Source organism: Streptococcus sp. 544 (assembly GCF_013277385.1).
GTDB classification, from domain to species: Bacteria; Bacillota; Bacilli; order Lactobacillales; family Streptococcaceae; genus Streptococcus; species Streptococcus mitis_BA.
Genome location: NZ_VMMU01000005.1, coordinates 1 through 57,671 on the forward strand (window position 1 = coordinate 1; position 57,671 = coordinate 57,671).

50 protein-coding genes, 1 tRNA gene and 2 pseudogenes (1 of these 53 running past the window's edge) are annotated in these 57,671 nt (G+C 41.6%); 8 read left to right on the plus strand and 45 right to left on the minus strand.

Annotated elements, in window-relative coordinates; all coding sequences use genetic code 11:
• Positions 1-107: 107 nt before the first annotated feature.
• From HT728_RS02345 to HT728_RS02420, 14 genes and pseudogenes are all read right to left on the minus strand, one after another.
• Complete coding sequence (locus tag HT728_RS02345; RefSeq protein ID WP_000595757.1) at positions 108-518, minus strand: hypothetical protein; 411 nt, start codon at positions 516-518, stop codon at positions 108-110.
• A complete protein-coding gene (locus HT728_RS02350) occupies positions 511-1,119 on the minus strand; it encodes a hypothetical protein (RefSeq protein WP_173233559.1) in 609 nt (202 codons plus the stop codon). The genes HT728_RS02345 and HT728_RS02350 overlap by 8 nt, the downstream gene beginning before the upstream one ends.
• A gap of 12 nt (positions 1,120-1,131) precedes the next feature.
• Positions 1,132-1,590: a DUF4231 domain-containing protein gene (locus tag HT728_RS02355; protein WP_057488305.1), complete on the minus strand. Its 459-nt coding sequence runs from the start codon at positions 1,588-1,590 to the stop codon at positions 1,132-1,134.
• Positions 1,591-2,870: 1,280 nt separating this feature from the next.
• Entirely contained in the window at positions 2,871-5,297 is a 2,427-nt protein-coding gene (locus tag HT728_RS02365) for a DUF1542 domain-containing protein (RefSeq protein ID WP_240156593.1), read from the minus strand.
• 781 nt (positions 5,298-6,078) lie between these two features.
• A complete protein-coding gene (locus tag HT728_RS02375) occupies positions 6,079-6,633 on the minus strand; it encodes a PBECR4 domain-containing protein (RefSeq protein ID WP_314514302.1) in 555 nt (184 codons plus the stop codon).
• Positions 6,634-7,551: 918 nt separating this feature from the next.
• Positions 7,552-8,502, minus strand: coding sequence for an N-acetylmuramoyl-L-alanine amidase family protein (locus HT728_RS02380; RefSeq protein ID WP_173233563.1), 951 nt, complete (start codon positions 8,500-8,502; stop codon positions 7,552-7,554).
• A 375-nt stretch (positions 8,503-8,877) separates the two neighbouring features.
• Complete coding sequence (locus HT728_RS02385) at positions 8,878-10,248, minus strand: MATE family efflux transporter (protein ID WP_173233565.1); 1,371 nt, start codon at positions 10,246-10,248, stop codon at positions 8,878-8,880.
• 220 nt (positions 10,249-10,468) lie between these two features.
• On the minus strand, positions 10,469-11,635 hold the full coding sequence (gene recA, locus HT728_RS02390) for a recombinase RecA (RefSeq protein WP_173233566.1): 1,167 nt from the start codon (positions 11,633-11,635) through the stop codon (positions 10,469-10,471).
• A gap of 54 nt (positions 11,636-11,689) precedes the next feature.
• The gene (locus HT728_RS02395; protein ID WP_173233568.1) at positions 11,690-12,946 is read right to left on the minus strand and encodes a competence/damage-inducible protein A; all 1,257 of its coding nucleotides are present in this window, start codon (positions 12,944-12,946) and stop codon (positions 11,690-11,692) included.
• 83 nt (positions 12,947-13,029) lie between these two features.
• Complete coding sequence (locus HT728_RS02400; protein ID WP_173233570.1) at positions 13,030-14,046, minus strand: LCP family protein; 1,017 nt, start codon at positions 14,044-14,046, stop codon at positions 13,030-13,032.
• A gap of 7 nt (positions 14,047-14,053) precedes the next feature.
• Entirely contained in the window at positions 14,054-14,572 is a 519-nt protein-coding gene (locus HT728_RS02405; protein ID WP_101781719.1) for a GNAT family N-acetyltransferase, read from the minus strand.
• Positions 14,562-15,005, minus strand: a complete 444-nt coding sequence (gene tsaE, locus HT728_RS02410) for a tRNA (adenosine(37)-N6)-threonylcarbamoyltransferase complex ATPase subunit type 1 TsaE (protein WP_173233572.1) — start codon at positions 15,003-15,005, stop codon at positions 14,562-14,564. Before tsaE ends, HT728_RS02405 begins: the two co-directional genes overlap by 11 nt.
• Positions 15,006-15,194: 189 nt before the next feature.
• A complete protein-coding gene (locus tag HT728_RS02415) occupies positions 15,195-15,815 on the minus strand; it encodes a hypothetical protein (RefSeq protein ID WP_049511713.1) in 621 nt (206 codons plus the stop codon).
• A 305-nt stretch (positions 15,816-16,120) separates the two neighbouring features.
• Positions 16,121-16,489: pseudogene (locus tag HT728_RS02420) on the minus strand (transcriptional regulator); the annotation flags it as partial.
• Positions 16,490-16,756: 267 nt separating this feature from the next.
• On the opposite strand from HT728_RS02420, the gene HT728_RS10720 reads away from it, so the two are divergent.
• The 5 genes from HT728_RS10720 to HT728_RS10760 all read left to right on the plus strand — a co-directional run bounded on the left by HT728_RS10720 (position 16,757) and on the right by HT728_RS10760 (position 20,708).
• Positions 16,757-16,927 (plus strand): PhrA family quorum-sensing system peptide, encoded by a 171-nt coding sequence (locus tag HT728_RS10720; RefSeq protein WP_267241016.1) that lies wholly within the window; start codon positions 16,757-16,759, stop codon positions 16,925-16,927.
• Between the two features lie 314 nt (positions 16,928-17,241).
• Positions 17,242-17,544: a lactococcin 972 family bacteriocin gene (locus HT728_RS02425; RefSeq protein ID WP_045611574.1), complete on the plus strand. Its 303-nt coding sequence runs from the start codon at positions 17,242-17,244 to the stop codon at positions 17,542-17,544.
• Positions 17,545-17,639: 95 nt separating this feature from the next.
• Positions 17,640-19,655 carry a DUF1430 domain-containing protein gene (locus tag HT728_RS02430; protein ID WP_173233574.1) on the plus strand — a complete coding sequence of 672 codons (2,016 nt, stop codon included), beginning with the start codon at positions 17,640-17,642 and terminating at the stop codon, positions 19,653-19,655.
• Position 19,656: 1 nt separating this feature from the next.
• Positions 19,657-20,289 carry an ABC transporter ATP-binding protein gene (locus HT728_RS02435; RefSeq protein WP_000571433.1) on the plus strand — a complete coding sequence of 211 codons (633 nt, stop codon included), beginning with the start codon at positions 19,657-19,659 and terminating at the stop codon, positions 20,287-20,289.
• Between the two features lie 140 nt (positions 20,290-20,429).
• Positions 20,430-20,708, plus strand: a complete 279-nt coding sequence (locus HT728_RS10760) for a competence protein ComA (protein ID WP_173233576.1) — start codon at positions 20,430-20,432, stop codon at positions 20,706-20,708.
• A 508-nt stretch (positions 20,709-21,216) separates the two neighbouring features.
• On the opposite strand, the gene ndk is transcribed toward HT728_RS10760, so the two are convergent.
• The 3 genes from ndk to rpoB form a co-directional block, all read right to left on the minus strand.
• Positions 21,217-21,630: a nucleoside-diphosphate kinase gene (ndk, locus tag HT728_RS02445; RefSeq protein WP_173233578.1), complete on the minus strand. Its 414-nt coding sequence runs from the start codon at positions 21,628-21,630 to the stop codon at positions 21,217-21,219.
• A 222-nt stretch (positions 21,631-21,852) separates the two neighbouring features.
• A complete protein-coding gene (gene rpoC / locus HT728_RS02450; protein ID WP_049487426.1) occupies positions 21,853-25,530 on the minus strand; it encodes a DNA-directed RNA polymerase subunit beta' in 3,678 nt (1,225 codons plus the stop codon).
• 32 nt (positions 25,531-25,562) lie between these two features.
• The gene (gene rpoB / locus HT728_RS02455; RefSeq protein ID WP_173233579.1) at positions 25,563-29,174 is read right to left on the minus strand and encodes a DNA-directed RNA polymerase subunit beta; all 3,612 of its coding nucleotides are present in this window, start codon (positions 29,172-29,174) and stop codon (positions 25,563-25,565) included.
• A gap of 413 nt (positions 29,175-29,587) precedes the next feature.
• Here rpoB and HT728_RS02460 point away from each other — a divergent pair.
• Positions 29,588-29,658, plus strand: a tRNA-Cys gene (locus HT728_RS02460).
• A gap of 246 nt (positions 29,659-29,904) precedes the next feature.
• Here the strand turns inward: HT728_RS02460 and HT728_RS02465 are convergent.
• The 11 genes from HT728_RS02465 to HT728_RS02515 form a co-directional block, all read right to left on the minus strand.
• A complete protein-coding gene (locus HT728_RS02465; protein ID WP_173233581.1) occupies positions 29,905-31,236 on the minus strand; it encodes a hemolysin family protein in 1,332 nt (443 codons plus the stop codon).
• A gap of 154 nt (positions 31,237-31,390) precedes the next feature.
• Positions 31,391-32,215 (minus strand): DNA/RNA non-specific endonuclease, encoded by an 825-nt coding sequence (locus tag HT728_RS02470; protein ID WP_173212200.1) that lies wholly within the window; start codon positions 32,213-32,215, stop codon positions 31,391-31,393.
• A 38-nt stretch (positions 32,216-32,253) separates the two neighbouring features.
• A complete protein-coding gene (locus HT728_RS02475; protein WP_050236587.1) occupies positions 32,254-32,448 on the minus strand; it encodes a DNA-directed RNA polymerase subunit beta in 195 nt (64 codons plus the stop codon).
• The gene (gene murA, locus HT728_RS02480) at positions 32,435-33,718 is read right to left on the minus strand and encodes a UDP-N-acetylglucosamine 1-carboxyvinyltransferase (protein ID WP_057488227.1); all 1,284 of its coding nucleotides are present in this window, start codon (positions 33,716-33,718) and stop codon (positions 32,435-32,437) included. The genes HT728_RS02475 and murA overlap by 14 nt, the downstream gene beginning before the upstream one ends.
• Before the next feature lie 23 nt (positions 33,719-33,741).
• Complete coding sequence (locus HT728_RS02485) at positions 33,742-33,972, minus strand: DUF1146 family protein (RefSeq protein WP_078156193.1); 231 nt, start codon at positions 33,970-33,972, stop codon at positions 33,742-33,744.
• A 57-nt stretch (positions 33,973-34,029) separates the two neighbouring features.
• Positions 34,030-35,067, minus strand: a complete 1,038-nt coding sequence (locus HT728_RS02490) for a SepM family pheromone-processing serine protease (protein ID WP_173233583.1) — start codon at positions 35,065-35,067, stop codon at positions 34,030-34,032.
• Positions 35,051-35,539, minus strand: a complete 489-nt coding sequence (coaD, locus tag HT728_RS02495) for a pantetheine-phosphate adenylyltransferase (RefSeq protein WP_057488225.1) — start codon at positions 35,537-35,539, stop codon at positions 35,051-35,053. The genes HT728_RS02490 and coaD overlap by 17 nt, the downstream gene beginning before the upstream one ends.
• Entirely contained in the window at positions 35,529-36,068 is a 540-nt protein-coding gene (gene rsmD / locus HT728_RS02500; RefSeq protein WP_000706954.1) for a 16S rRNA (guanine(966)-N(2))-methyltransferase RsmD, read from the minus strand. Before rsmD ends, coaD begins: the two co-directional genes overlap by 11 nt.
• A gap of 167 nt (positions 36,069-36,235) precedes the next feature.
• Positions 36,236-37,228, minus strand: a complete 993-nt coding sequence (asnA, locus tag HT728_RS02505) for an aspartate--ammonia ligase (protein ID WP_000748003.1) — start codon at positions 37,226-37,228, stop codon at positions 36,236-36,238.
• 109 nt (positions 37,229-37,337) lie between these two features.
• Complete coding sequence (locus tag HT728_RS02510; RefSeq protein ID WP_173233585.1) at positions 37,338-38,021, minus strand: Bax inhibitor-1/YccA family protein; 684 nt, start codon at positions 38,019-38,021, stop codon at positions 37,338-37,340.
• A 55-nt stretch (positions 38,022-38,076) separates the two neighbouring features.
• Positions 38,077-38,817, minus strand: a complete 741-nt coding sequence (locus tag HT728_RS02515; RefSeq protein ID WP_173233587.1) for an RNA methyltransferase — start codon at positions 38,815-38,817, stop codon at positions 38,077-38,079.
• Between the two features lie 33 nt (positions 38,818-38,850).
• On the opposite strand from HT728_RS02515, the gene HT728_RS02520 reads away from it, so the two are divergent.
• Positions 38,851-39,129 carry an acylphosphatase gene (locus HT728_RS02520; protein ID WP_001174612.1) on the plus strand — a complete coding sequence of 93 codons (279 nt, stop codon included), beginning with the start codon at positions 38,851-38,853 and terminating at the stop codon, positions 39,127-39,129.
• 77 nt (positions 39,130-39,206) lie between these two features.
• A complete protein-coding gene (gene yidC / locus HT728_RS02525; protein ID WP_173233589.1) occupies positions 39,207-40,133 on the plus strand; it encodes a membrane protein insertase YidC in 927 nt (308 codons plus the stop codon).
• A gap of 271 nt (positions 40,134-40,404) precedes the next feature.
• On the opposite strand, the gene pflA is transcribed toward yidC, so the two are convergent.
• The 17 genes and pseudogenes from pflA to HT728_RS02605 all read right to left on the minus strand — a co-directional run.
• Positions 40,405-41,199, minus strand: coding sequence for a pyruvate formate-lyase-activating protein (gene pflA, locus HT728_RS02530; protein ID WP_057488220.1), 795 nt, complete (start codon positions 41,197-41,199; stop codon positions 40,405-40,407).
• 125 nt (positions 41,200-41,324) lie between these two features.
• The gene (locus tag HT728_RS02535) at positions 41,325-42,575 is read right to left on the minus strand and encodes a diaminopimelate decarboxylase (RefSeq protein ID WP_173233591.1); all 1,251 of its coding nucleotides are present in this window, start codon (positions 42,573-42,575) and stop codon (positions 41,325-41,327) included.
• 66 nt (positions 42,576-42,641) lie between these two features.
• The gene (gene purR, locus HT728_RS02540) at positions 42,642-43,469 is read right to left on the minus strand and encodes a pur operon repressor (RefSeq protein WP_025169708.1); all 828 of its coding nucleotides are present in this window, start codon (positions 43,467-43,469) and stop codon (positions 42,642-42,644) included.
• 266 nt (positions 43,470-43,735) lie between these two features.
• On the minus strand, positions 43,736-44,677 hold the full coding sequence (locus HT728_RS02545; protein ID WP_173233593.1) for a 3'-5' exoribonuclease YhaM family protein: 942 nt from the start codon (positions 44,675-44,677) through the stop codon (positions 43,736-43,738).
• Positions 44,667-45,923 carry a DNA recombination protein RmuC gene (locus HT728_RS02550; RefSeq protein WP_173233596.1) on the minus strand — a complete coding sequence of 419 codons (1,257 nt, stop codon included), beginning with the start codon at positions 45,921-45,923 and terminating at the stop codon, positions 44,667-44,669. Before HT728_RS02550 ends, HT728_RS02545 begins: the two co-directional genes overlap by 11 nt.
• A 1-nt stretch (position 45,924) precedes the next feature.
• A complete protein-coding gene (locus tag HT728_RS02555) occupies positions 45,925-46,587 on the minus strand; it encodes a thiamine diphosphokinase (RefSeq protein ID WP_173233598.1) in 663 nt (220 codons plus the stop codon).
• Entirely contained in the window at positions 46,550-47,206 is a 657-nt protein-coding gene (rpe, locus tag HT728_RS02560) for a ribulose-phosphate 3-epimerase (RefSeq protein ID WP_173233600.1), read from the minus strand. The genes HT728_RS02555 and rpe overlap by 38 nt, the downstream gene beginning before the upstream one ends.
• A gap of 10 nt (positions 47,207-47,216) precedes the next feature.
• Complete coding sequence (rsgA, locus tag HT728_RS02565) at positions 47,217-48,095, minus strand: ribosome small subunit-dependent GTPase A (protein WP_173233602.1); 879 nt, start codon at positions 48,093-48,095, stop codon at positions 47,217-47,219.
• 1 nt (position 48,096) lies between these two features.
• Positions 48,097-48,969 carry a 16S rRNA (adenine(1518)-N(6)/adenine(1519)-N(6))-dimethyltransferase RsmA gene (gene rsmA, locus HT728_RS02570; RefSeq protein WP_173233604.1) on the minus strand — a complete coding sequence of 291 codons (873 nt, stop codon included), beginning with the start codon at positions 48,967-48,969 and terminating at the stop codon, positions 48,097-48,099.
• Positions 48,970-49,099: 130 nt separating this feature from the next.
• On the minus strand, positions 49,100-49,408 hold the full coding sequence (locus tag HT728_RS02575; RefSeq protein ID WP_000333263.1) for a hypothetical protein: 309 nt from the start codon (positions 49,406-49,408) through the stop codon (positions 49,100-49,102).
• A complete protein-coding gene (locus tag HT728_RS02580; protein WP_173233606.1) occupies positions 49,401-50,042 on the minus strand; it encodes an ABC transporter ATP-binding protein in 642 nt (213 codons plus the stop codon). Before HT728_RS02580 ends, HT728_RS02575 begins: the two co-directional genes overlap by 8 nt.
• 1 nt (position 50,043) lies before the next feature.
• Entirely contained in the window at positions 50,044-52,074 is a 2,031-nt protein-coding gene (locus HT728_RS02585) for a bacteriocin-associated integral membrane family protein (RefSeq protein ID WP_173233608.1), read from the minus strand.
• 267 nt (positions 52,075-52,341) lie between these two features.
• Positions 52,342-53,241 (minus strand): XRE family transcriptional regulator, encoded by a 900-nt coding sequence (locus HT728_RS02590; protein ID WP_173233610.1) that lies wholly within the window; start codon positions 53,239-53,241, stop codon positions 52,342-52,344.
• Between the two features lie 71 nt (positions 53,242-53,312).
• Positions 53,313-53,873: a ribonuclease M5 gene (rnmV, locus tag HT728_RS02595; RefSeq protein ID WP_173233612.1), complete on the minus strand. Its 561-nt coding sequence runs from the start codon at positions 53,871-53,873 to the stop codon at positions 53,313-53,315.
• Positions 53,873-54,646, minus strand: coding sequence for a TatD family hydrolase (locus HT728_RS02600; protein ID WP_173233614.1), 774 nt, complete (start codon positions 54,644-54,646; stop codon positions 53,873-53,875). The genes rnmV and HT728_RS02600 overlap by 1 nt, the downstream gene beginning before the upstream one ends.
• 301 nt (positions 54,647-54,947) lie before the next feature.
• A complete protein-coding gene (locus HT728_RS10765; RefSeq protein ID WP_345890023.1) occupies positions 54,948-56,117 on the minus strand; it encodes a DUF1542 domain-containing protein in 1,170 nt (389 codons plus the stop codon).
• A pseudogene (locus tag HT728_RS02605) lies at positions 56,100-57,671 on the minus strand (DUF1542 domain-containing protein); its annotated part runs 6,138 nt beyond the window's last position; the annotation flags it as partial. The pseudogene HT728_RS02605 and the gene HT728_RS10765, both read right to left, overlap by 18 nt.

Sequence of the window (57,671 nt, forward strand, 5' to 3'; positions counted from 1 at the left end):
TGAAACGATTTTCAATACTTTCTCCCTGATGGGTCAAGAGTTTCTTTTTATCGTAATCCATAGCTAGTATAAAGTCATTTACTGCTTTATTTGTCATCTTCTACCTCCTAATAAGTTCCTGGATTGAGTTGCATAAACTCAGACTTGTTCAGCGAAATCAGCCGTGGTTGGACTAAGTGATCCAAAATTTCCTCGTATAATTCTTCTGAGACATTGCGTCGCCGTCTGGCTAGATAAGAAGTCGGAATGACCGTATTATCCAACATAAATACCTTATCTAAGTCAATCAAGGTTGGTCTTGTAAAAGGATTACGAGCTAAATCCGGCTCTTCTATCATAAAGTTCTTGACCAAACGTCTGGTCAAGAGAGCTGGTTTGAAGGTCTGATTTTTAACTAACTCTTTGTTTTTAGTCATGCTGTTGTCAATACAAATATACATATGATTCTTCACAGCCAAATCGCTACTAATAGTCGGAAAAGGCAAATAAAGAGCCACAACATCTCCTCTCTTAATCAAGTAAGAGCACCCCCTTTTCTCCTAATGTAACATAGACAGGATTGACCAAGTCTTCTGATTGGCTCAGAATTTCCAAAGTTTGAGTTTGGCGCCCTGTCAATTTAGTAGCATCTTGTCTCTTCAATACAAAATGCTTGTCGCCAATTACCTTGACACTATAATCCTTCTCCAAAGCTGACTGGTAAATCCACATCAGATATTGTCTGTCCTGAGAACTCAAGAGAGAAGAATTTTCAAGTCTCCCGACAGCCTTATAAAAATCAAAAACAGGAGCTAACTCCTGCCAATCTGACTGGCTAGTTGTCAAGGCTAGAAAAAGGGCTTTGCGAGCTGATACTTCTTGGTTATCCTTGAGAGTCCCTTTTCCCTCCAAGTTTTTTAGAAAGTGGGAAACTCCAGAAAGCAAATCTTTCTCTAACTGCGAGAAATAAAAACCTTGCCCTCCCAGACACAAGTCTTTCAAGTCGCTTTCTCTAGCAAATAAGAACTCAAACATTTGATAATAAAAGAAAAATACCTGGCACTGGGTCGCACTCATCTTTTCCTTATCGGCTTCTTTTTTTAACCAGAGCAAGGGCGACAGGTAACTAGATTGAGACATTTCCTCCACCTCCTATTCTTTTTGCCCTGGAGCTTCTGCACTAGCTGCCACTTCTTTTGACTGGATACTTTCCCACTGGTTAATCTCCTCTGAGATAAGACCTTCGCATGTCTTGACAAATAGGGCAAAAGCCTTGGTTTTTCCTGCATATTTCTCTGTTTGACATTGATAGAGGAATTTTTCTCTCTCCAGGAGTTGTGCAGTCTTTTGGTAAGAAATCCAGTGTTCCTTGGCATTATACAAATTGAGAATCCCTTCACACAGCAAGCCTAAACTGGACAAGGCAACCGAAATCAAACGGTAGCGATCACCTGGCATAGGAATAGCACAAAAAACAGCTATGAGAAAACCTGCCACGATTTCTGTTATTTTTAATACCTTATAGCGTCTACGATGTTGAACGCTTTTCTTTAAAAAATGAGCTATCTGTACATCCAATCGATCTGTCAGGTACATTTCTTCTGGCGTCATGTTCGTAACCCCTTTCATTTACTTTGATAGTCATAGTATAACATATTTGAATATCAAAGTATAGTAAAAAGCTATATCTTATTATAAAATCCAAATATGAAATGTTTGTGAAATGAGAGAAACATAGCACAAAGAGGATAGACAAAAAGTCTCAAAATGATAAAAGCGCATAATATCATGCCTAAGAAAGCTTGATATTATGCGTTTTATCAAAGAAAGATTTTCTGAATGTTCTCCTCAAATAGAGTTTTTTCTAAAATTCTTTCAATCAGTATTCTAGCTAGTTTCCGACTAGTCTAAGCTTGACTTATCTTAACTGAGCAAGAATAGCTTTGAGTTTCTCAATCAACTCATCTTCTGTGTGGTCAGACTCTTTCTCATTGGCTAGGAAAGCAACCGCTTGAGCGAGAGCTTCTCGTGCTTGGTCGAGAACTTTCGCATCTACACTTGTAAGGTCGCTTTCTTGCAGAACCTTAGTTAATTCCTTGGTCAGCTTCTTGAGTTCTGACTCTTTCTTACGACGCGCGATGAGGAAGAGAAGGAGACCAAGAAGGGCGAGCAGGCTACCAATCATCGTACCATATGGAAGATGACCTTGCTCTTTCCTTGTTTCTTTCGTTTCCTCTTCATCCTTAGTCGCTTGCTTGCCTCTCAAGGATTCGAGTGCTTCTTTGACCTTAGCAGTCATCTCTCTCAAACCTGCTTCTGTCAAGTCAGTATTTCTAAGGGCTTCTTGACCCTCTCCGAGAATGACCTTAGCAGCGTCGATGACAGATTGATCAATACCATCCAAGTCTTTCAAACGAGTTTCCAAGTCTTGAATCAAATCTCTTAAGACTGATTTATCAACCTGTTTCTCTTGACTCGATTGAGCGCCCCCAGCGAAAGCTACACTTCTACGGCTACGGACTACTGGTTTCGCAGAACTTTCAGATAGACCTTGTGGAGACTCTGGTGCTGTCGCATTTCCTGTTCCCCTCTGTTGAGCAGATGGATCAGTAGCTTGACCCGTCGAATCTCCCGAATGAGCTGGAGCGCTTGGAGTAGTAGGCTGATTTTGGTTATTTGTATCGCCTTGACTACCATGATCAGATGGAGCTGGTCTGTCTCCTTGGCTAGCCGCATCCCCTCTACTATCTGAACCAGCTTGGTTGGTAGCGTTACCTGGAGTGGATGAGTTTCCTTGGTTGATACGATCAGCAAGATCTTTAAGGATTTTATCTAGGGCGCTTAAGCCATCTTGCTTAGCGGTATCAACACCACCTTGGTCTTGTGCTTGGTCAANNAGCCAACTCGCGTCCGACTTGACCATCTTTCAAGCCGTTAATCGCAGTAACACCGTTATTCTTAGCGGTATCAACACCACCTTGGTCTTGTGCTTGGTCAATTTGACGGGTCGCTTCGTCCGCTTTAGACTTGATGGCTGCTTTCGCTGCCTTCTTCTCTGTCTCTGACAAGTTGTTGTTGCGGTCTACAGCTTGGTCTGCGTCGTTCTTCGCTTGCGTAACCGCATTCTTAGCCAACTCGCGTCCGACTGGATTCACGCCGTTGATATTTTCCAACCCCTGTCTCAAGGCATCCTCCACCTTAATAAGGCTGTCGGCATTGTCAATCTCTCTTGTAGCATTCCGTGCATAAATATCAACTTTACTAGTGGCACTATTTTGCTCCACTTGGGATAATTTTTTATTCTTGCTAATAGCGTCGTTTTTTGCTCGTCTCGCTTGCTCTATGTCATCCTTGGCATCATCTTTTGTCTCATTATATGTTCTACTATGCCACTGATTGACAAGGAAAGTCCAGTTCCCAGAGTTTCCTCTCAAACCTACAGCATAGTCAAGTTTTTTGATATCGTTATTCCCTCTAGTCTCGAAAGTTATTTTGTAACTATTGTCACTATTTCCCAGCGAGAAATAATATAAATCCGAACCACTATTATTTATTTTGTGAAATTTTTCGTTTGATTGGTTTTGCATTTCTTGAGGTTCACCTTGTCTCTGATATGGTTGGATGTTTCCCACACCATGACGAGCTAAATCATCAAAGTTTGCTACTGGTAGGTTTTTCGGACTACGTCGTCTATCGATACCGGTATTAAGAACTGTTCCTTTAGTCTGATTACTAAATCCTGTTGCAGAGTGTTTTAGAAGGGAAAGTAAATCCCCAGCATTAGAAGATACAGCAGTAGTGCCACCACCTTTGCGAGTAATACTAATACTATCTGAACCTTGCTTATATTCTTGCCCCGAAGGGATCGTAAGCCAAACACCTGTTCCAGGTATTTGTCTATGTCCATTATTTATCTGTAGCTCCCAACGGAAACCATCCTGTGTAGGAGTTACTTTTGCCAGAATATAAGTTTTTGCTTCAGAGACCTTCTTGGTCGAATTGTCGTACCATATTTTATTAGAGTAAAAAACATAGGTGTATCTATCGTAGGTCTTATCTCCCGACTTACCATTTTCAATGTAACTTTCCTGCCGATCTAATGGACTTGTCGCTCTTGCAGACCTTCCACTATAGTTAGCACTACGAAAGTCAGAGTAGCCACCATCACGTGGTTGAGGAGTTACTCCTTCAGCTGTAGTTTCTTCTCCATATTTTTCTTCCAGCACTCCTTCGATGAGGTCTCGGGATTTTTTCAGGTCGACTAGGGCAGCGGCAAAATCTTCTTGGCTGATGGTATCACCCTTAGAAAATGCTTCGTTAAACTTATCAGCTGCTGCTTTTGCTGCTTGGATTTTATCTTCCGACGCTTGATTTTCTTTAAGTCGTTTGACAATAGACTCTAATTCATCTTTTAGTCCATAGACGCCGTTTTCACCTTCTGTCGTATTGGTGTAGGTTGGAAGTTCTTGTCGACTAGGCTTTTCACTAGATTCAGTTTTTTCTGAGTTACCTACAGTTTCTGGGCTCACCTGATCCACAGCTGGTGTGGCTTGGCTCAAACCACCTCTTTTACTACGCTTTCCACCAGTTGCTTGCTCAGTTACAGTTCCGTTTGGTTCGACAAGCTTATTATTTGTCGAACCTGCTTCACCCAAGTCTGTCAATTTTGGTAGCGATGGCTCCAAGGCTTGATTGACACGGCGCGTAAGTTCTTCCATAGCTCTTACTTGCTCATCAACCTGTGCTTGCGTCGCTTTTGGATCGTCCAAAACTGCCTTAGCTGCTGCTAGACCTGCTTCCACTTCATCGTGGAGCGCTTTCATGGAGTCTAGCGTTAGATTTGCCAACAAAGTTTGCAGGGTGCCTTGGAGTGATTTAGCTTCTGTCGTTTTAGTGGCAGATGTAGGCTGATCTTGCTCTTTTACTGCTCCTCCTTGAGAAGTTTCTTGAGCAGCTGGTTTCGTCTCTGGTTTGGTAGGAGCAAGGCCAGCTGTTTCCTGCCCCTTACTAGCGTCCTCGATTTTAGTCTCTGGAGAGTTTGACTCCCCTGTAGACTTGAGCTCAACTGGCTGTTCAACTACTTCCGTTTTCTCAGGACTTTCCCCATCTGACTCCTGTGGTTCCCCATCTGAATTTCCAGCAGATCCAGCAACTACATCACTGGCTGTTGCCGAAGATACTGCAGGTGCCTGCGCTTGCACCCCATTTGCGAAAAACATCAGAGCCGCAACCGCAACACTAGCAGCTCCAAAATGGTATTTACGAATGGAATAACGGAAAATTTTCTCTCCATTACCATCATTCTTTTTCTTGAACATAAGTGAATCCTTTCCTCGCCTGAGGCTTTCTCCGAGCTTAGAAAGCGCACAAAAAGCCGATAGACGATAATATATCAACTATATAGTAACATTTCTGACATACAAATCAACCCTCTCGCTGATAAGATGGAATCAGGAAATACAAGAAAAAAGCGACATTATATATATATATATATATATGCACAGACATATAAAACCTTTTGATACAGCCTATTTTTTAACAAATAGACGAGAGTTATACTATATTTATATATGTACAACATCCTCTGCGCCAATATTACAATATTGTTACATTTTGATTACAAAAACATTTCAAAATATATGATAGAAGCCTGAGTATTTTATAGTAATTTCCTTCCTATCAATTAGATCAACCAGTTGAGTGTCACACCCTATCCTCAGTCAAGGACTATTGCCAGCATTTCCTAGCCAATAGGGCGCTCCAAATCACCTATTCTAAGTCCATCACTAGCTTGGTCAGTAAGATACAGACTGCAAGGTGACGCTGACGTGGTTTGAAGAGATTTTCATTGAGTATAATTTTAACTTCTTACTTTTCATTCCTATTCCTTAAATAAAAAGCTCACTAAAAAAGTGAGCAACATTTCCAATGAGATACTTCTGTTGACGAGCGCGTCTCTCCGCCCCCTCATTGCCTTGCGAAGAGGCTTAGCGAATCGAAAGGAGGTGTTTTTTCCTGTTTTCAATTCTACTTATTTTTGCACATTTTTTTAATTTTATCAAGCAAAAAAACGCAAGCCGAAGCCTGCGAAAAGTTTTTTTATAACCATTTAATTTCTTTCACATCTGTTTTACGAACTTTAGCATATTTCTTAGCGCTTGTAAAATGTAGAGTAACCGGTTTAAACATTCCACTTTTATCTCTTCGTAAACCTAAAATTGCGGATCTTTTGTTTCTATCTTCAAAAAATATGACATCCAACTTCATAGTGTTTTTAGATAAATCTTTGGCTAGGATACAACAACTTGTTATCCTAGAATAGAAGATATCACCGATAAAACTATACAAAGATATCCTTTCTATAACATCGTTGTACATGGGATTATTTTTATATTCTTCCAAAATAAAAACACCAGCTTGAATAGCAGGTATTGTTTGACTAGCATAATCTCGTGTGATTTTGTGCAAGCCAAATAAGTGATGTAAATCAGTCAAGCAAAAATCTACTTCGAAAGTCTCTAAATGCTTATAATTCGTTGATACTTGACATGTTTTTCCATCGAATTTCTCTTGATAATCTAAAATACAATCAAGTAATTTCAACGACAAACTCCATATTTTCTCAAAATAAAAAAAGCACGGGGCAGTTCTCACTACTGCCCAAAGTGGATGATTAGAGTCGGCTTCTCTAACTCCCTATGTTGTGCTTATTAGGCTTATCGCAAGGGAACAGTTTTTAGCTCTGCCAAGCCACATAGCGTGCTTACTACTATGTGTCCATGTCTCCATGGATTGCCGAGCGGTTTAACGACGTTTTGGGAGTCGGGATAACGAGAAAAGTGATACTTTTACGTTTTTTCCAACTTAATTATGACATCTTTCTTTAAAAAAGTCAATATTTATCGCTTTCTTTAACGAAAAAAATCCCACAAGAACGAATCCTGTGGGGAGATACACATTTTAGAAAAGCTTTCCTTTATTCTACTATTTTTCTTGTATTTTATCATTCAGTATGATAAAATACAAGCTTTTTGATAAAATAACCAAAAACTACTCGCTATCCCCTCTCACATCACCCTACATATCGTTTGATATGCGACTGATAGTTCAGGGAAACTTCAAGGACAACTTTTCTCTCATCCACTATGCAGGACTTACGATTACATTTCTACTCCTATAGGCTCAATTTGACACTTTTCTTCTTCGAATTGCTCATATGCCTCCTGAATAGTGAGTTCGATTTATCCAAATTTATTTTTGTCTATTTTGATGAACACTTCCACGAAGATAGTCTGAAAATGAATTTGCACCAATTTTCCTTCTCTTTTTAAGCATATTATTCCAGATATGATTGCCCTCTTGTTCAGTAATAAATTGCGCTTTAAACGCTTCAATCGGTTTACATTGTCAAATTTAGATTTTATTTGAGCATAGCTTTCTAGTTTGCTTTTTGATTTTTATTTAATATAGTAGCAAAAATTGAAGGAAATATCTCCACAAGAAAACGCATACTATTAAGCTTTTTCAAGACCTAATAATATGCGCTGTTCTGATTTGAAAGACATTCCATTATTATTTTACTGTTATCAAGCCTTCAGGCTCGACTGTAAATTCTGGTTTTTCTGCTATCGTACCATCTTCTTTAAGGTAATACCAGCCATCATTTGATTTGACAAAGGCATTAGAAACCATGTCCCCATTTTGACTATCAAGATAGTACCAAGTCTCCTTGTATTTGATCCAGCCTGTTTTCATAGCACCTTCTCCATCGAAATAGTACCACTTCTCAGCGATTTTCTTCCAGCCTGTAGCCATTTCGCCTGACTGGTCAAACCAGTACCAGTTGCCGTCTGTGTGCTTCTTCCAGCGGTCTGCAAGCATATATCCTGAACCGTCAAAGTAATACCAGGTACCATTAACTTTCTCAAACTTATCTTTTGGATAAGAACCATCTGAGTGTACATACCAGGTGCCAGCATCGTTCTGTTGCCATCCTGCTTCAATCGTCAAGCCGTTTTCAATATCCTGCTTGAATTGCTCACGGTTAATACCCCATTTGGCAAGATAAGGATAGGGGTCAATGTGATCTGAGTTGTTGTCAGGTTGGTTATTGGTGCAATATTCGTGTGTCTTGATACCTGCTAAATCAGCAGTATCAAGCGTTTTAGGTATCCCAGCCTCGTCTGCTAGATTGCGCAAAAGTTCGATATAGAGACGATAGTCAATCAGAAACTCTTCTTTCGATTCATGGCTTTCAATCAGTTCAACTTGTGCATAACCTTCTGCATTCCAACCGCCCCCAACGTCCCAGGCACCATTATCAACAGGGCCTACCTGCATAACACGACCATTACCGACTACGTGAGAAAAGAAGCCCAATTCAGGATCTTTTCTGTAATGGTAGTCAGCCTCATTTTGCACCGTTGAGTTGCGGTTGCCTGTGGAATGGGCATGGACTTGCCTATATGGTTGCACGCCGACTTGAGGCAAATCTGTTCTTAATTTACTCACATCAATTTCCATATTCTACTCCTTATCAATTAAAACAACTTATTTTTTACAATCCAGAGCTAGAAACTCCTTTATTTATACCTTACAAAGAAGACAATCCTAGTCACGATTAGGCTTGTAGATAGAACTTTAAAACGCACTATTTTGATACTGTAAATAGGACTGACAGGGTCTGTATTCTATCTACAATAACACCCTAGACTAAAAAGCTTTTCAAAAGTATATTTTTACAGTCTCTATATGTCCTTTTCATAAATACTATACTTTATTATATCATATAAAAGAAGTCAAAAGTCTGTTAAACTGTTTTCAAGACCAAACTAAAGAGGAGAACACAAGTTTTTTCGATTTTCACTAGAGGAAAGAGATTTTATTCAGCAAATCGAGCTATGATGACACTTTTGTTGCCAATATGGTCTTGCCTTCTTTTATCAAGGGGTGACGAAACAGTGAGAAGTACAGTTGAATGGTCATGGCAACCCAGATGAGGGGTTCGCAAAGGATAACTCCCTTATAGCCTGCCCAAGGGATAATCAAGATCACAAAAGCAATTTTCCCGATTAGTTCGATAAAGCTAGAAACCAGAGGAAGGATCTTTTGCCCCAAGCCCTGCAAGCAATTGCGATAAATCAACAAGAGGCTCAAAATGGGATAAAAAGCTGAGCTGATTTGCAGATAGAGACTTCCATTTTCTATCAAGTAACCATCTGTCGAACTAGCCAAGAAGGAAACCAAGGCTGGACTGGCAAAAAAGAGGAAAACACAAACAAAAACTGCCCAGGACATACTCAAACGACTGCCGATTCGAAGGCCTTGAACAATACGGTCAGGTCGCTTAGCTCCTAGATTCTGAGAAGCAAAGGTCGTCATCGAGGCAGAAATAGCGGTCATGGGAAGAAGAGCAAAGGCCATAATGCGTCGCGCCGCTGTTTGAGCACTAATAATCACGGCTCCAAAAGTATTAACAGAAGACTGTAAAATCACACTGCCGATGGACACAATTGAACTCATCAAGCCCATAGCCAAACCTTGCTCCAAAAGATCTGCGTACAAGGACTTATCCCATTTGAAATGCTTGCGCTGAGGCAAAAGTTCTGGCACACTCTTACGGATATAGTAAAAGCAGAGAACCGCTGATAAGCCTTGCGAAATGATGGTAGCAAGGCCCGCAGATTGTACTCCCAGATGCAGTCGCGTAATAAAATAGAGATCCAAAACCACATTAACCAGAGCAGAGAAAATCAGAAAACCAAGCGCAGCTAGACTGTCCCCAATGGACCGCAACAAGCCTGCAAAGAGATTATAAGCAAAGCTGACACCGACACAGGTCACAATCATAGAAATATATTGATAGGACTGGGGAAGAATTTCTGCAGGGGTATCTAGGTATTGCAAGAGAGGATACAAACCAAGAAAGCCCAGTAGCATAACTACAACACTCAAAAGAGCGCCTAAAATCCAGGTGGCTGCTACTGCTTCCTTGATTTTTGTAAAATTCCGAGCTCCATAATAACGGGCAATGACAATTCCCATGCCATTGCCAACACCAAGAGTAAAACCCACAATTAGGTCAAAAATCGCTGTCGTCGCCCCTACCGCTGCCAAGGAGTCTTGGCCAAGGAAACGCCCAACAATCAAGACATCAGCAGTGTTATAGAGCTGTTGAAAAATATTAGACAGCAAGATTGGGAAGGCAAAACTCACAAGCGAGGGAAGAATCGGACCATGAATCAGGTCCACTGTTCGTTTTTTATTCATAAGGCTATTATATCAGCTTTCTAGTGGAGCGACAAGAAACAGCAAACTATGCGTGAGCTGAAAACCAGAAAAAGATAACGAAAAAGCAGCGGATGTTCTCCACTACTTTAACAGCTTATACTCAATGAAAATCAAAAAGCAAACTAGGAAGCTAGCCGTAAGCTGTACTTGAGTACGGTAAGGCGATGCTGACGTGGTTTGAAGAGATTTTCAAAGAGTATTATTCTTCAATTTCGATTTCAAGTTCATCACCTAGGTCAAGTGTGACTTCTTCATTCACAGAATCTGCTTGAACTGCGTCATCTTTTTTAGTTTCAACACCTTCGACAGAAGCCTCTTCTCCATCAATCAAGCCAAATTTAGAACGGACTTGCTTATCAATTTCATCAAAGATTTCTGGGTGCTCTGCTAAGTATTTCTTAGCATTCTCAGAACCTTGCCCAATTTTCTCATCCTTGTAAGAGTACCAAGCTCCTGCTTTTTTGATGATATCCAAATCGCTTGCGATCTTCAAGAGTTCACCAGTCTTAGAAATTCCTTCTCCGTACATAATTTCAACTACGGCTTCCTTAAACGGTGGAGCTACCTTATTTTTTACAACCTTAATCTTAGTTTCTTTACCGACATTGGTTTCTTTTTGGTCACCAGTTCCCTTAATTTGTGTATTACCACGAACATCCAAACGCACTGAAGCATAGAATTTCAAAGCACGTCCACCAGGTGTTGTTTCTGGATTTCCAAACATGACCCCAACTTTTTCACGCAATTGGTTGATAAAAATGGCAATTGTTTTGGTTTTATTGATAGAAGCACCGAGCTTACGCATAGCCTGGCTCATCATACGAGCCTGCAAACCAACGTGGCTATCTCCGATATCTCCATCAATTTCCGCACGAGGTACAAGGGCTGCAACTGAGTCGACCACAACAAGATCTACAGCACCTGAATCAATCAATTTTCCTGCAATCTCAAGACCTTGCTCTCCTGAGTCTGGTTGTGACAAGAGTAATTCATCAATGTTAACACCAAGAGACGCAGCATAAGCTGGATCGAGGGCATGTTCCGCATCGATAAAGGCTGCAATCCCACCTTCTTTTTGCGCTTGTGCAACTGCATGAAGGGCAACCGTTGTCTTACCAGATGACTCTGGCCCATAGATTTCGATGATACGTCCCTTAGGATAACCACCTGAGCCAAGGGCAATGTCAAGTGCCAAGGAACCTGAGCTCATCACTTGCACCTTTTGCTCCGCACGTTCACCCAAACGCATGATTGATCCTTTACCAAAGTCTTTCTCAATCAATTTGAGAGCGTCATTCAAGGCTTTTTCACGTTCTGCCCCAAACTTTTTTGAAATTTCATCTAATTTTTTTGGTTTTTTCGCCATTCTATTCTCCTACATTCTAATGGTCCTTAGACCTATCTACTATTATATCAAAAGTTAGTCACTTAATAAAGCCTTGCGAACTAGGTTAAAGGCATGCATAACCGCAATGTGACGTACATCTGCTCGACTTCTGCCTCCAATATTCACCTTGATGACTTCAGTTCCATGCTCCTGTGCCAAACCTATAAAGACTGTCCCAGCTGGGTGTCCTTCTAGGCTATCTGGTCCTGCCACTCCAGTCAAACTAATTCCAAAATCTGACTGGGTCTTGCTTCGCGCCTGCTCAGCCATCTTCTGAGCTGTAAATTCAGACACCACACCATGTTCTTCCAAATCCTTGGCAGGAATATCCAACATCTTTGATTTTTCCTCCAAGCTATAGGTTACAAAACCACCCTTAAATATACTTGAAGCTCCTGAAAAATCCGCTACAGTAGCTTGGAAAAGCCCTGCCGTCAAACTCTCTGCAGCCGTGATAGTTTTCCCTTGTTTTTTCAGTTCTTCTACCACAATGCTGGCTAAACTAGTTTCTTCCCCATAACCATAGCAAAGTTCTCGTAAAGAAAAGCCTTCGAAAGTCTGGCGATCCAAGATTTGATGTTCCAAAATATCCAGCGCTTGATTCGCCTCTTCTTGACTGCTAGCCTTTGTTGACAGACGCAGAGTGACTTCTCCTGTCTTGGCATAAGGTGCCAAGGTAGGATCTGTTTGATTAGCAATTAAATCAGCCAAAATCGTCACCAGCTGGCTCTCGCCAACCCCAAAGAAACGAAGAACTCGGGAATACAACTTGCTCCCTGTCATCAACTTGGGTAGAAGGTGGTTTAAAACCATAGGTTTTAATTCACTTGGTGGACCTGGAAGGACAACGTAGGTCACTCCATCAACTTCCAATATTCCTCCCACAGCCAGTCCTGTTTCGTTTGGCAGTGGAGTCGCTCCTTCTACAATTTGAGCTTGTCTTTCGTTATTCGGTGTTCGGGCATAGTCTGGTCTCTGGGCAAAAAAGACATCCAACTTCTCCTGAGCCTGAGGATCGAAGACTAATTCTTTCCCTAAAAATTTAGCCAGAGTTTGTTTGGTCAAATCGTCCTCAGTTGGCCCCAAACCGCCTGTCAAAATCACCAGACTGCTACGTTGACTGGCAATTTCGAGCAAAGACAAGAGACGAGCTTCATTGTCTCCTACAGCCGTCTGAAAATATACGTCTACTCCAATCTCAGCTAGTTTTTCCGACAAAAACTGAGCATTGGTGTTGACAATCTGTCCTGTCAAGATCTCTGTTCCAACAGCAATGATTTCTGCTTTCATGTTTCCTCCTACCTATCTATTCGTATTTTTTTGAAAAAATCGCAGGAAATTTCCTACGATTGATTTTTTATTTGTATCAAAAGTTAATTATCTTCATCACCAACAGGTGCTCTGCCAAATAAATCTTCAAATAAGACCGCATTGGTTTCAAGCTGAGTGACTTCTTCTTGTCCCAAAGAACGTCGGAGTAGATTTTGCATTTCCAACATATGGGCTCTCGAAACAATCTGGTAAGAAACACCTTGAAGCATCTCTCCTTCACCCTGCAACTGCTGAGTTTCAATGGTTTTAAATGAATCTTTATAGCCTAGCAAGTTAGGGATACTTTTTGCAGACAAATCAATATTGGTCTGCATATTGTCACTCAAAGCTTTTAGAATCTCTTGATAATGACCAACGCTATTTAAACTGAGAGCTTTTTCCATGACTTTTTGAATAACTTCACGTTGACGTTTTTGACGACCATAATCCCCCTCAGGATCTTGGTAACGCATTCGTGCATAGACTAGGGCTTCTTCTCCCCCAATATGTTGCTCCCCAACACCGATAGAAATGGTATTAAATTCTTCTTGGTCACTGATAGAAATTGGGAAACCTAGGGTATTATTGACTGTAATACCACCTACTGCATCCACTAGTTTTTGTAACCCTTTCATATTGACCATCACATAGCGATCAATATGGATATTCATCATTTTTTGAATTGTTTCTATAGCAAGTTCTGCTCCACCATCTGCATATGCTGAATTCAGTTTCGCTTCATGAGCCTGACCACTCCCTGATTCAATGCGGGTCAGAATATCTCGCTCTAAACTCATCATCGTTGTTTTTTTCGTTTTAGGATTCACTGTCATCAAGATCATGCTATCACTTCTACCGACCCAAGTTTCAGTTCGTTCAGCATTTCCGGTGTCCACTCCCATTAACAGAATAGTTAGAGGTTCAGTCGCTTCAATAACCTTGGTTTCTTCGCCGATTTTTTTATAGGTTTTAGCTAAGGTTTCTGTCCCTTGTTGATAAATAGTATAAGCAAAAATACCTGCTCCTACTACAGTTACAGAAAGTAAAGCTAGCACCATTCCAATAATTTTTTTAACCATATTTCTACTAATCGATCAGTTTACCCATCAAGTAAACATCGATAAATTTCCCTTCTTCTATATATGCCCCACGCTCTTGGCGACCTTCAATGACAAAGCCATGCTTTTGATACAGATGAACTGCAGCTTGATTACGAGTTTGGACAGTCAGTTGGAGACGACGCAGAATGCCACTTGCTTGTGCCCACTCTATCGCTTCTTCTAGCAACAAACTTCCCAAGCCATTATTCCAATATCTTTTCCCAATCACAATGAAGAGATCTCCAATATGACGGACTCTCTTACGCTGGTCAGCTGTAATATTTACAATACCAGCAATTTTATCATTTAAGAATGCAAGTAAGGTTATCTGATTGTCCGAACTAGCTTGCTTGTTGAGGAATATTTCCATCTCCTCACTGGTCAAGAGAATACCATCTCTGTCTAGGCTGGTAAAATCTGTCTCCAAACTTACACGATTTAAAAAAGCCACTAATTCAGCTGCATCTTTGGGCTCTGCTTCCCTAATGAGCAATTCATACTCCATGTCGAAGCTCCTCTAAGAGTTTCTCAGCACGCAAACCCTTTGCCTGAAAATTTAAACGACGTCCATCTGCTTCTTTTAGAATTTCCAATTCTAAATAAGTATCTGGCAAGGCATCTCCTAAGAGATTTCCCCACTCAATAACAGTCACGCCTCCACCAAAGAGAAATTCATCCAAATCAATAGAATCCGCATCTCCTCCAATACGATAAACATCTAAATGGTAAAGCGGAAGACGCCCCTCATACTCTCTTACGATAGTATAGGTGGGACTTTTAATCATTTGAGAAATCTGTAATCCTTTTGCAAGTCCTTTAGTAAAGGTCGTTTTACCTGCACCCAGTTCTCCAGTTAAGATTAAAACATCATTCTTTTCTAATAAATGACCCAAACGCTCCCCTAAGGCTTGCAGTTCTTCTTCATTTTTTGTGTACATATTCTTATTATACCAAAAACTTTTCTTTTGTGTCTATTTTCCTGCTAAACTTATACTCAATGAAAATCAAAGAGCAAACTAGGAAGCTAGCCGCAGGCTGTACTTGAGTACGGCAAGGCGACGCTGACGTAGTTTGAAGAGATTTTCGAAGAGTATTACCATCATAACATCCATAAAAACAAGCCTTCTCTAAAAGAAAATGAGCGTAGCAATGACCAATACAAGATCTCGGAAAATATGACCATAAAAGGAAACTTCCTTCTTAACAGAATTTGGGACAAGATAGGCTGCAAAAAACAAACCCAGTCCAATATAAATCAGAAGAGAGACAATGGTCATTGGATTTCTTAAGAAGAGAAGTGTTGCTAAAATAGTCACCAACACTGTCTTTTTTCTGTCTAGCATAGCAAGCAAATCGCGCATGTATTTTTTCAAGGGTAAAAAAATCAGCAAATCTAGTCCAAATAGGAAAAAGAAGGATGGCAATAAAAAGTCAACTAATTCTTGCTGCAGAGTATTTTTGATGAACAAGTTATCTGACAGGACAAGAACAGCTCCTAACAAATTAATTAAGAGCAGGATACTGTAAAAAAGCTTCACTGACCGCTTACTGGCTAGGACACTGTGGACTTCTTGCTTACGGGTATAAAGATAATTTACTCCAGCACAGATTCCTGAAACGAAAACCATACTTCCGATGAAAAAAGCTGTACTTTGTTTAAAGGACAAGATGCATTCCTTCCATAGGAAACAGCTACTCAAACTGATTTGAATTAAAGCTAACAAAAATAAGATTCTCATTGATTTCATCTTTTCTCTCCCTTCCTACCAATCATTATACTAGGAGAAAAGAGAGAACTGCTTCTAATCTTCTCAAATGTCTTTTTAAGACGCTAAACAAACATGAGAGACTAATACTCAATGAAAATCAAAGAGCAATCTAGGAAGCTAGCCGCAGGTTGCTCAAAACACTGTTTTGTGATTGCAGATAGAGCTGACGTGGTTTGAAGAGATTTTGGAAGAATATAAACTTGAAATAAGGCTGATAGTATTCATTTCACTATCAGCCTTACAGGTTATTTAACGTTTCAGAAAAACTATAATGTCAAGATTAACTAAACAGTATCTAATTCCTTCAAATAATTTTCTATCTTCATCAACATTAAAGGATTGTTATAAATCTTACATAACTCTCTTGCTTCTATATAATAATTTTTGACTTGTTCTTTGTCTAGAAATTTAGCTCCAGCATTTCCTACAAGAATAAGTAGAGGAGCCAGTTGGTAGCTTGTCTGTCTTTGTTTACAGAGTTCAATCGTCTCAAGAGCTTCTTGGATGGCTTCGTTATATTTTTCCTTTGATACTAGGTAGTGAGCGTAGTTGTAACGAACTCTGATGTAGCCAAATAAAAACTCTTGATGCTCAAAATTTTTTGTCTGATATAACTCCATTAAATGAAAGTAGTTTACCTCATATTCTTGTTCACAAATTCCTTCTGCAAGAGTTTGTTGGGAGAGTCTCAACTCTTTTCTTTTCAATCTGAATTTTTCAGCTAATGTAGTCATAAAAACAAAAAACCTTCCTAATTTATATTTGTCAATTATATATCATTTAGTTAAAGACGGCAAATATTTGCTCGATAAAATTACAAATAGAAATAATAAAAAAAGTTCAAAATATAATAAAAATACTTGACTGAATAATATACATATGTTAAAATAAAAACAAGGAAACAGAAAGGGGTTTCACGAATAAAGAAAAATCGTGGAATTCAAAAATTAGCTATATTAGTATTACTAGGTGTTTTTACGTTTAGTAACACAATTCCTTACCAACAGTTTGTTCAGAAGAATAAACGATTGGAGATTCGAGTGCAATTACAAAAGAATTCCAATGGTCTTGATGTTGGGAAGGCAGATTGATTTCGTATTACTTTAAAATTCAACTATTTAGAGAAAGGTATTCTTATGAGAGCTTGTAACAATACCAGATAGATATAAGAATGGAGATGTTTGATAAAATGCTTTCATAGCTAACCAACTGTTGAAAATTATGAGTTACAAAATCTAAAGTATTTAAGATTGGTTTATAAAATTAGGTCTCTGCCTGTAGAAAGGAACGTGCAGTTAGAAAGGAGGAAAAAATAGGATACTATAATTCAGACTGAGATTTCTAATTAAAATATGTAGTTGCATTTCGCTCATTTTCATAATATTTCATTCAGAGGAGTAATAATATGTTAAAATTTAGAAAAGTAGTTGCATCATCCCTTGCCGTTTTGGCATGTAGTTTGGCTCTTCCTGTTTTGGCAGTTTCTCTCCATGGTGGCGAGTGGACCTATGGAGGCTATCATGATCCAAATAATTGGGGAGCATTTTCGAATTATTATCATGGTTCAGAGGATCACTGGGCCTATGTTGGAAGTAATGGACGTGACAATCAAAAAACAGCTTATGCAGGAGCACATAGTGCGGCCTATGCGTTTGTTAATACAAATTTTGGGGAGCAAGTTACATTTGATGCGGGATTGCAAGAATAATTGAAGAAGATTCTTTTATCAATAGTTTAGTAAGCTTGTTAGTTTATAGAGGGCAGGGGTATTTCTGCCCTCTATTTTAGAATAAGGAATGCACTATGAAAAAATTATTTATACTCATATCCAACCTGCTTGCTAGTTTGTTCTTTGTTTGGGTATTTACCATTTGGACTGATACATATGTTTCCCATTATTACCCCAACGTTGTTGTACGTGATTCTTCCCCTGAAACAACTTTTCAGCATGTTGCTACACGCTTGGAAAAACTAGCAGAAGAAACGGATAGCTTTATTGCGATTCAACACCAGGATCCTAACTCAGAAGGTACTCCAGTGTTTTCTTATACGACCTTTGGGAACGGAAAGTTGCCTGATGGGCTACAGGAAAAAAATCTAGAAGATGCTCAAAGTAGTAGTGTTGAAACAAACTATTTTGTATTCGATGGAAACCTAGATATTCACTTGCTAAGGGAGGAGCTAAGTCAACTTGGCTTGACTAACATGCACCTGATAATTCCATCTAAACTATCTACGTTAATGGCTATCTTTAGTAACGGATTTCAGTTAATCGGTTTATTGATTTTCATCTTAACCTTTGGAGCACTGACTTTAATTAGTCAAATTAGCCAATTACGGTCGTCGGGCATTCGCCTCATTTCAGGAGAGAAACGGTGGTCCATTTTCCTTAGACCAGTTGGTGAGGATTTGAAAGGGATAGCTGTTGGTTTCAGTTTAGCTGGCGTGCTCGCCATTCTTATGCAAAAAATTCTGTCGCTTCCAACGCAATCCCTAATGACCATAGGAGAAGGCTTGCTCAGTTATAATCTCATCTTGTTGTTGATCTCCCTGTTTTTCGCTCAACTCTTCGCAGTTGGGATAAAAAAGATACACCTGATGCAGATTATAAAAGGGCAAGTGCCTGTCAGAGGAATCATTAGTTTGATTTTAATCGGTCAACTATTAGCGATTATTATTGTAACGCTGGGAATAGGGAGTAGCTTAAAGTATTCCCAAGCCTGGCAACAGCATCGGATTGGACAAGAGGCTTGGAGCCAGGAAAGGCAACTGATTACCCTATCATTCAGCCGTGAAGGAACGAGTCCTGGTTTTGATGAACAAGCTCAAAGGAAACTCAGAACTTGGTATCAATTGATGGATCTGGCTGTTTCAGAAAAAAAGGCTTTCTTATCTAGACACCAGTTAATTGACCGTACTTTGCAAAATGGCATGGCTTCCTCCAAAAACTTTATAACCTCTACAGAATGGCACGATTACAACCCGAATGGCAATGTCCTTATCGTCACACCGCAATACTTGGAGCGTCAAAACATTCCTGTAGATACAACTATTGAGCAAAAGATGAATCACCTTGATGTAGGGGAGTTTGTCTTATTGCTGCCTGAACACCTCCGTTCAGAGGAAGAACATTATAAATCTGTTTTTGAAGACGACTTAACCAGTCGCATGTCTAGTAAAGATGAACGACAGCAAATGACTGCTACGGTAGGTTATTTGGAATCAGGTCAGGATCGTTTTGTGTATAATACGACCCCTATTTCTTACCAGCAGTTTTTGAAAGATCCAATCATCATTGTTATAACACCCCAATCAACTGGTCCACAGTCCATTTTCTTTTGGGTAGACGCAGTACAGAATTACGTTCTCTTTAATCAATTGTCTGATGCCCAGGAGCTTATCCAGAGACAAGGCATTGAAAATTGGGTCTCAGAAATGCAAACAGGTTACCACAACTACATCACATTATCGGATAATATCCAGAGGGAACGTTGGGTAATGCTAGCAGGAGCTGTGCTTGGGATTACAACTTCAATCTTGTTGTTTAACACTATGAATAGGCTCTACTTTGAAGAATTTAGACGTGCCATTTTTATCAAACGCATTGCAGGTCTCAGGTTCTTAGAAATCCATCGCACTTATCTCTTTGCTCAACTGGGTGTGTTTTTACTGGGATTTGTTGCGAGTGTATTTCTTATGGTAGAGATAGTAGTTGCTTTCTTAGTCTCGTTACTCTTTACTGGTCTATCTCTTTTACAGTTACATGTCCAAATGCAGAAAGAAAACAAGATGTCCATGCTTGTTTTGAAGGGAGGTTAATATGATTGAACTTAAACAGGTGAGTAAATCTTTTGGAGAACGAGAGTTATTTTCGAATCTTTCAATGACATTTGAGGCTGGAAAAGTCTATGCCTTAATTGGTTCAAGTGGTAGCGGAAAAACAACCTTGATGAACATGATTGGAAAATTAGAATCTTATGATGGGACGATTTTTTACCGAGGTAAAGACTTGGCCAATTATAAATCGAGTGATTTTTTCCGTCACGAATTGGGCTACCTCTTCCAGAACTTTGGCTTAATTGAAAACCAAAGTATTGAAGAAAACCTTAAGCTAGGTCTCATTGGTCAAAAGTTGAGTCGGTCGGAACAGCGGTTGAGGCAGAAGCAGGCTTTAGAACAGGTCGGCCTGGCTTATCTTGACCTAGATAAGCGCATCTTTGAGTTATCGGGCGGAGAATCGCAACGGGTTGCCTTGGCAAAAATTATCTTAAAGAATCCACCCTTTATTCTGGCAGATGAGCCAACAGCTTCAATAGACCCAGCAACCTCTCAGTTGATTATGGAGATTTTGCTATCTCTTCGAGATGATAATAGGCTAATCATTATCGCAACACATAATCCGGCAATTTGGGAGATGGCTGATGAAGTGTTCACGATGGATCGTCTGAAATAAAAATCCTTGTTTTTAATTGCACGATGAGTTACTAAAATATTATCATGAATCAATAATTGGAGTTAATTTAGAATTGTATTTTATTGATATTGAGGTAACTTTTTCTTGATAAAGGAAGAAATAGTGGAGAGGAAGTTAGAATGAAAAAATTCGACAATTATATTATTGAGAAGCCTTGCGATTCTAATTCAGATAAACTGCAAAAAATCTTAATAATTGAAAGTTTGGTAGATGATATTTTGCAATTTTCTCTCAGAATCAATAATAGTGTAGGAGAGATTTTCCTCCTACAACCGTTTCAAAAGAAAACTATCTTTATTCCATGTTATTTTGAGGAAGATATTGTGAAAGTCAAAGATGATGATAAAGTTGAGTGGGATTTGTTAGAATTTCAAAAATTTAGAGCATTTTTGACTTAGTTATCTGTGTTGAAGGCTCAAAACCTATGGTAAAAAGTAGCTTTGAAAACGTATTACATCCAAAGATTTAGTTAAATAATGATTTAACACAAAAAGAAATTATTGAAGTTCTGGAAAGATGTTGTTTCAGTATTGAGAAAAGGTGGGAAAAACTTGCAATTTTCACAGAGAAAGGAAGAAAAAGTATAGAAATATAGTCAATTGAAACAAGAACAGGACAAAAGAACCTTTTGTGCCATATTTTTCTCCTTTCGCTTTACAATTGGCTTGAACACCTTTATTGTATCGCGTTTGGAGTTTTTTGGTATAACCTTCAACGCGCACCCGCATAGCGGGTGGTTTTTTTGTCTCGAACCTAATGGAGCGAGACGAACTAATAGTCACATAATCAAAAAAACGCATCATATCAAAGACTAAAAAGTTTGATATTATGCGTCATGTCTTAAACTAATTGACTATACTTTATATTCAAATGAGCTTTTAACCAATCTCTTTGATCAATCAACTCTTAAAACCAAAGTGCAATTTCTCGCTTAGCTGACTCTTCTGAATCTGAACCATGTACAACATTTTGGATAACCTCATTTTCTCCAGAAGCTTTTGCAAAATCACCTCGAATAGTTCCTGGTAAAGCTTCTTCTGGACGAGTTGCCCCCATCATAGTCCGCCAAGTTTCGATTACTTTGGGACCAGAAATGACACCCACAAGAACTGGGCCTGAAGTCATGAATTCACGAATCGGTGGGTAAAAACTTTGGCCAACCAAGTCCTGATAGTGCTGGTCAATTAACTCTTCTGAAACCTTTGTACGCAACTCCAATTTTTCGATTGTAAACCCACGTTGTTCAATGCGTTTCAACACTTCACCCACTAGCCCTCTTTTTACACCATCTGGTTTAATGATAAAAAATGTTTGTTCCATACCCGTCTCCTTTGTCAGCTTCTTTCTTTTATACTCTTCGAAAATCTCTTCAAACCACGTCAACTCTATCTGCAACCTCAAAACAGTGTTTTGAGCAACCTGCGGCTAGTTTCCTAGTTTGCTCTTTGATTTTCATTGAGTATTATTTTACCATATTTCATGGAAAAATGGAGAGAGTTTTCAGAAAAGAGAAAGAGAACCCGAAGGCTCTCTCATTCTCTTTTATTCTACTGTTTCTTCCACAGTTTCAACGGCAGTATCCACAACTACTTCTGTTGTTTCTTCGTTTCCTTCTTCCTCTACTGGAGGATTAAGATATTCTTCTTCGTTGATAGCTTGTGGTTCAAGGTTACGGTAACGGGCCATACCAGTACCAGCTGGGATGATCTTACCGATGATAACATTTTCTTTAAGTCCAAGGAGATGGTCTTTCTTACCACGGATAGCCGCGTCAGTAAGGACACGAGTTGTTTCCTGGAAGGAAGCCGCTGACAAGAAACTATTTGTTTCAAGTGAGGCTTTGGTAATTCCCATAAGGACTGGGCGACCTGTCGCTGGAACTCCACCTGCGATAAGGACATCTTTGTTAGCATCTGTAAAGTCATTGATATCCATGAGGGTACCCATGAGAAGATCTGTGTCACCTGGATCCATGACACGAACTTTACGGATCATTTGACGAACCATTACCTCGATGTGTTTGTCACCGATTTCTACCCCTTGGCTACGGTAAACTTTTTGTACTTCACCGAGAAGATAAGTTTCAACTGACAAGACATCACGGACTGCAAGGAGACGTTTTGGTTGGATAGAACCTTCTGTAAGAGCGGCACCACGCGCTACTTGGTCTCCAACTTCTACACGCATACGAGCTGTAAATGGAACGACGTACTCACCTTCGCCAGTTTCACCCTTAACAAAGACTTTCTTAGTACGAGTTGAAGCGTCTTCTTCGATAGCGGTAACTTGTCCTTTAACCTCTGTGATAACCGCTTCCCCTTTAGGATTGCGGGCTTCAAAGATTTCTTGGACACGAGGAAGACCCTGAGTGATATCGGTATTTGAGGCAACCCCACCCGTGTGGAAGGTACGCATTGTAAGCTGTGTACCAGGTTCCCCGATAGATTGGGCAGCGATTGTACCAACTGCTTCACCAACTTCAACCGCATCACCAGTCGCCAAGTTGATACCGTAACAGTGACGGCAGACACCATGACGAGTGTTACATGTAAATACAGAGCGGATAGTCACTTCTTCCACACCAGCATTGACAATTTCACGCGCTTTGTCTTCTGTAATCAACTCATTTGGACCGATAATAACTGCACCAGTTTCTGGATGTTTAACAGTTTTCTTAGTGTAACGACCGTTGAGACGCTCTTCGAGTGACTCGATCATCTCTTTTCCTTCTGCGATAGAGCGGATCAAGAGACCACGGTCAGTTCCACAGTCGTCCTCACGGATGATAACATCTTGGGCAACGTCAACCAAACGACGAGTCAAGTAACCTGAGTCGGCTGTCTTAAGGGCCGTATCGGTCATACCTTTACGGGCACCGTGAGTTGAGAAGAACATTTCGAGTACTGACAAACCTTCGCGGAAGTTTGAAAGGATTGGCAATTCCATGATACGTCCGTTCGGAGCAGCCATCAGACCACGCATACCGGCAAGCTGTGAGAAGTTTGAGATGTTACCACGGGCTCCTGAGTCCATCATCATAACGATTGGGTTCTTAGGATCTTGGTTGGCAATCAAGCGTTTCTCTAGTTTTTCACGAGCAGCACGCCATTCCGCTGTAACGGCATTGTAACGCTCGTCGTCTGTGATCATACCACGACGGAATTGTTTGGTGATTTGTTCTACACGTTTGTGTGATTCTTCAATGATTTCAGCCTTGTCATCAACAACTGGGATATCGGCAATACCCACTGTCAATCCTGCAAGAGTTGAGTGGTGGTAACCGAGGTTCTTCATACGGTCAAGTAGGGCAGAAGTTTCTGTCGTACGGAAACGTTTGAAGATTTCAGCGATGATATTTCCAAGGTTTTTCTTCTTGAATGGAGGGTTAAGTTCAAGATTGCTGATAGCTTCCTTGATATCTCCACCAAGTGGCAAGAAGTATTTAGCTGGAACGCCTTCTGTCAAGTTGGCATTGTTTGGTTCTTGCAAGTATGGTAGACCCTCTGGCATGATGTCGTTGAAGAGGATTTTACCAACTGTTGTAAGCAAGACTTTATGTTTTTGCTCTTCTGTCCATGGTTTGTTAAGGCTATCTGTTGCGATACCAACACGTGAGTGAAGGTGAACATAACCATTGCGGTAAGCCATCACAGCTTCATCACGGTCTTTGAAGACCATTCCTTCACCTTCACGACCAGCTTCTTCCATGGTCAAATAGTAGTTACCCAAAACCATGTCCTGAGATGGAGTAACAACTGGTTTACCATCTTTCGGGTTCAAGATGTGCTCAGCAGCCAACATCAAGATACGAGCTTCTGCTTGGGCTTCTTCTGAAAGCGGTACGTGGATGGCCATTTGGTCCCCGTCAAAGTCAGCATTGTAGGCTTCACAGACAAGTGGGTGCAAGCGAAGGGCCTTACCATCAATCAAGACTGGCTCGAAGGCTTGGATACCCAAACGGTGAAGGGTCGGTGCGCGGTTCAAAAGCACTGGGTGTTCTTTAATCACTTCTTCAAGAATATCCCAGATACGTTCATCTCCACGTTCCACCAAGCGTTTAGCTGCTTTGACGTTTTGCACGATATCACGGGCAACGATTTCACGCATCACGAATGGTTTAAAGAGTTCGATCGCCATTTCACGTGGCACACCACATTGGTACATCTTAAGAGTTGGACCAACAGCGATAACGGAACGTCCTGAGAAGTCAACACGTTTACCGAGCAAGTTTTGACGGAAGCGTCCTTGTTTACCTTTAAGCATGTGGCTCAATGATTTCAGCGGACGGCTACCTGGTCCTGTGATTGGACGACCACGACGACCATTGTCAATCAAAGCGTCAACCGCTTCTTGAAGCATACGCTTCTCATTTTGAACGATGATACCTGGTGCATTCAACTCAAGCAAACGAGCCAAACGGTTGTTACGGTTGATAACACGGCGGTAAAGGTCGTTCAAGTCAGATGAGGCAAAACGACCACCATCCAACTGCAACATTGGACGAAGATCTGGTGGAATAACTGGAAGGATGTTGAGAATCATCCATTCAGGTTTGTTTCCAGACTTGTAAAAGGCATCCAAAACATCCAAACGACGGATGGCTTTGACACGTTTTTGTCCAGTAGCTGTTTTCAACTCTTCTTTGAGTTCAGCAATTTCTTTTTCAAGATCTACTTGTTTCAAAAGGTCTTGGATGGCTTCGGCACCCATCTTGGCAACGAATGATCCATAACCATACTCACGCAAGCGCTCACGGTATTCGCGCTCTGTCATGATAGACTTGTGTTCAAGTGGTGTATCCTTAGGATCAATCACCACATAAGCCGCAAAGTAGATAACTTCCTCGAGGGCACGGGGGCTCATATCAAGGGTCAAGCCCATACGGCTTGGAATTCCCTTGAAGTACCAGATGTGAGATACAGGAGCTTTCAACTCAATGTGCCCCATACGCTCACGACGAACTTTTGTACGCGTTACTTCAACCCCACAGCGGTCACAAACAATCCCTCTATAACGAATACGTTTATATTTACCACAAGCACATTCCCAGTCTTTTGTAGGACCAAAGATAACTTCATCAAAGAGTCCTTCGCGTTCTGGTTTCAAGGTACGGTAATTGATTGTTTCAGGTTTTTTGACTTCTCCATAAGACCATGAACGGACTTTGCTTGGAGAAGCTAGGGTGATTTGCATACTTTTAAAACGATTTACATCAACCACTATTTCTTCCCTTTCTATTCTAAGTGAACTGCTTATTCTTCTTCAGCAGCTTCTTCTGTTGCTTCCGCTTTTGTTGCTTTTTCAGCTTCTTCAGCTTCAAAGGCTGCTTTAGCCTCTTGGGCTGCTTTTTCGCGGGCTTTTTCAAGGTCATCTACGTGGATGACATCTTCGTCCATTCCTTCATCCAAGTCGCGAAGTTCCACTTCTTGGTCATCTTCGTCTAGGACACGCATGTCAAGACCAAGAGATTGCAATTCTTTGACAAGAACTCGGAAGGATTCTGGAACACCTGGTTTTGGAATTGGTTTTCCTTTTGTAATAGCTTCATAGGCTTTCAAACGTCCGTTGATATCGTCAGACTTGTAAGTCAAGATTTCTTGAAGGACATTTGACGCACCGTAGGCTTCAAGAGCCCAAACCTCCATCTCACCGAAACGTTGTCCACCAAACTGAGCTTTACCTCCAAGTGGTTGTTGGGTAACGGTTGAGTAAGGTCCGACTGAACGCGCGTGCAATTTATCGTCAACCATGTGGTGGAGTTTGATCATGTACATGACTCCGACAGAAACACGGTTATCAAACGGTTCCCCAGTACGTCCATCGTAAAGGATTGTTTTGGCATCGCTATCCATACCAGCTTCTTTAACAGTTGACCAAAGGTCTTCAGAACTTGCTCCGTCAAAGACTGGTGTTGCGATGTGAATACCAAGAGTACGAGCAGCCATACCAAGGTGGAGCTCCATAACCTGACCGATATTCATACGTGATGGCACCCCAAGTGGGTTCAACATGATATCGACTGGAGTTCCGTCTGGAAGATAAGGCATGTCTTCTACAGGAACGATACGAGAGACAACCCCTTTGTTTCCGTGACGTCCGGCCATCTTATCTCCGACCTTGATCTTACGTTTTTGAGCGATGTAGACACGAACCAGCATGTTAACACCTGATTGCAACTCATCTCCATTTGCACGTGTAAAGATCTTGACATCACGAACGACACCATCGGCACCGTGTGGTACACGAAGAGAAGTATCACGCACTTCACGAGACTTGTCTCCGAAAATAGCGTGCAAGAGACGTTCTTCAGCTGAAAGGTCCTTCTCACCCTTAGGTGTTACTTTACCTACAAGGATATCACCTTCTTTAACCTCAGCACCGATACGGATAATACCCATTTCGTCAAGGTCTTTAAGGGCATCTTCACCAACGTTTGGAATTTCACGAGTAATTTCTTCAGGCCCAAGCTTTGTATCGCGTGTTTCTGATTCGTATTCTTCAAGGTGAACAGATGTGTAGACATCGTCTTTCACCAAGCGTTCGCTCATGATAACGGCATCCTCGAAGTTGTAACCTTCCCATGTCATGTAGGCAACGATTGGGTTTTGTCCAAGCGCCATTTCTCCATTTTCCATAGAAGGTCCGTCAGCGATGAAATCGCCTTTTTCAACGACATCGCCAACTTTAACAAGCGTACGTTGGTTGTAAGCGGTACCTGAGTTTGAACGACGGAATTTTTGGATGTGGTAAACGTCCAATGAACCATCTTCACGACGAACTTCTACCTTGTCAGCATCTGCGTAAGTAACTTTACCATCATACTGAGCAATCACAGCAGCTCCTGAATCGTGGGCTGCTTGGTATTCCATACCAGTACCAACGTAAGGTGCCTGAGGATTGATCAATGGCACAGCCTGACGTTGCATGTTGGCTCCCATGAGGGCACGGTTGGAGTCATCGTTTTCCAAGAAAGGAATACATGCTGTCGCAACGGCAACTACCTGTTTTGGTGATACGTCCATGTAGTCAACAACATTAGCTGGATACTCTTGGTTGACCCCTTGGTGACGTCCCATGACAATCTTCTCAGCAAAGGTTCCATCTTCATTCAGACGAGAGTTTGCCTGAGCTACAGTATATTCATCTTCTTCATCGGCTGTCAACCAAACGATTTCGTTTGTAACAACGCCTGTTTCACGGTCAACCTTACGGTATGGTGTTTGAACAAATCCATATTTGTTCAAGTGTCCGTAAGATGACAAGTTGTTAATCAAACCGATGTTAGGTCCTTCAGGTGTCTCGATTGGACACATACGACCGTAGTGAGTGTAGTGCACGTCACGTACTTCATATCCAGCACGGTCACGTGTCAAACCACCAGGTCCCAAGGCTGACAAACGGCGTTTGTGAGACAACTCAGAAAGTGGGTTGTGTTGGTCCATGAACTGTGACAACTGTGATGAACCAAAGAATTCTTTCACCGCAGCTGTTACAGGACGGATATTGATGATTTGTTGTGGTGTCAAGACTTCATTGTCCTGAACAGACATACGTTCACGGACATTACGTTCCATACGAGAAAGTCCAAGACGTACTTGGTTAGCAAGCAATTCACCAACCGCACGGATACGACGGTTTCCAAGGTGGTCGATATCATCTACACGACCAAGTCCTTCAGCCAAGTTGAGGAAGTAACTCATCTCAGCAAGGATATCAGCAGGAGTGACGATACGAACCTTGTCATCTGGATTAGCATTACCAATGATGGTTACAACACGGTCTGGATCAGTTGGTGCAACAACCTTGAATTTTTGAAGAACAACTGGCTCAGTCACAACCGCTGCATCATTCGGAATGTAAACAATCTTGTTCAAGTCACCATCCAAATGGCTTTCAATGCTTTCAATCACACTACGAGTCATAACAGTTCCAGCTTCTACCAAGATTTCTCCTGTTTCAGGATCTACCAACGGCTCAGCAATTGTTTGATTGAGCAAACGTGTTTTAACATTGAGTTTTTTATTGATCTTGTAACGACCAACTGCTGCTAGGTCATAGCGACGTGGATCAAAGAAACGAGCTACAAGTAAGCTACGTGAGCTTTCAGCAGTCTTAGGCTCACCTGGACGAAGACGTTCGTAAATTTCTTTCAAGGCTTCGTCTGTACGAGAATCCATTGGGTTCTTGTGGATATCTTTTTCAACAGTGTTGCGAACCAATTCGCTGTCACCAAAGATATCAAAGATTTCATCATCACCTGAGAAACCAAGCGCACGAACCAAGGTTGTAAATGGAATCTTACGAGTACGGTCGATACGAGTGTAGGCGATGTCTTTCGAGTCACTTTCAAGTTCCAACCAAGCTCCACGGTTAGGGATAACCGTTGAACCGTAGCCCACTTTACCGTTTTTATCAACTTTATCGTTAAAGTAAACACCTGGTGAGCGCACCAACTGAGATACGATGATACGTTCACCACCATTGATAATGAAAGTACCCATTTCTGTCATGATTGGGAAATCACCAAAGAAAACTTCTTGAGTTTTGATTTCGCCTGTTTCTTTATTGATCAAGCGGAAAGTTACAAAAATTGGTGCTGAGTAGCTAGCATCGTGGATACGAGCTTCTTCTAGCGTATATTTTGGTTCCTTGATTTCATATCCAACAAATTCCAACTCCATTGTGTCTGTGAAGTTTGAAATTGGCAATACATCTTCAAACACTTCCTTCAGACCATGGTCTAGGAAATCTTTGAATGAGTCAGTTTGAATTTCAATCAAATTTGGTAAGTCAAGAACTTCTTTGATTCTTGAAAAACTACGACGGGTACGATGTTTCCCGTATTGAACGTCATGTCCTGCCAAGATGATTCTCCTTTGTAAATAAGTTCCAAGCCTTGTCAATCAGGCTTTCTAATCGTCATATGGTTGTAAAACCCCTATCACCGTGTCCTCTTGACGAATTTTCAGAATCTTTAAGTCTTTGTTACAAATACTCAAAATCCTGAAAAAAAGCACAAAAAGAGCAGCTAAATCTGACTTTTTCAGAAGATTTAACTGCTGTGAGCCTTGTCCGGACAATATTTCAGACAAAACCTACGACAAATGATTATTTACATTATATCCTATTTAGCTAGATTTTTCAAGAGGATTCTGTAGTTTTTTGGTAATTTTTTCCCATAGAAAACTTGGCATCACATTCGAATCACACTATGGTACAAAAAACTGAAAAAGCTATTGACTGAAAATCATTTTCAAGGTATAATAAGAAACGTTAAGGCGGTATAGCCAAGTGGTAAGGCACGGCTCTGCAAAAGCTTGATCGTCGGTTCAAATCCGTCTACCGCCTTCTATAACTTGATTTATCAGGTTTCAAATGAACAGAAAGCCCAATTTAAAGGGCTTTTTTTTATTTTTCTTCTGATAAATACGGATAATTTTGAAAAAATTTTGGGGCTGAGTTTTCCCAGAATACGACTTCCCTATGAATTAACCGAAATAGACTCCAGTCTCTCGTGCTCTTTGCTATAAAGTCATTAAAGAACCTTTGAAACTGAAAAAAGCTTCGTCACGCCTGGTGACAAAAGCCTCTAGTTTACTCTGTTTCTTCTTCTATTTCGACTTCTGTAATTTGGACTTTTACCTTGGTAACACGTCCATTTTTCACCTTATCATTGGTTAGGATAAGCTGTTTGTTTTGGCTGACTAATTCATAACTGAGTTTTTCAGTCGTTGGAATGGTTCCAATTCCTGTCAAATAATAACCAGCGATGGTATCAACGTCATCACTTTCCAGTTCAACATCAAAGTAATTATTGAAATCATTGAGGGTCATAGTTCCTTGAACAATATAGGTATCCTCGCCAATCTGATGAACATCTATTGCTGCTTTGTCCGTTTCATCATCGATTTCACCAACAATTTCCTCTAAAAGGTCTTCCAAGGTTACCAAACCAGCCATCCCACCGTATTCATCCAGCAAGATTGCCATTTGTCTTTGAGTGTTTCGCAATTCTTTTAGCAAGTCATCCACAAAAATAGTTTCAGGTACAAAAAGTGGATCTTGTAAGATTTTCTTCCAAACAATATTATCAAAACCGTCCACAAAACCAGCCTTAAGGAGACTCTTGGTGTGAATGATTCCAATTACATTGTCCTTATCCCCATCATAAACCGGGATACGAGAATAATTTTGTTTTAAAATACTTTGGATAATGGCTTGACTATCATCCTGAATATCCACCATAAAGGCATCCGTTCGAGGAACCATAACCTCTCGTGCCATCAGTTCATCGAGCGAAAAGACACCTTGTAGCATCTCAATCTCATCAGCATCCAATGTTTCTTCACTATTTGTCAGCATATAGGCAATTTCATCACGGGTCATCTTTTCATCCGCATCATCGAATGACATAGGAGTCAAATGGCTCAAGAAATTGGTCGAAGCAGCTAAAAGCCAAACAAAAGGACTGACTAGTTTTCCGATCCCAATGATAACCGGCGCTGTACGAATTGCCAAGGCATCCTTTAGATTAAGAGCGATTCTCTTAGGATATAATTCCCCAAAAACGATGGAAATATAGGTCAAAAATGCCAAGGATAGAAAAGTTGCCACGGCTTGTGCTGTTTCGCCATTTCCAATCCAAGAGGCAATCACACGGCCTAGAGTATCAGCTAAACTCGCCCCTGATAAGATTGTAATCAGGGTGATTCCTACCTGAATGGTTGATAAAAAGTGGTTAGGATTTTCTAGTACCTTCAGCAGGCGGATGTAGCGTCTGTCTCCTTCTTCCGCCTTTTGTTCAACTCGGGCACGATTAAGAGAAACCATGGCCATTTCTGTGGCTGAGAAAAAGGCATTTAATACCGTCAAGATAAACAATAAAACAAATTGTAGCAACAAATTCTGACTACTTGGGTCTTCCATAGTTCTTCTCCTAAAATAGTATCTTGTCACTTATTATATCACAAAAATTAACTCAGTACATATTATTTTTTCTCAGTGTCTATTCTAGTTCTACTTAAATTGTCCAAAAAAGAACTCCTATATCCATAAGTGACATAGGAGTTTATCTTATCTTTTACTGAGTTACCGTTACTTCTCCAGTTCGGTAATCCAGTTGAAGTCCCTTTTGGACATTGGGAACTAGAACATTGAATTCCAATTCTCCGTCTGAAGACTTGGCTTCAATCTGTGAAGCTGAAGGAACTAAATCCTCGTTTGAAGCGTAATAAAGGGTTACACGGTAACGGACACGCTTGTTTTGGTCCAAGGCTTTACGCACCTTGCTTTCATAGTAGTTTTGACCAGTCGAATCCTCGGCTTGCGCCTGATTTGCCCAGGCTGTTTGAACAGCAATGTTTTTGGGATTGCTTGTTGAGGCATCAAAACCATCCAAGCCACCGATTAAGGCATAGCCTAACAAGTGCCCTCTATCAACGGCATGGGTATAAGAGCCCTTTAGATTCTTAACCTGATGCCAACCTGGAGGAGTCCAAGAAGTTGAACCATTCCCAGTTTCTTCACGATTCTTGTACTGGCGAGTGGCCTTAGACAAGAGGGCATTAGCCACGGTTGGAACAGTTTCCTTGCCCACTGTCTTTGTTTTATTATCAGCGTAGGGCTTACTTGAAACCTTGGCATTTAGGTTTGTTTTATTACCATTGACGATAAAAGCACCAGCCCCGTTCCACTCCAGACTCCCTTTTATTTGGCTTTTGACTGCATCTGTTAAGACACTTTCCGCCAATTCTTGACCAGGCGCGTCTGGTGATTGACTTTTCTGACTTATTTTTGTCTTAGCAGCCTGATTGCCTAGTTCATTCTGCTTAATATAATAGCTCCCCGCAGATAAGAGCAATAACACTAGCAAGCCAATCAGTGTCTGTCTTGTTTTTTTGTTCATATTTCTCCTTATCTTTATAAAAAGGCTGGTCTCCCAGCCTAATTTCCTGTAAATTTATGAATCAATTCCTGCCATTTTGCTGGAGACAAGATAGCCCATGGATCTTGACCCTTGCCCAAGATTCCATAGCCGACCATTAAGCCGATTCCTAGGGCTAGAAGCCCTAAAATCAGTACCAAAATAACTAAAAGTAAACGCTTGATTACGTAGCTTGATTTCTTATTCTTCTTCATCACTTGCCTCAATCCGCTGAATCTTAGCACCTAGCTGCTCCAACTTCTCATGGAATCGGTAGTAACCTCTATCCAAGTGAACCAATTTACCGACCACAGTTTCTCCCTGTGCTACCAAACCTGTCAAAATCAAGGCTGCACTGGCACGAAGGTCAGTTGAAAGAACTTCTGCTCCCTGCAAAGCCTGTCCACCAACAATACGAGCTGTATCACGGATAATTTCCGAGTGCAAGCCCATGCGTCGCATTTCTTCTAGGTGTTGGAAACGATTTTCGAAAACTGTCTCCACCATGGTTGATTCGCCTTTTGCGACTGTCATCAAGGCTGTAAATTGAGCCTGCATATCTGTTGGAAATCCTGGGTGGGGCAAGGTTTTTACATGAACAGCTTTTAGATTTTCTAGTTGAGAACGAACACGAATTCCTTCAGTCTCCTCTGTCACTTCCACTCCCATTTCAAGCAATTTGGCAATCAAGGGACGGTTGTGCTCCCAAACAGCGTCTCGAATCAAGACATCACCACCAGTCATGGCAGCAGCTACCATAAAGGTTCCTGCTTCGATACGGTCTTGGACTATATTGTGAGTCGTACCATGAAGTTTCTCAACACCAGTAATGGTAATAGTCTCTGTACCAGCCCCTTTGACCTTGGCTCCCATTTCATTGAGGAGAATGGCTAGGTCGACAATCTCAGGCTCACGCGCAGCATTTTCAATCACTGTGACCCCATCAGCCAGAGTCGCTGCCATCATCAAGTTCTGCGTAGCACCAACACTTGGAAAGTCCATATAGATATGGGCACCATGTAAGCGATCAGCCTTGGCTTCGATATAACCAGCAGTCTGGCTAATCTTAGCCCCCATAGCTTCCAGACCTTTCAAATGAAGATCGATAGGGCGACTACCAATCGTACAACCACCTGGCATGGATACTTTGGCATGACCTACACGGGCAAGGATTGGCCCTAATACAACGATGGAGGCGCGCATCTTGCTGACATACTTATAAGGGGCTTCCTCAGTGATGTCGCCAGTAGCATCCACCTCAACAAGATGGGCTTCCTCATCAAAGTCAACCTTGGCATTCAAACCACCAACTACCTGATTCATAATAAAGACATCCGACAAGATCGGTACATTCTGTAAGACTGTCTTTCCTTCACTTGCTAGAATAGTCGCTGCCAACAAGGGCAAGACTGCATTCTTTGCTCCTTCGATGGTTACACTTCCTACCAGACGATTATCGCCACCTTGAACCACAATTTTGTCCATACTCGTTTCCTTTACATTTGATTTTATAATAATCCTCTAAGCGCTTCTTGCCACAACTGATATAGGCCGATAAAGAAAGAACTCATGATATAGCCCATGACAATGCTGAAAAAGGCTACTAGTAAACGAACTTTTCCTGTATTCTCAGTTGTCACTTTTAAAACCTTTTCCCATCTAACAAGATTCTTTAAAAGGTAAAAACTCACATAAATAAAGAGCATGTGACTGCTTAGAGTGAATAATAATTGAACCATTTGACTATTATACCATCTTCTCTGTTTGTGCGCTAGTTTGGAAACTTCACTTAAAAACTAGGGATTGTTTTTCAAGTAATCAATTGCATCTTGTAGGGTTTTAACAGGCACGATTTTCATATCTGTCTTGATTGTTTTGGCTGCTTCTAGGGCTGTTTGGTAGTTGTTTTTTGCATCCGGGTGTGCTTTTTGTTCTTCTTCGCTAACAGGGTTATCAGGGGCAAAGAAAATAGCGGCACCTGCTCTAGCCGAAGCTACAACTTTCTTGTCAATACCACCAATATCCCCCACATTGCCATCGCGGTCAATGGTACCTGTACCGGCAACAATACGACCATTACGAAGACCTGGGTGAGCTATTTGAGTATAGATAGCTAGACTAAACATGAGGCCAGCACTTGGACCGCCAATACCAGCTGTTGAAAAACTAATTGGGACATTGCTGATTACCTCTGTACGATCAATCAAGCCGATTCCAATCCCATTTTTTCCATTTTCCAAGCTGATAATCTTTCCTTCTGCAGACTTGGTTTGCCCATCCTCTTCATAGGTGACCTTGACGGAGTCCCCTAATTTTTGAGAACTGACGTAATCAATCAAGTCTTTAGAACTATCAAAGGTCTGATCATTGACTGCTGTGACCGTATCAGAGATATTGAGAATCCCTTTAAAGGTTGAATTATCCGTCACATTCAAGACATAAACCCCAAAATACTTGAGTTCGATATCCTTACCAGCTGTTTTTAGACCTTGATACTTGGCCATATTTTGCGATGTTTGCATGTAGAATTGATTGATCCGCATAAATTCAACATCGGAAGTTCCACCTGTGGTCTCCTGGGCACTACGAATATCTGTAAAAGGCGTCAACCAAGCATAAACCATATGGGCTAAAGTGGCATGCTGGACACCAACCGTAACAAAGTGATAGGCACCAGCCGCCTGATCTTCTCTGTCATTTACTTTAAGGACTTGGCGAATATCTTCCGAACCACCTGGAACCTCTATATAGTAGGGCAAAGGCACTACAAATGCCAAGAAGGTCACAATCAAGGCCGCAATGACATATAAGGGCCATCTAATCTTTTTTTTCATTTCTTATTTCCTCCAAAATACTCTCAGGAACATAGCAAGCAACATCCTGACCAAACTTCAATAGCTCTCTAACACCTGATGAACTGAGATAGAGATGTTCAGGTCGGCTATGTAAATAAATAGTCTCTATATCAGGAGACAGCTGATGGTTGTAGTAATCAAAACTGGCTTCATATTGCAAATCCGACGCATTCCTCAAACCTCTCACTAGGCAAGTAGCCCCCAGTCTTTTCGCAACATCAACCACCAATTCATCATGAGAAGACACAACTTCAACATTTTCCAAATGTTTCAAAGCTGTTTCTAGCCCTCGTTTACGATTTTCGATAGGGAGAAATCCTTGTTTGTGGGGATTAAAAAAAATACCCACATAGAGCTTATCAAAAAGTCTGCTCGCCCGTTCAATGATATCCAGATGCCCATTTGTCATCGGATCAAATGAGCCTGTGAATAAGCCAATCTTATCTGACATAGACTGTCACCTTACTAATTCCATAAATTTTTTCCTTCCAGATGCCCAGGCAGGCAATTTCTTCTGGAAGTTCAACGGCTTTATCCGTCTCACAGACGACCATGACATCTTCAGAAAAAAGCTCCCTCTCAGCCATTTTTTCAATATCTGCTACGATTTGTTCCTTGGCATAAGGAGGGTCTAAGAAAATGAGATCGAATTCCCCAGATACCTGTTCCAATGCCCTTTCTGCATCCATCTTGAGGAGTTGAAATTTTCCAACTTCCTTGGTCATCTGAATATTTTCAGCCACGATAGCCTGAGCCTTACGGTCTCGTTCCACCAAAACAGCGCTGGACATGCCACGCGATACTGCCTCGATAGATAAACCACCACTACCTGCATAAAGGTCCAAGACTCGCCCCCCTTCAAAGTAGGGACCAATCATGTTAAAAATAGCTCCCCTAACCTTATCTGAAGTAGGTCTTGTCGTCTTGCCTTCTAGTGTCTTGAGGGGACGTCCCCCATAGATTCCTGATACGATTTTCATACCGTTTATTATACCAAATTATAGACAAAAAGAGAAAGAAGAGGCTGGCTAGTACTAAATTCGAGGATAAAATTCAGAAAATCTGTCTATAATAAAACGCATAACATCAACCTTTACTGAACTGATATTATGCGTTTTTATCATTTTGAAACTTTTAAAATCCTTATCTACAAAATATTTTCGTAAGTATCGCGGACTTCTTGAGGCCAAACACTTGTTTGCACTTCTCCGATGTGTTTCTTGCGAAGTAGAAACATAGCCATCCGAGATTGTCCAATTCCCCCACCGATTGTCAATGGGAATAGGCCGTTCAACAAAGCCTTGTGCCATTCCAATTCTAAGCGGTCTTCATCACCTGTGATGGCAACCTGACGGCGAAGCGTTTCTTCATCTACACGAATCCCCATAGAAGACAACTCAAAGGCTCCACCTAAAGACTCATTCCAAACAAGAATATCGCCATTTAGACCCTTGTAGCCATTTTCAGACTCGCTTGTCCAGTCATCGTAGTCTGGTGCACGTCCATCGTGCGGTTTACCATCTGGCAACTCGCCACCGATACCAATCAAAAAGACGGCTCCAAATTCTTTACAGATAGCATTTTCACGTTCTTTCGGTGTCAAGTCTGGGTAGCGTTCTACCAACTCTTCTGTGTGGATAAAGGTGATTTGTTTTGGCAAGATTGACTCGATGTCATAGCGGGCTTCAACAGCTAGCTCTGTCAAACGAATAGCCTTGTAAATCTTCTCAACTGTTTCTTTTAGATAAGCGATATTGCGTTTACCATTTGGGATAACCTTCTCCCAGTCCCACTGGTCAACATAAACGGAGTGGGTCGCATCAAGCGAATCTTCGTCTGGACGAAGAGCCTTCATGTGGACAAAAAGACCTTCTCCCTCACCAAAACCAAAACGGGCCAAAGTATGGCGTTTCCATTTAGCAAGAGAGTGCACCACTTCATAAGTAGCATCAGGGATTTGGAGAACCTTGACCGATACGGCATTCTCAACACCTGATAAGTTGTCCTGCATCCCGTCGCCGACCCTGCTCAAGATAGGACCTTGAACTTCTACAACTTCTAACTTATCTTTCAAATACTGGGTAAAAGTGTTTTTGACAAAGGAAATTTCTTCTTGTTGGTGGATAAAACTTTTCTTCATAGGCTACTCCTCAAAAATTAGTTAAAAGCATTATACACCTATTTCCAAGAAAAGAAAAGAGAAAATATAAAAAATCAGTGCTCCTTGGAACACTGATGTCATGGACCTTCTAGTCATTACGACCGAAGATACGTAAAATACTTAGGAAGAGATTGATAAAATCAAGATAGATACTGAGAGCCATTGACACAACCCAACCTGTCGCTACACGACCTTGTGATTGCTCATAGGCAAGGCGAATTTTTTGGTTATCCCAAGCAATCAACCCAGAGAAGACCAAGACCATGGCTACGCTGATCATATAATCAAAGAAACCGCTAGCCAAGAAAATATTGACTACCATAGCAATCAGTAAACCAATGAGAGCTGCCATCATTGCTCGACCAAGGCCACTCAAGTCTTTCTTGGTGAAGATACCAACTGCCGCCATGACAAAGAAGAGAAGGGCGCTCGATACAAAGGCAGATAAAACTGTACCCGGAGTATAGAAAGCCACCACAAAACTAAGGGTAAAGCCGTTTAATACTGAGTAAAGTAAAAATACTGGAAGAGCCGCTGGACTATTCTTTGAAGCCATACTACTGGCAACGAAAACCAAGGCCAACTCCGCAAAAGTAGCAATAGTCAACCAGAGACGCCCCTGCATCAAAAAGTAAAGCAACTGAGACTGAAAGACCGTCAACATAAGGCCTGATACCAAAGCAGATAGTCCGATTCCCAGACCAACAAAGGCATAGACTTTAGCGTAAAATTGATTGAGACCTGCACGGTCATGTATAATAGTGTGATTCATCCTTTTCTCCTTTTCTATGAACATCTTTCCTTGATTATAGCAAAAAAAGTTAAAATTAGCTTAAATGGAAGATTAAAATACCGGCCGCAACCGCAACATTCAAACTCTCCGCCTGCCCCTTCATGCTAATGTGGACCAACTGGTCTGCACTTTCAGCCATGAGGGGACTAATTCCTTGCCCCTCATTTCCCATGACTAGTACAAAATTTTCTATAGAAGGCAGTTCTCTGTAATCAACAGAATCTTTAGATAGGGTTGTTGCCAGCACTGGGATACCTGCCTCTTTGGTTTCCTTAAGAAGCGCTTGACTAGACATTCGGTAAATAGGCAGATGGAAATGACTGCCCTGCATAGAACGTAAGGTCTTGAGACTGTATATATCTGCCGACTTTTCTGAAACAATTACTCCAGTAAAACCTGCTGCATCCGCAGTCCGAATGATCGTTCCCACATTACCAGGATCTTGCACATCTTCCAAAAATAAGAACTTGCCCTGACTAAAGTCAGCTTGTCCTACTTCTTCTTTTTGAACCACGGCAACGATTCCCTGTGGAGTCTGAGAATCCGCCAAATCTAGCAGAATATCCTCTGACACCCAGACAGTTTGCGGAAAGGCAGCTAACTGATCTCGGTAATTTTCTAGGGCAAAGATTTTCTCAATCGTCACTCCAGCTTGAACAGCTTCTTCAAACAAGTGCCAGCCTTCAATCAAATAGGAAGACTTGCGATATTTTTTTTGGTGTAATTTCTTGGCATTTTTTACCACAGAATTGGCTTTTGAGGTTATAATAGTCATAGAAATATTATAACACAATCAAAGGGGTTTGGTATGCAAAAGGTTAGAATGATTGCCCAAGGTAGGGTACAGGGAGTCGGCTTTCGTTGGGGTGTTTACAGCTTGGCACTTGAAATTGGTGGCATCACAGGTCGAGTATGGAATAACGACGATGGCACAGTGGAAATCTTAGCCCAAGCAGACTCATCTGCTATCATGGCAAAATTTATCCAAGAAATCCGAAAAGGACCCACACCTTTTTCAAAAGTCAGCTACTTAGATGTCAAACTGAGCAACTTTCCTCCTTACCCTGACTTTAAAATCGCAAATTAGGTCTCCAGAACTATTGTATATTTTGTAAAAAAACAGTAGAATAGAAAGGTATAATTTTTAAAGAAGGAATAAAAACAGTGAAATCTATTAAACGTTTTGCACTCTCAGCTATGGGAGTGGCTATGTTGCTTGTTTTGACTGGCTGTGTTAGCGTCGATAAAGCAACAGGACAGCCAACAGGAGTCATTTGGAATACTATCGGAGCGCCTATGGCTGAAGCTATCAAGTACTTCGCTACTAATCAAGGTCTAGGCTTCGGTGTCGCTATCATCATCGTAACCATTATCGTGCGCTTAATTATCTTGCCACTTGGTATCTACCAATCATGGAAGGCAACGCTTCACTCTGAAAAGATGAACGCCCTCAAGCACGTCCTTGAGCCACACCAAACTCGTCTCAAAGAAGCAACTACTCAAGAAGAAAAACTCGAAGCCCAACAAGCTCTCTTTGCTGCTCAAAAAGAGCACGGCATCAGCATGTTTGGTGGTGTAGGATGTTTCCCTCTCCTCCTTCAAATGCCTTTCTTCTCTGCAATTTACTTTGCTGCCCAACATACTGAAGGGGTTGCTCAAGCAAGTTACCTAGGCATTCCTCTAGGCTCTCCAAGTATGATTTTAGCTGCCTGCGCTGGTGTCCTTTACTATCTTCAATCACTCCTTTCACTTCACGGAGTAGAGGATGAAACGCAAAGAGATCAAATCAAGAAAATGGCTTACGTGAGCCCAGTCATGATTGCCGGCTTCTCCCTCATTTCACCAGCCAGTGTCACACTTTACTGGGTTGTCGGTGGTTTCATGATGATTCTCCAACAGTTTATCGTCAACTATATCGTTCGTCCAAAACTTCGCAAAAAAGTCCGTGAAGAACTGGCCAAGAACCCACCAAAAGCAAGTGCTTTCTCTACACCAAGTGGACGAAAAGACGTTACCCCTGAACAACCAACTGCTATCACAAGCAAGAAAAAACACAAAAATCGCAACGCTGGAAAACAACGTTCGAGATAAGAAGAAAAAGGCTTAGCTGGTTTGCTAAGTCTTTTTGCTAGTCATACTCTTCGAAAATCTCTTCAAACCACGTCAGCTTCGCCTTGCCGTATATATGGTTACTGACTTCGTCAGTTCTATTCACAACCTCAAAACAGTGCTTTGAGCTAACTTCGTCAGTTCTGTCCACAACCTCAAAACCATGTTTTGAGCAGCCTGCGGCTAGCTTCCTAGTTTGCTCTTTGATTTTCATTGAGTATCAAAAGCCCGATGTTCCCATCAGGCTTCTTTTTTATCCATGCACACGTTTCATATAGTCTTGGTAACTTTCGGTATCCATGAGTTGTTTAGCGTTCTTGACGCGATCTGCTGTTGGTGGTTTAACCCCTTCGAGTGAATATGGAATTCCCAATTCACGCCATTTGAATTCTCCCATGGTGTGATAAGGCAGAATTTCAAACTTATCAACATTTTTAAGGGTCTTGACAAACTTCCCAAGTTCAATCAAGTCATCATCTCTGTCTGTCAAGCCTGGAACTAGCACGTGGCGAATCCAGACAGGTTTTCCAATATCTGATAGATACTGGGCACAGGCCAGGATGTTTTTATTGGTTTGGCTAGTGACAATCTTGTGCTGTTCTTCGTTGATTTCCTTGATATCCAAGAGAACCAAGTCAGTGACGGCCATGAGTTTGTCAAACTTCTCAAGGTAACGTGGTTTATTACGGAAAGGAAGAGCACAGGTATCCAAGGTACAGTGGATTCCGTGTTCTTTGGCCTTGGTAAAGAGGGCAATCAGGAAATCAATCTGCAAGAGGGCTTCTCCTCCACTGACTGTAATACCGCCCTTATTTCCCCAGAAACCGCGGTAGCGCAAGGCCTCTGTCAAAACATCATCTACCGTCCGTTCACGTGATTTATTGGACTCCATAGCCCAAGTGTCCGGGTTGTGGCAATACTGGCAACGCATGTGACAGCCCTGCAAAAAGACAATAAAGCGAATACCAGGCCCATCTACTGACCCAAAGCTTTCTGTCGAATGCACCATTCCTGTCACTTGTCCATAATCAATTGTTTCTTCAGACATATCGTTACCTTCCTTGAAAACGTTTTATAGTTTTATTATATCACGACTTGAATGAAAAACAAGATTTTTGCCTATTTTTTAGAAAGCAATCTGTTTTTCAATTTCATTTTCAATTACTTATCATTTTATTCTTCAAAATCAAAACCATACAGGGTTGCAAAATAGTCCTCAGGGCGCTCTGCACGGCGGATTTGACGGGCTTTGCCTTCTTCGGTATAGAGGATTTCCGCAGAACGAAGTTTGGCGTTGTACTGGTAGCCCATTGAAAATCCGTGGGCACCTGTATCATGAATGACCAGCAAATCACCGATTTCTGTATGAGGCAGTTCGCGATTCACTGCAAATTTATCATTGTTTTCGCAGAGTGAGCCGACCACATCTACCACTTCAGCTGGTCCATCTGGATGGGTCACGTTAGTAATATGGTGGTAGGCTCCGTACATAGCTGGACGCATGAGGTTGACTGCTGATGCATCCACACCTAGATAGGTACGGTAAGTTTTCTTCTTATGAGTGACTCTTGTGACCAAAGCACCGTGAGGTGCCAACATAAAACGACCCAATTCGGTGAAAATCTTGACCTGACCAAGACCTGCTGGCGTAAGAACTTCTTCATAAACCTTACGAACCCCCTCACCAATCAAGGCAATATCATTTGGCTCCTGATCAGGACGATAATTGACACCAATACCGCCAGAAAGATTGATAAAGTCTAGCGAAATGCCCAACTTTTCCTTGATTTCAACAGCCAATTCAAAGAGCTGACGCGCCAACTCTGGATAATAGAGATGAGTCACAGTATTAGATGCTAGAAAGGAGTGAATCCCAAAAGTCTTAGCTCCTTTTTCCTCCAAGATGGCAAAAGCTTCAAAGAGCTGGTCCTTGGTCATGCCAAACTTGGCTTCTCCAGGATTGTCCATGATGTCTGTTCCCAGTTCAAAAACGCCTCCGGGATTGTAACGACAAGAGATGATTTCTGGAATACCTGCTGCACGCTCCAGATGTTCAATATCTTCAAATGCATCCAAGTTAATGGTCGCACCCAATTCACGCGCATAGGCATATTCCTTATCTGGCGTATTGTTTGAAGAGAACATGATCTCAGAACCTGGAAAATCCAGTTTATGGCTCATCAAAAGCTCCACATAACTAGAGCAGTCCACTCCACAACCTTCCTCTTGAAGAATTTTTAAAATAGCTGGGGTTGGAGTAGCCTTAACTGCAAAATATTCCTTAAAGCCCTTGTTCCACGAAAAGGCTTGGTTGACGGCTCTTGCCTTCTCACGAATTCCCTTCTCATCATACAAGTGAAAGGGAGTCGGGAACTCGTCAACAATCTTTTCTAAGTCTTCTTTATTGATAAATGGTGTTTTCATAAGTTTCCTTCTATTCTATTTGCAAAGAAAGGCTGGGACAATCGTTCCAACCTTTAGTTCTATGTCTTATTTATCTTCGTCAAAGATATTACCAACCTCAACATCGATGGCTTGGTTCTTGACATCAATATTGGTTACCTTCAAGAGTGACTTGTAGTCAAACTGCTTTTCGCGTTCTTCTTGAGCATTGTCCGCAAAGACGGCTACACCTGCTAATTCTGAATCAAACTCACGCAAGAGACTAATCATCCCGTTGACCGTTCCGCCACCTTTCAAGAAGTCATCCACAATCAAGACACGGCTACCTGCCTTGAGACTACGTTTTGAAAGGAACATTTTCTCAATGCGGTCACCACTTGAACCTGAAACATAGTTGACGCTGACTGTTGAACCTTCGGTAATTTTCAAGTCACGGCGCACAATAACAAAGGGAACATTGAGGACATTGGCAACTGCATTTGCAAGTGGAACACCCTTAGTCGCTACTGTCATAACCGCATCAATTTTTTGGTCCATAAAGCTCTTGGCAATAATGCGACCAATATTTTTCAAGATGGCTGGTGTGCTAAGCAAATCGGACAGGTAGATGTAACCACCTGGCAAGATACGGTCACTTTCTGACAACTTGGCACGCAAGTCTTCAACCATTTCCTTAGCATCCTGACTCGAAATAGACGGTGTAAAGATAACACCTCCGCCAGCACCAGTTACTGTCTGGATGTGACCAATTTCGATTTCTTCAAAGGCGCGTTTGATAATCACGATATCTTCTGAGATGGATGATTTAGCAGATTCATACTTTTCAGCAAAAGTATTGAGACTAGTTAGTTTATAAGGATGATTAATCAAATAGTTGGAAATGACAACCATCCGATCACTTCTTCTTAATTTCATTTCTATTTCCTATTCCATTTTTATTCAAAAAATCAAAAAGCAAACTAGAAAGCTGGTCGCTGGTGGTTCAAAACACTGTTTTGAGATTGTCGATAGAACCGACAATCCCTGTAATATACATGTATATATACATACGACAAGGCGATACTACCCTAGTTTGAAGAGATTTTCGAAGAGTATTCATTTTTGTCTTTTACTTATTATACCATATTCACATAAAAAAACGAACATTCTTATCCTAAAAAATGCTCATTTTTCTTAAATTATTAATCTAAATCTGGTTTATAGAAGGAACGATTATCCATAGCGAAGATTTTATTGGTCATCTCTCCTTTATCCACCAAAGCCAGAGCTGTTGACATCATCATCATGCTAGCATCCAGATTGTCAATCATATGGATAATCTCTGCCTCCATAATGCGTGGACGGACTGGGCTTCCATACTCAAGTAAGCCGTGGTGACTGAGAATGACGTGACGAAGCAAAACGACTTCTTCCTTGGTATCATCGATGCCGAGTTCCATCACTGTCTTGGTAATTTCACTATCAATCAGAGCGATATGTCCAAGAAGATTGCCTCGCACTGTGTACTCGGTCTGGTCTGGTCCCGTCAATTCAATGACCTTAGCCAAGTCATGCAACATAATCCCCGCATAGAGCAGGCTCTTATTGAGCTGAGAATAGACCTCGCTAATGGCATCGGCCAGGCGCACCATGGTTGCCGTATGATAAGCCAAACCCGTTTCAAAGGCATGGTGGTTGGTCTTGGCAGCTGGATAAGAGTAAAATTCCTTATCATACTTGGTGTAGAGCTTTCGGACAATCCGTTGCCAGACAGGATTTTCGATTTTGAAAATCATTTGCGACATATAGTCACGAATTTCCTTGACATCAACTGGCGACTTGACCTTGAAATCAGCCGGATCATTGGGTTCACCAGGTTGAGGCAGGCGGAGAGTAATTTGATTGACTTGAGGGGTATTGTTATAAACTTCTCGGCGTCCTTTCATGTGGACAACCTTACCTGCGGTAAAGGCCTCAATGTTATGAGGTTGGGCATCCCAGAGTTTTCCTTCAATCTCGCCACTATCATCTTGGAAGGTAAAGGCTAGGTAGTTTTTCCCAGCTCGAGTTTGCCTCAGGTCAGCTGATTTGATTAGGTAAAAGCCTTCAAACAGCTCATCTTTTTTCATGTGACTAATCTTCATATTCTTCCTCATTTTCTTGGAAATGGAGTAGTTCAAGCGTAGGCTCATCTTCTGACAACTCAATGTGACGGAGCGTCCGCTCGATAGCTGTGGTGCGACGGTTTAATAATTCATCAATATTGCCAGAGGCATGTTGGAGGTGTTTTTGTGCCTTAACCAAAATCCCACCAAACTTGCCAAACTCGGTCTTGACGCTGGCAAGCGTTTTGCTGATATGGTCGGCACTCTTTTGGATATTGAGAGTTTTGAAGCCAACTGATAGGGAATTGAGGAGGGCTGATAGGGTACTTGGACCTGCGACAATAATCTGCTCCTCCCGTCTTAAATCATCAAAGAAGATAGGATTGCGGACGATTTCTGAGTAAAGACCTTCTGTCGGAACAAACAAAACTCCAAAATTAGTCGTCCGAGGTGGTGCTATGTACTTGTTCCTGATATCCTTGGCAAAGCGCTTGACGCTTGCTAGGAGTGACTTGCGACAGCGTTCAATCTCATCCTTATCACCTGCTTCATAGGCTTCTTCTAGGCGGTAATAATCTGCCAGTGGAAACTTAGAGTCAATCGGTAAGTAGACATATTCCTGGTCGCCTTGTCCGGGTAACTTGATGGCATACTCCACTCGTTCACTAGAGTTTTCAACCGTTGCGTATTCTCGTTCGTACTGAGCAGGGGTCATGATGTCTTCGATGATTTGCCCCAGTTGCAATTCTCCCAGAATCCCTCGCGTCTTGGTTCCAGAGAGAACCTTGTTGAGGGCGCCGACATCGCGGGCAACTGTCTGCATTTCTCCAAGGCCACGATTGACTGACTCCAGTTGTTTGGAAACTGTCTCAAAGGAAGCCTGCAAGCGTGTCTGTAAGGTCTTTTCTAGTTTTTCCTCGACTGTCTGGCGCATTTGTTCCAAACGTTGCTCATTGGATTCCTGCAGGGCTTGGAGACGTTGGTCTGTCTTATCTCTGGTTTGGAGGAGATTCTCTGTCATTTCTTGACGGACTTGCGTCAGACCTTGGTGCAATTCGATTCGCACTTCTTGCAAACGGTCGCTGACAGCTACTTCCAAGTCTTTTTGGTCCAACTGGCTGGCTTGTCTGGCTTGTTCAAAACGGTAATCCAACTGGTCTGACAAGTGATCTGCCTGATCCTCCAAGCTCTTGCTGAGATGTTTTTCCTGCTTATACTGCCTCTGCCAAATCAGAAAGAGTCCAGCTAGGTTGGCAATCAATAATAGAACAAGTAAACTTTCCATCCTACCTCCTGTCCTTACTATGTAGCACGACCACATAGCCATCTGGGCAAGTCACCGACACTTCCCTATCTATATATTCGTTAGAAGCGTACACTTTTTTAAAGAAAAAATTTTCCTCTGTCAACTCATACTTGGCACCGAGAATGGTCAGCTGGCTATCCCGAACTGGCATAAAGGCTAGGTAGTCATAGTCTGAACGGGGTTCAAGCTGACTGGTCCCTTCCGGACAATAGGCAATCAAGTTTTGCCCATCCTCAATTTCTATCTGGCGCATATAGGGTGCTAATTTGGGATTGCTAGGCAGAAAGACATTGGCCAGCATATGGTCAATACGGCCACCCAAAGCACCGAAAATAGTGACCTGAGCCTGAGGATTGTTCTTAAAGATAGTCAAGAGAGCCAATTCCAAATCTGTATCATCTTTTTCTGGTCGCGCTTGGACAAAATACTGGGCACGTTTTTGAATCACCTGTCGCTCTTCTTCCGTCACAGAATCAAAATCTCCGACTGCTAGAGTGAGAGGCAAATTTTCTTCCAAGACCCAGAGCGAGCCTCGATCCACACCGACAAAACTATCAAAGTCCGTCCGATAATGACCGCGGTCTCCACCGGCAAAAACGGCAACCCTAGTCCAGTTGTTTTCTGAGAGTTTGTACTCGCTCATTGACATCTCCCTTAAAGACATAGGAACCTGCTACAAAAACTGTCGCACCAGCTTCTTTGGCTTGGGCAATAGTTTGATCATCAATCCCGCCATCAACTTCAATCTCAAATTTCAAACCTTTTTCCTCACGAAAGGCAACCAACTCACGGACCTTATCCATGGTTTCTGGCAGAAAGGCTTGACCACCGAAGCCAGGGTTAACTGTCATGACTAAAACTTGGTCAACTAGGTGAAGCACGTGCTTAATAGCTTCAACAGGCGTACCAGGATTGATGACAACTGATGGCTTGACACCGAGTGAACGAATTTTTTGGAGGGCACCATGAATATGAGGTGTTGCTTCCACATGGATGCTGATGATATCCGCACCTGCACGCGCAAAATCCTCTAAATGATGCTCTGGATTAGCTACCATCAAGTGGCAGTCAAAGACCATCTTGCTATGAGGACGAAGAGATTCGACCACACCCGCACCAAAACTGATTTGCGGTACAAAATGACCATCCATGATGTCGATATGTGCATATTCTGCCCCAGTTGCTTCTAGGCGTTTGATTTCACGTTCAAAGTTGGCATAATCTGCTGCCAGAATTGACGGAGCAATCTTGTATTGAGACATAGGTTTCTCCTTATTTTGGAATTTTTTTGCTGACTTTTTTATAGGTTTCTCTGCGATTTTCAATTTCGCTAAGGAATTGCAGGTAGTTGTCAAAACGGAAGGACGCAATGGTACCCTCTTCTACAGCTGGCTTGACAGCACAAGACGGCTCATGGGTATGGGTACAAGTGCGGAATTTGCAGTCTCGACTGACAGTAGCAATCTCTGGAAAGGCCTGATTGAGGTCTTCCGCCGTTGATACTTCATAATCCAAGGATGAAAATCCTGGTGTATCCGCGATTTTGCCCCCATTAAGGTTGTAAAAACTAACAGCTCGAGTAGTGTGGCGCCCACGACCCAGACTGTCTGAGATTTCTCCTGTTTCAAGATTGAGATCTGGTGCGATTTTATTGAGAAGGGTTGACTTACCAACACCTGTCTGCCCCATAAAGACTGTAACCTTGCCTGTTAACAAAGGCAAAAGTTCTTCTTTACTGGTCACAAATTCATAGCCGATGTCACCATAAGTCTGTTCATAAAAATCCAGTTCCCCTCTATCTTCCAGTAGGTCCATCTTGGAAATATAGACGATGGGATGGATGCCCTTGTGCTCCAAAAGAACCAAGAACCGATCCAGCAAATTGCTGTTAAAATCAGGTTCCTTGACGGACATGATTACTACAGCTTGGTCAATATTGACAATAGGCGGACGGACCAGACTGTTTTTCCGTTCATGAATCTTAAGGATATAGCCCTCTGAATTTTCCTCGGCAGAGAAATCTACCCAATCCCCAACATAGGGAGTATGCCCTTTTTTACGGAAATTCCCACGCGCGCGTGTTTGATAAACCTGGCCATCACTCTCCACATAGTAGAACCCAGCCAAGGCTTTAATGATTTGTCCCTGCATCTTAGAGTCCTTGCCCTTTAAGTGCATCTGCTAGGCTGGCAAATTCTTCCAAGCTGAGAGCTTCCCCACGCACACTTGGTGACAAGCCTGCTTGGTCCAAGGCCTTAGTAAGCTTGTCCTTGACTTCCTCGGTCTTGCCAAAGTAACCTGTCAAATTGTTCCATAAGGTCTTGCGGCGATGGGTAAAACTAGCCTTGGAAACCTTAAAGAAGAAGTTCTCATCTTCTACTTCTACGGCTGGCTCTGGACGACGTACCATTTTCAATATCGCTGAGTCTACATTTGGTGCTGGCACAAAGACCATACGAGGCACGATAAAGGCAACCTTGGCAGTCATGTAATACTGCACAGCGATTGACAAACTGCCATACGCCTTGGTATTTGGTTGAGCGGAAATGCGGTCAGCTACCTCTTTTTGCATCATGACCACAAACTCACTAAAAGGAATGCCACTTTCAATCAAGTGCATGAGAATAGGCGTCGTGATGTAGTAGGGTAAGTTAGCCACTACCTTGATTGGCAAATCAGGATTTTTAAAATTCTGGATATGTTGGGCCAAATCGACCTTGAGAATATCCTCGTTGACCACGGTCACATTATCAAAATCACACAGGGTATCTGCCAAAATCGGTACCAAACGGTGGTCAATCTCAAAGGCCATGACCTCTGCTGCACTCTCAGCCAAAAACTCCGTCAAGGCACCAATCCCTGGCCCGATTTCGATAACATTAACCTGGTCATCAATCTCAGCCGTATCCACGATTTTTTGAAGGATATTGGTATCCGTCAGGAAATTTTGTCCGAAGGATTTTTTAAAGGTAAAACCGTGACGCTCCAGCACTGCCTTGGTCACGCTATAATCTGCAATTCTCATCTGTTCTCTTTTCTATTATCTGTTACTACTATTGTAACACATTCCCCTTGTATTTTGGGGGTGAAAATCATATCAAAAAACTATCTTTCCTCATGAAGAAAGATAGTCTTGAAAATCTTTAAAGGTGGATTTATCGTTTCTCTCGAAACATCCGTTCGAAAAAATCAGCTTCTTGATAACTTCGATTTTCAGGTAGGGTCAAATCTACATCCTCCTCCACATCATCCACTGTCAGTTCAACCGTTTGAGGTAAATTTTTCAAACGATAATGCTTTTGCCTTTGCCCTTCAATGCTAGCAAAATCAAGCAAATACCCATTCACTCGGATTTGAACCAAAAGGAGATGATTGGTCATATTTTCCATGATGAGAATATCTTCTAAACCACCTCTGGCACTAGGATAATCAGATACCCTGCGAATACGGATTTTTTCACACATGAGCAAGCTCCCTCATATCAATGATTTCATCGGCCTTATTCCAGACTAGGGGATTATGGGTCGCAATGATGATCATTCGATTTTCATCTTTCAAGTCCACCAAGAGATTCATAACCTCCTCTGAATTTTCAGGATCAAGAGCTGCTGTTGGTTCATCTGCCAAAATCAAGGGTGGATTTTTCAAAATAGTCTTCGCAAGGGCAATTCGCTGAGCCTCTCCCCCAGATAAAGTATAAATTTTTTGTTCTAGATCCAAATACCCTAGATTAACTTTTTCTAAAGCCTCCACTTGCCTTTCCAAACGTTCTACTTTTGAGATTTTCTGACCGACAAAGCCCAAATCCAAATTCTCTTTGATTGATTGGTTTTCTAAGAGGCCAAAATTTTGAAAGAGATAGCCCATCTGGTCTCGAAAATACTCACGAGTGGGAATGGTTTTTAAATCTTTCCCCTGATAGAGAACCCTTCCACCATCTATCTTTTCTAGCTTTCCTAAGATATTAAGCAGAGTCGTCTTTCCGCTTCCACTCTTTCCGATTAAGGCATAAACCTTGCCCTTCTCCAGATTGAGATTTAAACCAGAGAAAATCGCGCGGTCATTAAACTTCTTTTCCAATCCTTGAATATCAATCATCTTATTTTCCTTTCAATACTGCCATGCTACCAGCTTCTTCTTTTTTGTCCTGCCTTACTAAAATCACGAGGGCGTTAAGCGCAAACAAAGCTACAACTAGAGCGCTAATCAAGCCATTTCCTGTCAAAATACTAGATAGGATTAGGCCAAGTAAGAGAACTCCTCCTTGCGCCAGTAAATACTTGCCATGAAGCTCATAGATTGTCATACCAGAAAGACGTTTAATCATGATCTCCCGTCTAAACTGCTCAAAATAGAGAAGATTCATGGAATCAAATAACAAGATAGCCGTAGATAGAGTCAAAATAGCCCCAATAAGGAGAGAGTAGAACTCCATCCGTTTGTCATTTAGTACCTTGGCAAAAAATAGCTGGCTTTTTACCAAATAAGAGACCTTGTGATACAGACCTTGCTCTTTTAGAGCTGTGATGCTGTCTCCATATCGATCTAGTTTCAAGGCACTATTAGCCGTAGTTCCCCATAACATCCCTGCAACAGGTCTTGTTCCAGTCGCTTGCGGCGTTAGAACTACAATAATCGGATCTTTTAGGTACTGACGTGTTGTCTTGTACCCATCATTATAGAGGAAGCGTTCCTGTCCTGTTTCTGTAAAAGCTAGCCTTAGCTGTGGAAGGTAGTGTTTCTGACTCGTCGCCTCTACACTTTCAGATGAAAATCTTTGCAGGTAATCTGTAAATAATCCTTGGTAGTAGGCAAACTGCTCTCGCAAGCTCTCAGGCAAGATCAGCCCAAACTCTCCCTCAGACAAGTTTTGCATCTTGTCCATAAACTCTGAAGAAACGGTAATCTTTTCTTCTATCAGATAGCGTGGTGAGACATAGATAACATTCCCTGACGGTGTGTAGTCACTGAGACGATTGCCATCTAGGTCCACTTCTGCTCCATCTGAGAAATTGTCAACATTGCTCATAATATAAAAAGAGTCTGTATTGGCTAACCGTTCTTCAGTAAATGTCTGCCACTCACGATTATCCTTACGCATTCCTTCTTCATCGGCAAATGCACTAGACCAACCAAAGGATAGACGGTAACGATCTGAGGACTGACTCCATTTATCGCTAGCTCTCTCCATTTCTTGCATTTCACGGTAGTGGGGTAGGAGAGCAGTCGCACTCGAGCCGACCACCAGCATGGCCAAGAGTTGCCCCACCATCATCAATGTCATCATACGTTTGAGAGGGAGTTTCCCTTTCAATATATCCACCAGACTATTTTCCTGTAAACCAAGTAGATACACGACACTTAATAAGGTAGAAATCCCTACCAAGGCCAATCCATAAAGCAAAAGACCAATGATGACCAGTTGCACCGTTGCCATAAACAAGGCACCTTGATACCAGAGAATCCCCAATCCCAAAAGACTGGATACCAGCACTGAGCAGATAAGCTGTCGCACATCTTCTATCACTGGTCTGAGAGCCACCCCAAACAAGCTCTCACCAGCGATTAAGCGAATCCCTGCCTGACGAAGAGACTTGATCCGATAAATCAGGGTCAGACTCATAAAGGTCAGCAGAAAAATGGCTAGACTCAGTAGCACCATAGGGGTAGCCGTCAATAGTAAGACTATCGAAAATGGATCTTCTCCATTCGAAACAAAGCCTTGATAACCAAGCTCTTTCAAGGTGGTCTGTAAACTCACTCCATCCAAACTTCCTGACACAATCAAGTAAGACCCTAATAAATCACTCGTTTCTGAACTCTCCTTGGAGGAAATGGTCAGACCTTCTGGAAGCTCTCCCTCACCATAGGTGGCATAGGTAAATCGTGTTTCTCCAGCTTCATTTGGCTCAACAATCCGACGGGCGATGAGACTATTATGCTCTACCGCCAAGTGACTCAAAGCCTCTGTCACCTCTTCGCGACTAGCTACTGGTTGATTTATCACCATTCCTGTCACATCAACAGAAGGATAGTTACCAAATAAAATCTCTTCTCGATGGTCAACGGAAGTTATCACCATATAAAGCGATACCAATACCATTGAAATCAAAATAAATAAACGTTTCATCATTTCCTCCAAAAAGTTACTTGGTCACTTAGTGAGAAGGTGACCACAGTCACTGCAATGTTAAGAAGTTTATTAAGTTCTTTCTACTAGCAACATCTTTAAATATATTATATCCGTTTTTTCAAGAACTATCAAGGACATCAATGTCCTTAAAATCTAACTATTTCATATTATTTTTGGCTCATATCTAAAAAACAGCTCTAAAGACGAACTTTAAAACTGTTTTGATGCAAGAACAAGGACATTTTTGTCATTGTTTCACTATGTTTATAAATATTTTTTTACATCCTCTTGCCATTCCTCTGTCAATTTCTTTACTAGAAATTCATCTCCAATTAGCTGCGCAAATGTTTTAGAAGACTGATAAAATGATTCAGCTAAACTAAAATCTCTTTCTTCTCTTAATGCTTGCTTCCACAAAAACATAAATACAAGAGGTTTCTTTTGATAATCTTGAGTTTTATCCATAATTTCTTGTAAACACGATAGATAATCATTAAAACAATCAGTTACTCCTACCTTTTCAAGACAACACATTCCTGAAATAAGAGTATCTCTAATTATAAAGTAATTCTCTATTTGAGTTACCTTCTTCTGTTCTAAAAGAAAGAGCATTAGCTTTTCGATTTGATTCACAAATTTGGCAAGATCTTTTCTAATAAGCATTTGATAAAAAAACAAACGAATCAACAACATATCATTTATTGAATAAGCTTCTTTTTCTATAATCTGAGGCATATGTTCCTCAAGTATTAACTCTGCGTATTCAGGCCTTCTAGTTCTAGAAGTATCCAAACACGCCTGCAATACTTCACATGCTAATTGTTCCTCTTTAGGAAGATTATCAAAGTATGTTTTATAAATCTCTTCCAAACACGCTTCTTTCTTATCATACTCCTCTTCTTTACCATAGATTGGTTCACGTAAAATCTGGTATTTCAATTCTAAATAAGCAGAAGGAAGAGCTGAAAAATCCGGCATAAGGCTATAAGCTGGAACTCCTAACCGGCGAGCAATATAGTCTAACTTGGGCAAACTTGGTTGCGAAGCTCCACTTTCAATTCGCGACAGTTGACGAACTGTCAGTTCTTGCTCATCTCCACAAAAATCTGGACGACTAATTCCTTTTTCTGTCCGAATCTCTTTAATTTTTTGACCAATTAACATCAGACGTCTCCTCTTCTACCTACTTCGAAAAATACTGTGAAACTTAAAAAATTGTAACAGCTACATCTTTCCTACTCATAAGATTTCATAGCTTCTTCCACTTCTGCCAAGGTGACCCCAAACAACTCTAGGCGTTTGAGGAGTTGCTTGCCGTTGGAATAGCCGATTCGGAGAGCCTCTCCCAGATATTCTCGTCGCTTACGGCTGTCTGCCCCCGCTAGAAAACCAAGGCGAATCAAGTCGCTACGACTGATGTCAAACTGACTCTCATGTTCAAATTGTTCTGTCACCTGAGCTAGAGCCGTTTTCAGGTCTTCATAGCTGGCATGCTCAATTCCCAGAGAACGCCCCTTGGTTTTGGACTTAGGAACAGCTTCATCTCGTTTGAGGAAGGCATGCTGAACTGTTGGAACGGCCGTCATAATCATGCGCCGAATCCGTTCCCCATTAAAATCTGGGTCTGTAAAGACAATGACTCCATGACGTTGGTGCAGGCGCTGAATCCGCTCTAGATCCTGGTCATTGATAGCAGAACCTCGTGTCTCATAGGTCTCTACCTCGAAGTAACGTTTGAGATTGGCCGTATCATCGCGCCCTTCGACCACGATAACTTGGGAAATTTTTTCTTTCATTACTTGTTGTCCAATCCAAAAATGTGCTCTGCATTTGCAGTTGTTACCGCCGCTAGCTCTTCTGTAGTCATGTCACGCAAACTCGCTATAAAGTCCACCACATAGCGAGTGTAGGCTGTTTTATTTTCACGACCACGCTTGGGTACAGGTGCTAAGTAAGGCGCATCCGTTTCCACCAAAATCTTGTCCAAAGGTAACTCTTTAGCTGCTTCTTGGATGTCAGTTGCCTTCTTGAAAGTTACCACTCCTGAGAAGGAAATGGTCATGCCAAGCGCGACAAACTTCTCTGCCCACTCAAGCGTCCCTGAGAAAGAATGCATGATGCCACCCCGAGAACCAACTCCCTCACTCTTGATAATCTCATAAGTATCTTCCAGCGCATCACGGGTATGGACAACAAAAGGCAAATCCAAGTCCTTAGATAGCTGAATCTGACGGCGAAAAACCTGCTCCTGCACCTCTTTTGGCGCTGTCATCCAATGGTAGTCTAAACCAATCTCACCTAAAGCCACAACCTTGGGGTGTTTTAACTTATCCAACAAGTAAGCCTCGACTTCCTCCGTATAAGTCCCTGCTTCTGTCGGATGCCAACCAATAGTCGCATAGAGCTGGTCATACTCATCTACCAACTCCAAAGCACGCTCAATCGTCGGTTGATCAAAACCAACAATATTCATCTGCGTCACACCCATCTCAGCAGCCAAGGCAATTTCTTCTGCCTCACGTCCAGCAAATTCTTCTACATTCAAGTGTGTATGTGTGTCAAAAATCATCTCTTCTAACCTCGTTTTCTATCTTCTATTATACCAAAAAAGAGGAGGGGCACCCAATTTTTCGGTTTCCCTCCTCTCTTTAATAGAGCTATTCTGCTAGCTTTTCTACTAGATATTGCCCATCTCCTGTCCCACAGTTAGAGACGAAAGAGACTGGTTACATTGATAGAATATCCCTATTCAGCTAAAGCGTGTGATTATCTTGGGTTCTCTCTTCTCTCACCCATCACTAGGATTGATGACTTCTCAAAATCCCCCTTATAATCTAACTTTAAGTAGAGAATAGAATTTTTTAGCTGTCCTATTTTCTACGTCTAGCCTTTCTTCCTAGCAAAGCAAAACCACTGGTTGCCGCCACTAGGCCAAGACTAGCAAGTGCTGCACTTGATGCTGAACCTGTGTTAGGTAATTGTTTTCTAGCAGGTGACTGGTAGGTAACATCTTGCATTGTTCCTGCAGTTGCTTGCGGTGCACTTGTTGCCTGAGGAGCAGCATTAGGAGCCACTGGTCTCTTAGGAACTGTAACCATGGCAATGGCTTGCACTCCAATCGTTTCTGCTTCCTTCACATCTTCCACAGTTTTCGCATTTTCAATCTCTTTGAGAGCTGCTTGTTTTTCTGCTTCCACTCTTGCTAAAAGTTCTGCTTTTTCTTTATCAGAAAGCGGTGAGCCTTTGATTTCATCCTGCTTGTCCTTAGCAGCTTTTTCAATGGCCTTTTTAGCTGATTCTTTTTCAGTAGCTAATTGCTTAGAAGCTTGTGATTGAGCTGAGTTTTGTGAACCTGTGTTAGCTTGTCCGCCTGCCTGGCTACCACTGCCTGCATTCGCATTAGCATCTGAGCTTCCAGTATTGCCTCCATTATCTCCACCCGGTGTAGTTTCTGGCTTATACTCTGGTGTAGTTTCTTGAGTTACAGATTTACCTTTGGCAGATTGTTGAACTGTATCTTTTCCTAGAATCGTCACTACTGAACCATCTGGGAATGTGATTGTTGCTGTACCATCTCCAGCTACATTGATTGTCGCTCCGTCTAATGCTGAACCATTTGCTTGTAAAATAGCAACCTTAACTTTTTCTTTTTCTTCGTCTGTTAAATGAGTTATATCTTTTACATCTACTCTTTGAGCAGGCGCTTTAACAGTTGATTTTTCAGCAGTCGGTTTAGTGCTATCTTGTGCTTTTGGATCTTGTGCTACCAATTGATTGCCTGGAATTGTAATAGCTGAACCATCTTTAAAGACGATTGTCGCTGTGCCATCTCCAGCTACTTCAACTTTAACATCGCTTCCGAATCCATTTGCATCTACTACAGCTTTTTTAACAGCTTCTTTTTCTGCATCTGTTAATCTTGTAGCTTCTGCTACTTTTGTAGGGTTAGCTGGGAGGATTACTTTTGTCTTCTCAGCGATTGTTGGTTGCTCTGGTGTTGAAGTTTCCTCTTTTTGAACTACTAGACTGGTTCCTGGAATTGTGTTTACTGAACCATCTGAGTATGTCAATGTCGCTGTTCCGTCTTTAGATACTATAACTGTCGCCGCTGGGTTGGCTGCTTGTACTTTAGCTGTTACTGCAGCTTGTTCCTCAGGTGTTAAGCTGTGAGCATTTCCAACTTCTGTAGTTGCTGGCACCACAGCTGGATTTTGCGCGGCTTGTGTTGAAGCTTCATTGTCAGTATCTTTGGCTACTACTAGACTGGTTCCTGGGATTGTATTGACTGAACCATCTCCATATGTTAGCCTTGCTGTTCCATCTTTAGATACCTTAACATCTGTCGCCGCTGGATTTGCTTCTTTAACCTTAGCTGCTACAGTATCTTGCTCCGTCTGTGTCAAGTTGTGAGTATTTTCAACAGGTACAAAGTTTCCTGGAACTTGCGCTGGGTTCTTCTCTGCATCTGTCTGAACTTTTGGAGTTTCTTGTTTGCTTCCTTTTTCAACAAGTTTATCCCCTGTTATTGTGTCTACAGATTTATCTGGATAGGTGATGACTACTGTTCCATCAGGTCTTACTTCTACCGTAGTTCCTGCTGGGAAGTTGTTCGCTTCCTCAACCGCTTTTTTAACTGTAGCTTGTTCTGCAGGTGTTAACTTCGTAGTATTTCCTACTTGTGTTTTTCCTGGGATAACTGGCTCGGTTCTTGACGCGATTGTTCCTGCCTCTTTGTTAGCTGGCGTTACTAATTTATCTTTAGAAATCGTATCGCTTGAACCATCTTTATATGTGATAACAGCTGTTCCATCTGGTTTTACTTCTACTGTTGTTCCATCTGGGAATGTGTTAGCTCCTTCGATGTTTTGACGAACTTGTTCTCTTTCTTCATCTGAAAGTTTTGCTGGATTTCCCACTTCCACTTTGTTTTCAGGAACTTTCGGTTCGAATTTAGATGCAATAGAGCCATCTGGTTGAACTTCATTTATCTTATGAATACCAGCTTCTTTCGCCGCGTTGATTTCATCTTTAGATTGACCTTTGTTGATGTCTTCAATCGCTTTATCTTTAGCCTTATTGATTTCTTCGATAGCTTTTTGTTTCGCTTCGTCTGATAAATCTTTATTGTTCTTGATTTCGTCAATGCGTTTTTGAGCTTCTTCTAGTATCTCAGCTTTTGCTTTCGCTTTTTCTTCATCAAGGTTTGTTACATCTGGTTTCTTAACTTCTGTATCAGCTTTTGGATCATATTTTTCAATATTTTCTTTTGCTTGATCTGCAATTTGTTTAGCTGTTCCTGCTGATGATGCTTGGTCAATAGCTTTGTTAGCATCTTCTTTGGCTTTATTGATTGCTTCTTCAGCTTTTTGTTTTTGCTCTTCAGTTAAACCTGTATCCTTCTTGATTTCAGTGATTTTAGCTTTGGCAGCTTCTTCTACTTGTTTTTTAGCATCTTCTTTCGCCTTAGCAAGATCATTATCTTTATCAGCTATGCCTAAGGAATCAACTACTTCAACCGGTACTTTTACAGTTACTTTAGTGCCATTCGCTAGGGTTACTTCCACTTCTGCTTCTTTAGTTCCTGTTTCAGTTGT

Coding starts and splice junctions, on each gene's coding strand:
- HT728_RS02350 (WP_173233559.1), bottom strand. CDS start 1,119: ATGTCTCAATCTAGTTACCTGTCGCCCTTGCTCTGGTTAAAAAAAGAA.
- HT728_RS02355 (WP_057488305.1), bottom strand. CDS start 1,590: ATGACGCCAGAAGAAATGTACCTGACAGATCGATTGGATGTACAGATA.
- HT728_RS02380 (WP_173233563.1), bottom strand. CDS start 8,502: ATGGAAATTGATGTGAGTAAATTAAGAACAGATTTGCCTCAAGTCGGC.
- HT728_RS02385 (WP_173233565.1), bottom strand. CDS start 10,248: ATGAATAAAAAACGAACAGTGGACCTGATTCATGGTCCGATTCTTCCC.
- recA (WP_173233566.1), bottom strand. CDS start 11,635: ATGGCGAAAAAACCAAAAAAATTAGATGAAATTTCAAAAAAGTTTGGG.
- HT728_RS02395 (WP_173233568.1), bottom strand. CDS start 12,946: ATGAAAGCAGAAATCATTGCTGTTGGAACAGAGATCTTGACAGGACAG.
- HT728_RS02400 (WP_173233570.1), bottom strand. CDS start 14,046: ATGGTTAAAAAAATTATTGGAATGGTGCTAGCTTTACTTTCTGTAACT.
- HT728_RS02405 (WP_101781719.1), bottom strand. CDS start 14,572: ATGGAGTATGAATTGCTCATTAGGGAAGCAGAGCCCAAAGATGCAGCT.
- tsaE (WP_173233572.1), bottom strand. CDS start 15,005: ATGTACACAAAAAATGAAGAAGAACTGCAAGCCTTAGGGGAGCGTTTG.
- HT728_RS02415 (WP_049511713.1), bottom strand. CDS start 15,815: ATGAAATCAATGAGAATCTTATTTTTGTTAGCTTTAATTCAAATCAGT.
- HT728_RS02425 (WP_045611574.1), top strand. CDS start 17,242: ATGTTAAAATTTAGAAAAGTAGTTGCATCATCCCTTGCCGTTTTGGCA.
- HT728_RS02430 (WP_173233574.1), top strand. CDS start 17,640: ATGAAAAAATTATTTATACTCATATCCAACCTGCTTGCTAGTTTGTTC.
- HT728_RS02435 (WP_000571433.1), top strand. CDS start 19,657: ATGATTGAACTTAAACAGGTGAGTAAATCTTTTGGAGAACGAGAGTTA.
- HT728_RS10760 (WP_173233576.1), top strand. CDS start 20,430: ATGAAAAAATTCGACAATTATATTATTGAGAAGCCTTGCGATTCTAAT.
- ndk (WP_173233578.1), bottom strand. CDS start 21,630: ATGGAACAAACATTTTTTATCATTAAACCAGATGGTGTAAAAAGAGGG.
- HT728_RS02465 (WP_173233581.1), bottom strand. CDS start 31,236: ATGGAAGACCCAAGTAGTCAGAATTTGTTGCTACAATTTGTTTTATTG.
- HT728_RS02470 (WP_173212200.1), bottom strand. CDS start 32,215: ATGAACAAAAAAACAAGACAGACACTGATTGGCTTGCTAGTGTTATTG.
- HT728_RS02475 (WP_050236587.1), bottom strand. CDS start 32,448: ATGAAGAAGAATAAGAAATCAAGCTACGTAATCAAGCGTTTACTTTTA.
- murA (WP_057488227.1), bottom strand. CDS start 33,718: ATGGACAAAATTGTGGTTCAAGGTGGCGATAATCGTCTGGTAGGAAGT.
- HT728_RS02485 (WP_078156193.1), bottom strand. CDS start 33,972: ATGGTTCAATTATTATTCACTCTAAGCAGTCACATGCTCTTTATTTAT.
- HT728_RS02490 (WP_173233583.1), bottom strand. CDS start 35,067: ATGAAAAAAAAGATTAGATGGCCCTTATATGTCATTGCGGCCTTGATT.
- coaD (WP_057488225.1), bottom strand. CDS start 35,539: ATGTCAGATAAGATTGGCTTATTCACAGGCTCATTTGATCCGATGACA.
- rsmD (WP_000706954.1), bottom strand. CDS start 36,068: ATGAAAATCGTATCAGGAATCTATGGGGGACGTCCCCTCAAGACACTA.
- asnA (WP_000748003.1), bottom strand. CDS start 37,228: ATGAAGAAAAGTTTTATCCACCAACAAGAAGAAATTTCCTTTGTCAAA.
- HT728_RS02510 (WP_173233585.1), bottom strand. CDS start 38,021: ATGAATCACACTATTATACATGACCGTGCAGGTCTCAATCAATTTTAC.
- HT728_RS02515 (WP_173233587.1), bottom strand. CDS start 38,817: ATGACTATTATAACCTCAAAAGCCAATTCTGTGGTAAAAAATGCCAAG.
- HT728_RS02520 (WP_001174612.1), top strand. CDS start 38,851: ATGCAAAAGGTTAGAATGATTGCCCAAGGTAGGGTACAGGGAGTCGGC.
- pflA (WP_057488220.1), bottom strand. CDS start 41,199: ATGTCTGAAGAAACAATTGATTATGGACAAGTGACAGGAATGGTGCAT.
- HT728_RS02535 (WP_173233591.1), bottom strand. CDS start 42,575: ATGAAAACACCATTTATCAATAAAGAAGACTTAGAAAAGATTGTTGAC.
- purR (WP_025169708.1), bottom strand. CDS start 43,469: ATGAAATTAAGAAGAAGTGATCGGATGGTTGTCATTTCCAACTATTTG.
- HT728_RS02545 (WP_173233593.1), bottom strand. CDS start 44,677: ATGAAGATTAGTCACATGAAAAAAGATGAGCTGTTTGAAGGCTTTTAC.
- HT728_RS02550 (WP_173233596.1), bottom strand. CDS start 45,923: ATGGAAAGTTTACTTGTTCTATTATTGATTGCCAACCTAGCTGGACTC.
- HT728_RS02555 (WP_173233598.1), bottom strand. CDS start 46,587: ATGAGCGAGTACAAACTCTCAGAAAACAACTGGACTAGGGTTGCCGTT.
- rpe (WP_173233600.1), bottom strand. CDS start 47,206: ATGTCTCAATACAAGATTGCTCCGTCAATTCTGGCAGCAGATTATGCC.
- rsgA (WP_173233602.1), bottom strand. CDS start 48,095: ATGCAGGGACAAATCATTAAAGCCTTGGCTGGGTTCTACTATGTGGAG.
- rsmA (WP_173233604.1), bottom strand. CDS start 48,969: ATGAGAATTGCAGATTATAGCGTGACCAAGGCAGTGCTGGAGCGTCAC.
- HT728_RS02575 (WP_000333263.1), bottom strand. CDS start 49,408: ATGTGTGAAAAAATCCGTATTCGCAGGGTATCTGATTATCCTAGTGCC.
- HT728_RS02580 (WP_173233606.1), bottom strand. CDS start 50,042: ATGATTGATATTCAAGGATTGGAAAAGAAGTTTAATGACCGCGCGATT.
- HT728_RS02585 (WP_173233608.1), bottom strand. CDS start 52,074: ATGAAACGTTTATTTATTTTGATTTCAATGGTATTGGTATCGCTTTAT.
- HT728_RS02590 (WP_173233610.1), bottom strand. CDS start 53,241: ATGTTAATTGGTCAAAAAATTAAAGAGATTCGGACAGAAAAAGGAATT.
- rnmV (WP_173233612.1), bottom strand. CDS start 53,873: ATGAAAGAAAAAATTTCCCAAGTTATCGTGGTCGAAGGGCGCGATGAT.
- HT728_RS02600 (WP_173233614.1), bottom strand. CDS start 54,646: ATGATTTTTGACACACATACACACTTGAATGTAGAAGAATTTGCTGGA.